Genomic DNA, 57,671 nt, shown 5'->3' with positions numbered 1-57,671 from the left:
ATCTACGCCCAAGCTCAAACGCAGCATGCAATTCAATCGCTTTGACTGGACCAATTCCTTTTAGCTCTGTTAACTCAGCATGAGAGGCTTGGGCTAAACCACGCAGGTCTCCAAACCTGGCTAACAAGCGCTGAGCCAACTGATGGGCCGTCTCTTGTTCCCTGCCTGTCCGCAGTAAAATGGCAAGAAGTTCAGCATCAGACAGATGGACCGCTCCTTCGCGAAGCAGTCGTTCACGTGGACGGTCATAGTAAGGGACGTTTTTCAACAGCATTTTGTTACAGGTATTTGTTGCCATTTTATATCCGCCTCCAGCCATATTCACATTATCGAAAACGGCTGACATGGAGAGGTTCATGAGGCGTATGGCCGTCGTCGCTTGCTTCAAGCATGACAACTTTACAAAATCGGCATCCCAAAACGTGTCAAAAGAGTAGACGTCAGGCCTAACGGAAGACCAACAACTGTGAAGTAGTCTCCGGTTATTCCTTCCACGATCGTGGCTCCAATACCCTGAATGGCGTATGAGCCCGCTTTATCCATCGGCTCACCTGTCGCAATGTACGACTTGATTTCTTGCTCTGTTAAAGCTCGAATTCTTACGTGTGTTAGACTATGTGAGACTTCCGCACGGCCTGTCTCCACATCTATCAAGGCGACTCCACTATAAACGGTATGCTCTTGCCCCTGGAGCATGGACAACATACGATATGCGTCCATTTCATCAACAGGCTTGCCCAATATTTGGCCATCAAGAACGACTACCGTATCAGATCCTAAAACGACGCCTTCCGTCAAGCGAGAAGCCACTTCCTTGGCCTTGCGTAAAGACAATTCTTCTACTACTTCGCTCGCAGATAAATGCTCTGCTGTCGTCTCATCTACATCACTGGTGATAACGGTAAATGATAAACCTAAAGCTTGCAGAAGCTCCCTTCGACGCGGCGAAGATGAAGCCAGAATGAGAGGAACATTTTTTTTCGTCATTTTTCAACCTACTTTATCCGTCGATGTATCCAAAATGCGAGGGCTAAGCCTCCGATACTGGCTAGATTTAGTTTTACCTGAAAGTTCAGTTCGTACTTCAAAATTTCTAAATCTGCCGCAGGCGACCAAGTAATCACTTTGCTCTTGGTCAAAAAAGGTAGCCAGGGACTTAAAATCTCCCCGATAATACTGCCAAACAAAAGTCCACTCACCAACAGAAACACGAGAGTAAGCGTTTCTTTCCCCATTTTCCCAACTCCCTTTTTATAAGGGATTCTCTTTTTGCCAAACATAAGTTTAGCAAATGGGGAGAAGCGAAACAATCCCTGATTGCTCTTGGTAGTTACTGTATAGAAAGAAAAGGCCTCCTGCAAGAAAACCTTGCGGAAGACCATATAAACATGCATTTATGTGGATGAACGTGCATTTTGCATCCAACTTGCGTAGCTCTCGAAAAAGGCAAGAACACCCGCCTGTACTTGCCACGCATAGGATTCGGCGCTTTCCACCTTTTTGCCTGCGCTTGCTTCTGCCATTTTGTCCCTGGCTGCCAGCGCTTGATTCACCCCATTTACCATCCCATCTAGCAGTGGCTTCCAGGCTTCCTTGGCTTCCATTTTACGGCTTTCCTCCAGAAATTGGCGGTGAATTTCTTTTAATTCTGCCGTTTCTTTTGCCGTTGGCGATAGTTGACCCGTCGTAATAATCAGCCCTGATTGTGCAGAAAGTGATTGGACGAGTTTGACTCCGTGGGTGAAAAAGGCCTTCACGTTGGGTTCACCAGATGCGTTAGCGGCTTTTCCGACAGGGACAGACCCTTCAAAAGCGGGAAAGGAAAATTCTTTGACGTATATATCCATGCCTTTGTTTTTCAGGCTGGCGGCAAAGCCTAGCACAGCATCTCTTGTAGGAGCAGCGGCGGCGAACATGTACTGCTTGCTTGCGTCCTTATAAAGCAAATGAGGAATCCCCGCTTTCTCCAGTGGTTCTACAGCTGTTTGCGGCGATGCATCCGGCTGGAATACTCCTGCCTGTGCAACGTACATGTTTACGGCTGGCAGTTGTAAAGCTATCGCTTTTTGACCCACTGCATTGCCATTCGTCGGCGTCTCTTGTGTTGGCTGTCTTTCATTAGGCGAAGCCGGACCTGTCACGCCATTTTTCCCAGCCGTTTGTTCAGTGCCTGCACCCGGTGCGGTCAGTGTCTGAACCGTTTCACTCAGAACATTTCCGTATGACTCAGAAAACTCCTTTTGGGAAAAGACTGTCAAAACAAGAAATCCGAACAAGAGGCCAATTGCTACAGCCCCGCCTGTTGTTAAAGTCGTGCGCCAAAAGGGCCCCTTTGGCCATAACGCAGCAAGCCGACTCACCGGACTACTCCTGTATCCCTTCTCTTCGGTATCCTCGAAGGAATAATCGGATTCATAGGAATCGTTTGTCGTCTGATCGAATTCAACATTCGGCTTCGTTTCTTTCGTGGCAGATCCACGTAGCTGCATCATCCGTTCCCATGCTTCGTTGCCCTTCTCCTTCAACGGGTCAGTAAACAGCAAGGGAGGTGCTTGGAAACGAACGCGTGGCGTATCATCCTTTGGAGTGCGCTTTCTACTTGCTTCCTTTGGGGTGTCGTCCCGCTTTTCATCCCAGAACCTTCCGTTCATTTTGACCGTCACACGATTTTTATTTTGTCCGCTCATACGCTTGCCCTCCTAGCCACAGGCTCTTTGTACTAGCATACGTTTTGCTCGGACGGGTTATGACTTCTATCTAGTGATTCTATTAAATTTGTTTCTACTACTATTCACCATGCTATTTCAAGAGGTTTTGCTCATATACAAAATCACAGCTAAGCCAATCGTCACAAAAGGAGCAAACGGCACTTCGCATTTGATACTTACTTTTCGTATCAGCAACAAAACGAGAGAGACGAGAAAAGCTGCCAAGCTCGCAATCGTAAGAACGAGAACAAAATCGCGGACCCCAAGTCCATAGCAGACTAGCGCGAACAGCTTCACATCCCCCATCCCAAGCGCAAGCGGCCTGTGCCAGCTGATCCATCCAAATACCAGTAAACTGAGAATCGCAAAGAGTCCAGCCATCAGCCATTCCCTAGGAGAAGAGAGAACATACTCCATAATAGAAATCAGTACAAACCCTGCACCTAATGCACGATTGGGTATTCGTTTATAACGAAAATCTATCCACGAGAGGTAAAGGCAGAGTCCGAATAATATCACAGCGTTGGCCATTTCTTCTTCCCCCAGTCGAAAACTGTCCTTAAGAATACCTTTCATTCCTGGGACAAAAAAACTGCCCAGAATGTTCTGGACAGTCTCTCGATTTATAAACATGTTTTACGGATTCCAAGTGAACAAAAGGCCAGCGTGGACGAGACCACCGCCAAACCCATACAACAGGATCGTATCCCCTGCCTTTACTTTGCCTTCCTTGATCCCCAAGGCGAGCGACAATGGAATGGTAGCCGCTGATGTGTTGCCGTAATGTGTCAGACTGTACAATGTCTTTTCGAGAGGGAACTGACTCTTCTCGCAAATGGATTCGATCATGCGCAAATTGGCACTGTGCGGGATGAACCAGTCGACATCTTCTAGCGTTTTCCCCGCCCGGCTCACTACCTCCTGCATCCCCTTTGGAACAGTTGTTACAGCCCACTTGTACACTTCTCTCCCGTTTTGAACCATGCATCCATTCCCGCTCAATTCTCGTCCGTCCATATGTGTTGACAAGCCCGATCGGTATACATGAATCCCACCGTCCCCCTTTGAGCCTAAATAGGCGGACAAAAAACCGGGAGCTGTAGAGTCCTGCTCAAGCAGTACGGCACCTGCTCCGTCCCCAAACAGGATGCACGTCGTACGATCCGTATAATCCGTTACTTTTGTTAACGTTTCTGCACCTACTACCAACACTTTGCGATGCAAGCCCGAGCTGATAAGCGCATTTGCCATATGGAGCGCATACGTAAATCCTGCACAGGTAGCGGAGAGATCCATGGCTCCCGCCTGCTCGACTTGAAAATGCGCCTGGATTTGGCTTGCGACACTTGGAAATGGATAGTCTGGCGTACTGGTCGCCACCAAAATCATATCGACATCACGGACATCCTTCTTATAGTTTTCGATCAAATCTTGGATAGCAGCGATGGCCAGATCACTGGTAAATTCATCTTCCCTTGCCATACGCCGCTCATGAATGCCCGTTCGTTGTAAAATCCACTCATTCGATGTCTCCACTAGTTTTTCCATATCTGTATTGGTAAGAACGCGACTCGGCACATACGTACCGATAGCGGTAATTCGCGACTTGAAGGGGGTTGCCATTGTCATCATCCGATCATCACCTTCCGTTTTTATGATCTGATTATAACACTAGATATTAGTATCTGGTACTAATTTTTGATAAATAAAAATCTAAGAAGGTCATTTAGGTTTGAGTCAACATAGTGGAGGAGAAGAAAAAGCACAGTTCTCTTCGACTCTGACACGCCAGCAGGGGATTGGCTGTCCGTCTCCACTACAAAACGGGGACCGTCGAGCCAAAGCCACCCTACGGGCGGAAGTTTCTCAAGGGAGAAGTGTTCGACAAGCGTGGTCCCCTTTTTGTAGTTCCGACTGGGTAGGCGTTGTCAAGGTCTACGAGCCCTGTGCTTTTTTTCTCACCAGCATTGTTCGTTTATCGATACCTCTTAAAACCTTTAGGTAGATCATTCTTAACAGTATTATGCCAAAGCTTTCCGATAGTAAATAAAAAGACTTGAAACCCGTAGGTTCCAAGTCTTCATATGCCTCTATCCGTTATTTTTCTAGCTTTTCAGCCAGCCAATAAGCGGATTTCCAGATATCTCCTGCACCCATTGTCAACACGAGATCGCCCTCTTGCAATCCTTTGAAGACATGCTCTTGCATTTGTTCCTTTGTCGGAATGTACTGCGCACGTGGGTGGCTGTTGGTGCGGATTTTTTGCACCAAAACCTCGGAGGTGACTCCTTCGATTTTTTCTTCTCCGGCTGGAGAGTAGATATCTGTGATAATCACTTCGTCTGCTTCTGCAAAGGCACGGCTGAATTCATCCATGAGGAAATACGTGCGTGTGTAGCGTTGTGGCTGAAAAACAGCGATTACACGTCTGCCCGATGCCCTTGCCCCGCTTAGTGTAGCGATAATTTCCGTCGGATGATGCGCGTAGTCGTCTACGACTAGGACGCCTCGTGCATCCCCGATAATTTGAAATCTGCGCTTGGCACCGCTAAAGGTAGACAGTGCCTTAGCAATTTTATCAAAAGAAAGGCCAGCATCCAGGCAAACAATGATCGCAGCCAGTGCATTCGCAATATTATGCTTGCCTGGAACCGAGAGGCATAATTCACCCAAGAGCTCATTTTGACGATAAATTTGGCACTTGCTGCAACGATCACCACATTCAATTGAAACGGCAGAAAACCCCGCTTGCGCTGTAAAATTCGGATCAACTGCATATGTCACGACCGTTTTTTCAACAGATGGCATGACTTCGCGCACGATTGGATCATCGATGCACAGGATCGCTTTTCCATCCGGTTTGAGATGGCTCAAGAACTGGACATACGCCTGTTTCAAATTGTTGAAGTCGCCATCGAAATGCTCCAGATGATCTGGTTCAATGCTCGTCACAATTTCATACATCGGTCTGTATTCCAAAAAGGAACCGTCGCTCTCGTCTGCCTCGGCAATCACATAGTCACTAGTACCTGCCTTTGCATTGGTACCAGCACTCATCAATTCACCGCCGATGATGAAAGTCGGGTCTACACCGCACTCTTCCAGCACGTGAGAGATCATTGATGTCGTAGTCGTCTTGCCGTGTGCTCCAGCTACTGCTACTCCTGTGCGTTCATTCAATATGCGAGCAAGCATTTGGGAACGGTGCATGACCGGAATCCCTAATGTTTGACCTGCGATCACCTCAGGATTGTCTTTGGAAATACTGGTGGAGTATACGATGCTGTCTGCTCCCTCCACGTGGGCAGCATTATGGCCAATATGAATGACCGCCCCTCTTGCTTCCAGCTTTTTCGCCAAATCATTCATGGCGACATCGGAGCCGGTTACCTTGTATCCAAGGTCGATCAAGACGCGGGCAATGGCACTCATGCCATAACCGCCGATGCCCACAAAGTGGACGTGTTGGGCCTGATCCACCCTATTCACCTGCCTCTTCTACTATAGTGGGAAAGAATGCGCGTACTTGGGCGATGAAGTAGAGCGAACCGCAGACGACCAACCAGTCATCCGCCTTCGCTGATTGCTTCTCCCGCATCCAAGAAAGGAGAAACGCCCGCCAGTCTGGGACTGCATCGAGAAGCTCTTGCTCCCAGCCACCGGCTAAAAACGACTCTTGTAAGCTATTGGCTTCGGCTGCACGCGGGAAGTCAAAGGTCGTCACATGCAGCTTTTTGATTTTTGACTTTACTGGTGCGAGCGACTCTGCCATTTTTGCAAGCGGCTTATCTGCCAATCCAGAAAAGAGCAAATGCAACTGTACTCCGTCCGGTAACAACCGATCCAGACTGCTTACAAGCGCCTCCATTCCTTCCTGATTGTGTGCCCCATCCAAGATAACCATTGGTCTTGGAGAGATGACTTCTAGACGACCAGGCCAACGCGTTTGTTGCAAACCACGAGATATTTCTTCTTCCTCCAGCAAGAAAGAGAAGTAATTCCGCAGGATATCAATGGTCATTAAAGCAACGGCTGCATTGGTTGTTTGGTGAATGCCATTCATGGTGAGACGGTAGGATGCTTCTACACGACGGTGAATGCTTTTGTAACGAAACTGTTGGTCATTCAACTGCTCCTCTACCTGCTCTGCCTGGAAATGTTCACCTATATGGTATAGCGTACTCTTTGTTTGTCTCGCGCGCTCCTCAAAAACCTCGAGAAGTTCTGGCCTAACCTCACCTGTGACTACAGGAACACCCGGCTTGATAATCCCCGCTTTTTCCCGGGCAATATCTTCCAAGCTATCTCCCAACACTTGCGTATGGTCCATGCCGATATTCGTGATGACCGAAACAAGCGGAAGGACGACGTTCGTCGAATCCAATCGCCCGCCTAGTCCTGTTTCCCATACGACTACCGCTGGTCTCGCCACTCTTGAAAAATAAAGAATGGCGATCAGCGTAATCACTTCAAATTCGGTAGGGGAACCGAACTCTGTTTCTTGTTCGCATCGTTGCACCCATACCTTAACCTCATTTACCAGCTGCAATAGATCTTCTTCCGCGATCATGCTGCCGTTGAAACGGATGCGCTCACGGAAATCAACCAAATAGGGGGAGGTAAATGTACCTACACTATATCCGGCTTCCATCAGCATTTGCGTCAGGAATGCGCAGGTTGAACCTTTTCCATTGGTGCCAGCCACATGAATAAATGGGATTCTCCGCTCAGGATTTCCTACTTGCTCCAAAACCCACTGCATTCTCTCAAGCCCCGGCCGTTGACCGAACCTGAGCAGTCCATGCAGCCAGTCGAGCGCTTGCGTGTATTCTACAAACCCTTCTTCTGCTTGCATACCACAATGCTCCATTCTCAAAAATATGCGATGGTATGGCGGATCATTCGCCCTTCAATTCGGCAAGTCGTGTAATCACTTTATCCCGCTTATCCATGTAGTCTGCCATCTTCGCTTTTTCCTCTGCGACTACTTTTTCAGGTGCCTTGGCCATAAATCCAGCATTGTTGAGCTTTTTCTCAATGCGCTCCACTTCGTCGTTGAGTGTCGCCACTTCTTTTTCCAGGCGCTTCAGCTCTTGCTCGATATCGATCAAGCCTGCCAGTGGAAGGAACAATTCTGCTCCCGTGATCACAGCAGACATCGCTTTATCAGGCGTAGCCAGATTCAGGCTGATTTCCAGACGCTCAGGGTTGCAGAAACGGGCGAGGTAGTGTTCACCGCGTGTCAGGCGCTCAGCGGACAATGCATCGCTTGGCTTGATCAAGAGCTCAATTTTCTTGGACATCGGTACGTTTACTTCTGCACGGATGTTGCGTACGCTGCGGATGATATCCATCAATTGGTTCATTTCGCTTTCTGCTTCAGCAAAAATCCATTGCTCGTTAACAGTTGGCCAAGGTGCTACTGTGATGCTCTCGCCTTGGTGTGGCAATGCCTGCCAGATTTCTTCCGTGATGAACGGCATGAACGGATGCAACAGCTTGAGCGTTTGATCCAGAACCGTCACCAGAACGGATTGGGTTGTTTTCTTCGCCGCTTCATCTGTACCGTACAGCGGCAGCTTCGCCATCTCGATATACCAGTCACACAGGTCATCCCAAATGAAGTTGTAAAGCACACGACCTGCTTCACCGAATTCAAATGCGTCAGACAGACGGGTTACATCTGCGATTGTCGCTTGCAGGCGGGAGAGAATCCATTTGTCTGGTGTAGACAGCTCACCGCTCAAATCGATTTCCTCGTATTTGAAGTCAGCCAGGTTCATCAAGGCAAAACGAGACGCGTTCCAAATCTTGTTCGCGAAGTTGCGGTTTGCCTCCACCTTTTCCCAATAGAAGCGTTGGTCATTCCCTGGGGAATTCCCTGTCGCCAGTGTGTATCGCAGTGCATCCGCTCCGTACTTCTCAATCACTTCCATTGGATCGACACCGTTGCCGAGTGATTTGGACATTTTGCGGCCCTCAGAGTCACGAATAATGCCGTGAATCAAGACGGATTCAAACGGACTTTTCCCGGTAAATTCAAGACCTGAGAACATCATCCGAGCAACCCAGAAGAAGATGATATCGTAGCCTGTTACCAGGACATTCGTTGGATAGAAGTACTTCATGTCCTCGGATTCTTCCGGCCAGCCCAGAGTCGAGAACGGCCATAGACCAGCGGAGAACCATGTATCGAGAACGTCGTTGTCCTGCTCCAGCTTGTGGCTGTGGCAGCTTGGGCACTCAGTCACATCCGCGCGAGATACAATCGTTTCGTTACAATCTCCGCAATACCATGCAGGAATTCGGTGGCCCCACCAAAGCTGACGGGAGATGCACCAGTCGCGGATGTTTTCAATCCAACGCAGGTAGTTCGTCTTGAAGCGGTCTGGGACGAATTTCACACTTTCAGGGCTATTTGCATTAGCCAGTGCTTCGTCAGCCAAAGGCTGCATTTTTATGAACCATTGGGTAGAAAGGTATGGTTCTACGACTGCATCGCTTCGCTCACTATGTCCAACCTGATGGATATGCTCCTCAACCTTGAACATAACACCTTGCTCAGTCAAATCTTTGATGATTTGCTTCCGGCATACAAAGCGATCCAAGCCATTGTAGATACCAGCCAGTTCGTTCATCGTGCCTGTCTCATCCATGACAACGATTTGTGGCAACTGATGACGAAGACCCAATTCAAAGTCATTCGGATCGTGTGCTGGCGTAATTTTTACAGCGCCAGAACCAAACTCAGGATCAACGTAGTCATCAGCGACGATTGGAATTTCGCGTCCTACGATTGGCAAAATCACGGTTTTCCCGATCATGTCTTTGTAACGCTCATCTTCCGGATGTACCGCTACAGCCGTATCACCGAGCATCGTTTCCGGACGGGTTGTAGCTACTTCGATATAACCGGTGCCATCTGCCAATGGGTAACGCATGTGATGCAGCGCACCTTTTACTTCCTTGTAGATTACTTCAATATCGGATAGAGCCGTGCGGGCTGCAGGGTCCCAGTTAATGATACGGTTACCGCGATAGATCAAGCCTTTTTCGTAGAGGCGAACAAATACTTCGCGTACAGCTTGGGACAAGCCTTCATCCATCGTAAAACGCTCGCGGGAGTAATCTAGGGCAAGACCGAGCGTTTCCCACTGCTCACGAATATGTGAAGCGTAAATGTGCTTCCACTCCCATACCTTTTCCACGAATTTTTCGCGGCCCAGATCATGACGAGAGATGCCTTCTTCTCGCAAGGTAGCCTCTACCCGCGCTTGGGTTGCGATACCGGCGTGGTCCATACCTGGCAAGAACAAGGCGCTGTAGCCTTGCATACGCTTGGTACGCGTAATGATATCTTGCAAAGTCGTATCCAGCGCGTGGCCCAAGTGCAATTTACCAGTTACGTTCGGCGGTGGAATGACAATCGTAAACGGACGTTTATTCGGGTCACGTTCTGCCTTGAAAAATTGTTTTTCGATCCAATACGGATACCATTTGTTCTCTGCTGCCTTTGGATCATAGTTTTTCGGCAGCAATTGGTCGATGTCGGTTGTTGGCTGTGTAGACATGTACGACTCCTCCTATTAGCATAACTTTCTTTGCAAAAAATAAAAAAACCCTTCATCGCAAAGGACGAAAGGATTATTTTCGCGGTACCACCTTTGTTAACACACGATAAACGTCATGCTTATGGCGTGTTCACTCTGACAAGATAACGGTTGCGAACCGGTCTCGGCTAGGCACATGCTTTCACCGAAAAAACTCCTGGGCGACCTTCAGCCATTCATAACCTTAGAGAATCTCGCAGCAACTGATTCTCCTCTCTGCTAAGGCGTCCTGACTTACTCTTCCCACTCATCGTTCATATCGTATGTAGTTGTCGTATGATTAGCTTTTCACTATTATATACAATCACGCTGTTTGGCGTCAAACCCGGGTTTCGCCCACTTTTCCAACTGCAATGCCCAGTGCTTCGGTAAAACCGAGCACGCCCAAAATATCGAGAATTTCTTCTCGGACATTGACGATTTCTACCTGTTTGCCCATGGCCAACAGTTCTTTCGTGGTAAAAAACAGGCTTCCAATACCGGAAGAATCTACAAAGGAGACACCTTGAAAATCGACGGTAACGGATTGATTTCGCCCTCCATACTGTTGGAGCAATTCACCTACTCGATCTCCTACAGCCATGTCCAACTCTCCGACGAAAAACAATGTAGCCTGTCCGTTCGCCTCTGTTGCGCGGTAGTCCATGCTCAAACTCCTCTCAATAGGTATCGGTACACCCAATCTGCTCGTCCTTTTACTATATTACCCATTTTCATTCACTTGCAAACATTTGGCTTTTGGGAAATCGTAGCTTAACGCGAAAGGATACATTCTAAAATCAGCTTTGTACCTGCCAGGGAGCTACTTAAATAAACACGATCACAGTATTGCAGGATCACGTGAAAACCGGCCCCAAGCGAGTGGCGCGTAGAAAATCCTTGCTGTAGGGTAGCTCGCGGGATATCCTCGAGCAAAATTCCTTGTCCTTCATCATGGATCACAGCCCGACACATCTGCCTGTCATTCGATAGGTATAGCGTGACCACACCGCCATTACCGTGCTTCAACGTATTGGAAGCAGCTTCGTTGACCGCAACGAGAAACTGTAGCAAGCGCTTATCAGAAATGCCTTGTGGTTCCAAAGCTTGCTTGAACAATTTACGCAGTTCTGCCAGCTGCTCCGGTAAGCGGATGTCGATTGCCAAGAGCTTATGCCCTTCCCGAAGCAAGAAAAATAATTCTTCATCACTTAGCAACAATAGCTTACCTTCTGTGACCACACCCAGAATATCTCTGTAGATCTCCCATTCCCGTCTTTTGCGTTTTCTTTCTTCTGCAATAACGGCAGTGACATCGATCAAAGCCATTCCACAGGTCCGATCTGGCAATACAGATGTGTATAATTCAAAGACCTTTGTGCCATCAGAGGTGACAATTTGCTCCCTTATAGGACCACCCGATCCAGCCACATCTTCGACCAGTCGTTGCATTTCTCGCTCTACTTCCACACTCGCACGAACGTCACCCAACGGACGCACTTTCCCTTCATCGTAAAGATAGAGGAAAACGGTCTCGATCTGACGCAGTATGGATAACTTCTGAATCTCTTGCTTTATTAATCGCCCCCGCTCGTCGTCTCGATCCTTCCAATGTAACAAGACGTCTGCCAGGTCCAATTCGCCACTCATGTGCCATGTATGAAATTCTTCCAGAAGCAATCGCTCCAGAACATCTTCCCGTCGCAAAACTTTTTCGATATCGATAATGTAGTACGGATCACCTGCTATACCGCGCAATCCGCTACCGATAATTCGGAAATCATAGGCGAGCTCTATTTCTATGCGTCCGTGCAAATCATGATCAGAACTGCTTAACCCAATGGTCGTCCGGCTCACTGCTACCAGCTTCGCCTGGAACGATTCCATCGTCGCTAGGTTCGTCACCTTTACAGTGCGGGGCGGAACTACTTTGTTCGCTGCACCGCCAGAACGTAGCGCGACAAGGCAATTATCACAAGTGGGATTGTCCGGACAACGCTCACACAAAATCACAGTTCATCCTCCTATTCACGCGCAACTACACGAGGGCTATACTCTCTTCAGGCTCAAATTGAAGAATCAACACAGAAATATCATCCGTTTGGTTTCGCTGCTGTGTTATCCCCATTAAGTAGGCCTCAACTCGATTCATCGATTCCTGCTTACTTTCACCAGACATATTTAATAAGGAGGATAGTTCTTCTAGCCAATGCCTGCTGCCTCGAGATACTTCTTTTCTCCCTGTATCCAGCAAACCATCTGTGTAGAGCAATAGCATGCCCTCTTCTTCTAAGGGTACCTCCTCCATTTGATACGTGCTATCGGGCAAAAGCCCTAGGCCGACCCCACCCTTGCTAGCTAAAATGGTTTGATTCGACTTGGACAAATAAAAAGGCTGTGGATGTCCTGCCCTGCCAAATCGAATTTTGTGTTCCATCTCATCATAGACAGCAACCAGCATCGTAATGTAAGAACGAGTTTTTACTAAATCAGCATAAAGCAACTGATTGAGTCTTTCCAAAATCTCATCCGGCGAATAGCTGGACTGCAAAACCTGCCGTACAGCAATCCTAATCCCCGTTGCCCAAATACTAGCCAAAAAACCGTGCCCAGACACATCCGCAATGATAAAACAGGTGTAGCGATCATTGATTTGTCTATAATCGATGTAATCTCCGCCTACATAATCGACGGGTACGTAAACCGTTCTTGTTCGCAAACTGGTTAACTGCAACTCTTCTGTGGGAATGAGCATCGACTGCATACGTCTAGCCAGCTTCATCTCCATCTCGATTTCTCGCTGCCCTGATGACTGGTCCTGTTGACATCTGAGGATCAACGCCCGAATGTTCACGAGGAGCAGCCCATAAAAAGATTTCTCCAGTTCCTTTAGCTCACGGTCATTGACGTTACTCTGGGCGAACAAGCGGACATAGCGCGGTGTTTGAGCGGTGTCACACTGTTCCGAGACAACAATGCGCTCCTCTACTTCGCGCTGCACTTTTGCGCTCTCTTTGTTGCCACGCTCGATCCGAAAATAGACAGCACCTAGAGCCGATTCAAACGTGATCGACAAGAAGCAAGGCTTGTCCATCTTCACGAACCACGTATCAACCAACTCTTCTATAAATGGCATGAGGCTCTCGTAATTGACTTGGCGCTTGCTTTGCTCATTGCTGGTCATCACCAGATACTCGTAATTCTGTTTTAATTCCATTAGTTTGACCAATTGATGATTCATCCCCGAGCCACTCCCATACACACTTTAGCATAATTCTTTCTTTCGGGAATTGCGAAAAGGGTTATGGCAATTTTCAAAAACATTGTGATCACCTTTATTCGTTTCGTCCTAGCCTTCCTGCCCTACACCTTCCCTTTTCAGACACCATTCAAACCACTATCTACTTTCAATGAAAATGTTTTAGGCATTTGCTCAAGGTTGTAGACACTGTCCAAAGTAGCCGCGCATATGCTGGAATGAGGTGATTGTGATGAATTTCCGTTGGAAGTATAACCCCACGTATTTACGGATCAAATACGGATGCAAACAGGTGCTCTTTCCGCTGTTGGTTTTTCAGTTTATCCGAACCGTTGTATTTCCTACCTCTTTTGATGTCGTCCTTCTCGGTTTGCTAGCCATGCTCTATGTTGCCATCTCTCTTGAATGGTTATAAAAAAAGAAAAACAACGCCCCACGCGGTGAGACGTTGCTTATTAAAAGGCTTGCTGGACCCAACGATGCAGGCGCATCAGGCGGTCCATATCTTTTTCAAAACGTTGGACAGCGTAAAACTCGCTCCACTCGCGGGGATGATGATAATAAATATCCAAGTCCCTCATGATCCTCTCCGGGTAGGACAGAAACGAAGCCATCAGTTCAATTTCTTCCGGTCGCAGCGGAAAAATCTCGGCGTAGCGATGGAATAATTGAGAAGCCCCAACCTCATCCCCCGCCATTTGAAAATAAGTACGATAAAATAGTGTCAAATCGCGCACTGGTGTATCAAAGCTGGCACGATCAAAATTAAGCAGCCGTCCTTTTCCCGATCGATCTGGCACAACATGCTCAGGATTTGGGTTGCCATGGATCAACGATAGGCGAAAATGCGCGTGCGTCTCATGCCGCTCTCGCCAATCGGTCAATAAGTCTGTCGCTGTTTGAGCCATTTCCTCAAGAAACTCCTTGTTTGCCAAAAACACCAGGTCAAAAGGAGAAGGATATTTGCGCTCCTGCGCAAGGGTTGCCGCCTTATTCATTTGGTCTTGCCAATATTGCCAACGGTTAAGCAAAGAGTCGACAAGTGGCTCTACCTGTCTCGGATCATCGTAGCGATAATTTTGTGTCAAATGATGAAGCTCCGCCATACGCTCCAAAGCAGGAGTCGCCCAAGCCAAAGGCTGCTCGGCCCATTCCTCACTTCCTGGCTGCCAAGGGGTTACGTAAAAGGCGGCGCTTCCCTGTTGGACAAATGGATCATCGTATTTCGTGTACGTAAAAGGAACGGCCCCATCCCATCCGCGGTGCTGCAATTGACGCAGCATATCGCTGACGAAAACAAGACGTTGAGCAGGTATTTGCGCTCGTTTGCATACGAAGGAGCCGTAGGGAGTCGTCGCCTTAAATACATTTGGCTCCTTTAAAACGTCAATGCTCTGGGCATACATGTCATACTCTTTGAACAAAGGAGCAATGTCATCATACCGACTCATAGACTCCCTCCCTCCTCGAACGCTCGGCCCGCTCCGCAATATGCCGAAGCAGTAAGTCAACAGATTGTTGGCTCTGCAAAGCGTGCTCAATACCAGCGATCGACGCTTCTTGATCCAGCGATACGCGCTTCACATACGATTCGATACTTCTGTACACTTCACGAGGACGAGCCATAAAGGCGAGTATCAACGAATAGTTTCCATAGGTGAGTGGCTTGATTTCTTCATAGCCGTCAAAAAAAGCGTCAATCTGCTTCAGATCCTTATGGGTTAAAAAATGATCGCGCAAAAAGCTGGCAACATCGCGTTGCTGGACTGAAATTACCGGCCGGAAAAAGCCTCTCAAGTACAGCTTCCCGTTTACCATTCCCCAGTTGTCACGCAAAAGGTCCCGATGGGATACAGCAACCGCCTCCGGAGTAATTCGCTCATGGGCAAGCATCGCAGCGGAACGGTCCATTCGTTGCAGCATAGGGGTCATGAGTTCCGATACCCAACGATTTTCTTTAGAATCCCTTCCAGATTTGGCTCGAAATGATTCGACCAGCTCTTTGGCACGTCTTCCTTTTTCTTCTACTTGCTGTTTTTCCTGCTTGAGTAAATCACTTCCGGACAGTAAAGGACTTTCCTGCTGAGACTGATGCATCATCGCGATCACGCGTCCCCATTGCCTCGCAATGTCCTGGCCGGGCTGATAGTCTTCGAATTGTCGGTGATGGTCGGTCATGGTAACGCCGCGTTTACCCAAAATCAAAAATGGCTTGGTGTCTCTCGTCCGAATAAACCGCTCCACTTCTCGAAACCCCTGACGAGCCAGTCGTTCGCGCCAGGCAAACGACCAGCGCATCACATCTACACGCGGCCAAACGTGGAGTTCTTTGGGGCCCCGGTTTGTCTCCAGTAAATAGCAATCCTCTAGGGGCGTAATTCGGATTACGCGCGCCCGATATTGCTGGCAAACCTCGGAGAGATCAATTTTATCCACGGTCCCCCACTCCTCTATTGTGGGATGTACAGAATCTGCCCTGCTACTAGCTGCTCGGAAGCTAATCGGTTTACTTCCACGATTTTGGAAACAGGCAAGGAGTATCGCTGTGAAATATGCTCTAACGTCTCATCTCGCTGAATAATGCACATTTTCAGCTGACTCGATCGCTCTTCTTTTCTGCGGACAAACGACGTGAGATTTTGCATGGCCTCCATCGTAGAAGCGTTGACATTTCCCGAAGATCCATGTCTCGAAGAGCTAGATGAAGATTCCGCCTCCAACGCCATCGCTTCCTGTTTGGCACGATTCGCTTGTGAGAAGATGGAGGTAATGTTCACTCGACTTCTTTCTTCATAGGAGGGTTTCCCTGAAATCGCCACTCGCACTTCTACATCTTCCGCAGCAGCCTCTGGTTGTGCAACGACTGGTTCTGCTTCTTGCTCAGGTTCTTGCTCGGAAACAACAGTGGCTTCCACCGCTTCTTGCACTGCTTCCTGCGACTCTGCTTCGACTGACGCCCCAGTAGATTCATTGGAAACTTGCTGGTATGCGATTGCCTGCTGATCGTGTATAGCCAGTACAGGCTCCTCATGTTCTTGTTCTTTTTCGGCTATTTCTCTCATCTGCTCTTGCTCATCAGCCAATACTGACTGCTCGGAATAGGCGACAGAAGAATCGTACGAAGCAGATTGTTGGGAATCTAAGTCATACGAAATAGAAGCAGTCTCCCAGGACTCTGGAGGATTGGACTGTGCCACTTCCAGCACATCACCGTATTGCTCGTAGTATTCATCCTCATTGGATTGAGCAATAGCCGGAGTGTCGAACATGGAAGGAGATTCGGTTGATTCATAGGATGCTGGCAATGCCTGACGCTCCAATTCCTCCTCCAGCGCACTCAGCTTTTGATCAATGTCATCGAGGGACGTCTGCTCCGTATATTCTTGCCCATCATCACCAGCAGCGAAGGTGTATTCCCATGCTCCTTCGCCTGGTCCGGCAGCTTGCGTTTCGATCTGCTCTGCTTTTTCAGCTCTATCCCCCAGGACTATCCCCAAAATCTTCAGATCGGCATCGATTAGCATTTGATGTGGTGATTCTAGCTTGTAGTCAAAGCTGTCCACAATTGCGTAGATGTCTCCGATCTCGGTAATCCGATCCAATGGAATGGTGATGTTCAACGGAATGCGATGACCAATCTGTTCCTCCCAGCCATAAAAGGCTTGATCCGATGCTTCCTGGCGAAAGGGAGTAAAAGTCATGGCCTCAACCAGCGATTCTCTTTCACCGCCTGTCGCTTCTGCGGCTTCCCTGATTGGCTCGTACTTCCCTACTAACTGCAAGCAACCCGTGATCGAGATGTAGGAATCGTTTTCCAACACTTCCACATCTGGAACCAATTCCAGCTCTTGCAATTCACCTATTCCAGCTCTATCGGATGAGAGGAAAATGGTCTCCTTGATGGCAAAAGAGAGTTGCCCATCCTGTAATGCCATTCGTGCTCCTCCTTTCAAGTGCAGGACATTTCCCTATACTATATGGACAGGACGAGCCGTTTAGCACCGAAAAAAAAGGAAAAACCGGGGTTATCTATCTCCCCGGTTTTACAGACGCGATCCATTCTGCTATTGCTTTTTTCCCCTGATCAATACAATCTGGTACACCTACGCCACTGTATGACGCACCTGCCAGGATAACACCAGGGAGTTTTTCTTTTAATTGATTGTTCATATCCTGCACCCAAGCCTGATGCCCGACCACATATGGTATGGCATTTTGCAAGCGTGATACGTTATAAAAATCCGGCTCTGCTCGAATCGTCATGATCTTGCGCAGATCACGGAGGACAACCTCCAAAATTTCCTCGTCTGTCTGCTCCATGAAGGATTGCTCTCCTGCTCTTCCTATGAAGCTACGCAGCAAGGCTTTGTTTTTCGGCGTCGTATGCGGCCATTTGCGATGCGCCCACGTACACGCGGTAATTTTTGCTCCAGAATGCCGCGGTACAATAAATCCTGTCCCTTCCATTCCTAAATCAATCGCTGACTCTGGAAACGCCATAGCAATGGTTGCGACCATATGCGGCTTCGCTTGTGGCAAGGTAGGAACTTGTACATAAGGACGGAACAACGGCTCTGCGACAGCATGTGGTACAGTAAACAGCACCGTATCTGTCTCGATCGTTTCCCCATTTTTCATTACCAAGGTGTACTTCCCGTCTGGCCGTTTCACCAGTTCTTTGACACCGGTATTCTTCGAGATAACTTCTTCTGGCAGGCTCTTTTCGATTGCCTCTACTAAGGACTGCAAGCCGTTCTTCAGCGTCAGGAAGATGCCTTTTGGCTTTTCTTGCATTTTTACTTGCGGGCGAGAATGCTTCATCGCTACGATCAAGCTGCGATGCTGCTCCTCCATTTTCGCGAATTGAGGAAAACTCGCAAGCAAGCTGAGTTTGTCGAGATCCCCGGAGTAGACACCGGACAATAAGGGCGCTATAAGATTATCAATAACTTCATTACCTAGCCTACGCCGAAAAAAGTCCCCCACGGAGATATCGCCGTCTCCTTTTGATGCAGGAAGAACGAGATCCAAAGCTGCCCGAAGCTTGCCCGGCCAAGAAATGAGATCGGTCGTGACAAAAGGCATGAGCTTCGTCGGTACACCCATGACCGCTCCTTCTGGTATAGCCTTCAGGCGATCCTGATGCCAAATATACGCTTGGCCTGTACTGTTTCGAACGAGATCATCCGCCAGCCCCAAGTCCACTGCCAGCTCAGCCGCACTCGTTTTCCGCTCGAGAAACGAATCGGGACCTTGCTCAATAACAAACCCTTCGTGACGCCATGTCTTGATTTTCCCACCAAGTCGTCCCTGCTCTTCAATCAGTTGAAAACGGATGGGCAAGCCTTTTGCTTCGATTTCCTTTTGTAAGTAAAAAGCAGCGGTCAACCCTGTGATACCGCCGCCTATAATCGTAATATGATAGGTATTATCGCTCATATGATCGATCCCCTAATTCGCCAGCTTCTTTCCGACTGCATCAGCCAGACAGGAAATGAACGCAGGTCTGGCGTTAGGCATCGCTGGACGATAGTAATGTACCCCTAGCTCATCTGTAACCGTTTTGCATTCCACATCATTATCAAACAGAACTTCCAAATGCTCTGCGATAAATCCGACCGGACAGTAAACAAATGCTTGGTAGCCTTTTGCTTCGTACAGCTCTCTAGTCAAATCCTGTACATCTGGTCCCAGCCACGGATCAGGTGTATTTCCGGCGCTTTGCCATCCGATTGCATAGGAAGTGATCCCTGCTTGCTCGGCAATGAGCTTTGCTGTCTCTTCCAGTTGCATTGGGTATGGATCACCTGACTTCAGGATTTTTTCCGGCAGGCTGTGAGCGGAGAAGATCACGACTGCTTGTCCACGCTCTTCATCCGTCATCGTAGCAAACGTCGCTTGAATAGCATCAGCCCAATATCCGATGAAGCCTGGTTCCAGATACCAGCTCTCAATGCTGTGGATGACAGGTCCGCCAATTGCTGCGGAATGCTCCTGTGCTCGTCCATTGTATTCTTTGACGCTATAGCTGGAATAATGAGGCGCCAGAACTAGACTGATCGCTTCTGTAATCCCATCACGCTTCATTTGCTCTACTGCGTCTTCGACAAACGGAGCGATATGCTTCAAACCAAGGTACCCTACAAATTCACGGTCTGAGAAGCGGTTGTTCATTTCCTGCTCGAGAGCGCGCACCTGCTCATCCGTAATGTCTGCAAATCGATTCAATCCATCTACAGCCTCGTAACGCGCCATCAAATCATCGAGCAGTTCTTGTGGTGGCTTACGACCACGACGAATGTGCGTATAGTATGGTTCAATCTGTTCAGGACTGCGTGGCGTTCCATACGCCATTAACAAGAGTCCGATCTTCTGCTTTGACATGATAGCGCCCCTCCTGATTAGACGTCCCTTTTGTAACTATGGATGAACTTCGTCAGTTGTTGCAGCGTTTCTACTTTGGCGTCAGGGAATACGCCGTGTCCCAGGTTAAAAATGAAGCCTGGTTGTTTTGTGCCTTCATCCAAAATTTCCTTCGCCTTCGCTTCGAGCTTCTCCCAAGGAGCCAATAGCAGCGTTGGGTCCAAATTGCCTTGCAGCGTCTTCGTCACACCCATCTCACGAGCAGTCGTAATCGAAGTACGCCAGTCCAGACCAACCACATCAACAGGCAAGCGGTTCCAATCCATCAAAAGATGACCAGCGCCGATACCAAAATAGATCGTTGGCACGCCAGTATCTTTTAGTGCGTTGAAGATACGCGTCATAACTGGTGTAATGTACTCGCGGTAATCTTCGTCATTCAATGCACCGACCCACGAATCAAATACTTGCACAGCTTGCGCGCCTGCTTTAATTTGCGCTTTGAGGTAAGTGATCGTCATATCGCCCAGTTTTTCCATCAGCGCCTGCCAAGCAACTGGCTCGGTATACATGAATGCTTTTGTCTTATGATAGTGCTTGGAAGGGCCACCTTCGATCAAATAGCTAGCCAGTGTAAACGGTGCACCCGCGAAACCGATTAATGGAACAGATAATTGCTGACGCAAAATCTTAATGGACTCAAGAATGTACGGCACATGTGTTTCCGGATCGAGCTCAAGCAGACGCTCAACATCCTTCAAGGATTCGATTGGGTTTGCGATTACAGGACCAATGCCAGATTCGATATTCACATCCACGCCAATCGGTTTTAGTGGCGTCATGATGTCTGCAAACAAGATTGCAGCGTCAACGCCCAATTGCTCAACGGGCAGACGTGTCACTTCCGCGCAAACTTCCGGTATGTAGTTCATTTCAAAAAAGCTATGCTTCGCGCGGATGGCGCGGTATTCTGGCTGATAACGCCCTGCCTGACGCATGTACCAGACTGGAACACGCTCTGTCGCTTCACCGCGACATGCTTTCAAAAACGTATCGTTAAAAGTTTTTGCGGTCATGAATAAACCTCGCTTTGCACAATTATGTTTCCTTCAATATGATACCATTCGTCATTCGACAAGTAATGTCTCTTTTGTGTCAAAATCTTTTCGTTTCTTCCGTTTCCAATCCTATCCATCAGTGTTTCCAAACTTCTCCTATTGAATGCGAACGTCTCCGGTAGAACTTCGCACCGTCATTTTGGGTCCACCTGATCCAATCGATGCCTTCACTTTGTATTCCTCATTCTTTTCATAAGTAAGGTTAGACCAGGTGGTTTCGATGCCTCCTGTATCTGTCGTTACTTCGAGCTGTGCTGAAGCAGGCTCCTTGGCTACTGTCACTCGAATATCCCCCGTATCCGTTCGAATAGAAACGTCGTGGGTTAACTCTGGCATTGTCAGTTTATCAATCTCGCCTGTAGAACTTTCAATGGTAACGGCCGAGCGAACATTTGCCAGATTGATATCTCCTGTAGCTGTCTGGACGTTAAGCGCTTCTCCTTCATAGCCCAACACGTCCACATCTCCATTGCTGCTGGATATTTTCGTGTTCTTTGCATGCAGCATTCCGCTCTTGATATCCCCTGTCATCGTTTCAAGCTGGACGCGCTCATACACTTTTTCGGGTAGGAAGAGCTCCAGCTTTACCTTCCCGTTGCGAGGATAAAACATATTGACGTGAGGACGTTCACGCAGTTCTACGAGCAGCGTACCATCTTGTGAGACTACACTCCGAAACTCCAGTCGCTCCTGCTGTTGTTCGGATACTTCTCCGACCATCCGTACACTCGCTTTTGGTTGCTTGCTTGCCATGATTTCCACATCAGCCGTTTCCGTCAGCAACTCAATCGCTTTTACCTCTTGTTCGATCATGTGCTCTTCATTGACTTGTTTTAACGAAAATGAGAAATTTTCTTGCTTCGTAAAGAGCCAGATGATTCCACATACACCGATGATGAACAAAAGAAGACTGATTCCAAAGAGTCTTTTCCCCAAATTTCTCATCTCATTTCCCCCTGATCATCTTCACGTTGAACTGGAGATAACGTAAGAACTGGCGATACAGCCATTTCGTCAATCGCAGCAAGCCGATGGCAAACATTCCGCCCAATCCTACGGAAACCATGCTGGAGAACAACAAGAAAAGTCGCTCTTGAGAAGGGGCAGGAATCCCGTAATCCAAGAATATTCCGACTGGGGCGACCAAAAGCGCCGCAGTCATTGCATACAACCCCATCAGTATACCAATCAGGCCTAAAAATGGCCCCAAAACGAAGACGAGATTGAAAAATCCCAAGCTGATCGTCGCGACAATCGCTCGCGTCATATTCCCTACGGATGCGTTGGACTGTGCTTGATCAATTCGGTAGCCAGCCAAAAGTTCACGTGCCACTAGCTTCGGACTCCCCAATCCTTCTGCAATTTCAACCTCCGTCTTCCCTTGTTTCATTCCTAAGAGAAAATGCTCTGTATAATCGGCAAGGATGTCTAAGCGCTCTTTATCAGGCAAAGCGCTAAGCAAAGCATTTAACTCATCCATAAACTCACGCCTTGTCATATCCGAGTCCCTCCTCTATGATCTCATTTACCCCGCGGTTAAATATTCGCCACTCCAAGACGAGATCATTCATGTATTGACGACCGCGATTTGTCAGCTGGTAATATTTCCGTGGGGGTCCCTCTTGTGATTCCGCCAAATAGGTCGTAAAAAATCCTTCCTGGGTCAAACGGCGAAGTAAGGGGTAAACCGTTCCTTCAGAGATATGGAATTTTTCCGAGATGCTCGCAACCAGTTCGTAGCCGTATCTGTCCTGCTTAGCTGTCAAGACGAGAACACACAGCTCCAGAACCCCTTTTTTAAACTGTACGTTCATCAACATCACCCATGTCAAAGCTTACCAAATAGCTACTATATATTGCAAGGTACTTCATAATAACAAAACCTCTTTTTCGCAGCATACCAAGGAACTGCGACTGCGTAAAAAATGGACAGGGAGGTTTTTCTCCATCCCTGTCCGGTCAAACCTTATTTTGCTTCAACAATGCGGCCTTCTACTTTTGGATTGACAGTTTTACGCTTGACCAATCCTTCTTCCACAATGCTGTACATGGACAATCCTGTGTTGAAGAATGGCTTTTTCAACGATTCGTAACCATCTCCACCTGCTGCCAGGAAGTCGATCGTTGCCAATTTATACGTTTTGGTCAGGTCAAGCGGCTTGTCGCCAACTTTTACTTCTACTACGCGCTCGCCAGCTGGCTTGGATGGGTTGTACGTGAAGCTCATGCCGCTCACTTGCGGGAAGCGTCCTGCTCCCTCTTCTACCTGGCTCACGCCGTTTTCGAGGGCTTTCTTCAGCTCTTCGCCTGTTACTTCTACGACTGCCAGTGTATTATTCTCGAATGGCAGGAGCGTGTACAGACCTTTTTTCGTGATATCGCCTGCTGGCAGCTGTGTACGAATTCCACCGCCGTTAGCAAGTGCTACATCTGCTTCATAGCCTTTGATCGACTTCGTGCGCTCCAGCATGATATCTGTGATCAGGTTACCTACGTTTGTTTCTTTCGTACGTACCAGTGCACGGTCACCATCGAGTGGCACTTCGGATTTCGCAATGACAACATTCATTACCGTATCGATCTTGCCTACGATTTCTTTTACCATCTTATCTACTTCTGGATCAGCCACAACTGCTTCATCGTACTCTTTCAAACCGCCGCTGAATGCTACCAATTCTTTGCCGAGGTAGTAGAGGTCAGCGCGTCCGAGAGACTTGCCGTACTCCCAGTCTTGTACGATGTACGTGCCGTTTACGAGTTCAGGTGCTTTCAGCGGAGTATGGGAGTGACCACCAACAATCAGGTCAATGCCAGGAACGTTTTTCGCGATTTCACGGTCTACGGTCACTCCGATATGGGAAACAACAATCACGTGATCTACTTCTTTTTTCAGCTCAGGTACAAGTACTTTCGCCACTTCTACCGGATTTTTAAATGTCAGCCCTTTTACGTTGTCAGGGTGAGTCAATACAGGTGTGTCTTCCGCTACGAAACCAACAAAGGCGAATTTCTTCCCACCAATCTCTGCTTTGAAAATAGGTGGCAGCAATTCTTTTCCATCTGCCTTGAACACGTTAGCAGAGATGACTGGATGCTCGAGCATGTCACGCAGCTTGAGCAATTGCTCATAACCAAAGTCAAACTCGTGGTTACCGGCAGCCATTACGTTGTAGTCGAGGCTGTTGAGGATTGGAACAACAGATTCGCCTTTGAATTGGTTCACGAAAACGGTACCTTGGAAGGTATCACCAGCGTCCAAGAGCAAGAAGTTTTCGTTCTCTGCACGCCATTCCTTGAGTAAAGTTGCGATTTTGGCAAAGCCGAATTCTTTTTGGTTCTTGTCTTCTTGAATGTGACCATGTGTATCGTTGGTGTGTGCAATCGTTACATGCGTGGTAGCCGCATCACCCAATGCTTGGAAAAATTCACCGCGCGTTACCGTCGCTTTGTTGTCGAGCTTCATTTTGTAGCCCAGTTTGTCAGCCATTTGTGTCAGCTTGGCAGATGTTACCACTTGCGCAGGGTTTTTATAGTCGTCTTGTGTGAGAGCGCCTTGGCTCTTTGCCCAGTCGAAGTAAGGAGCAGACCAATGAGCACCTTTAGCGGCAGCTCCCACTTTTACTTCTTTCAATTTGGAGAAAACAACAGTAGCTTCCGCGAGAGTCACAGCACGATCCAGAGCAAGATCGCCATTTTGACCCGCTGATACAATTGCCTTTTTCACCATCCAGTCAGCGTGCTGTACGGGATGCAATGGTGCTGCAAATGCTGAGGAAGACATCAGCGATGCAAATACGATAGATGCAAACGCCGTCATCGTAATCCGACGTGCCTTTTTCATGATAATTTCCCCTCTCGTCTATGTATAAATAAATAGGATAACGTTTTCATTATAGCAAAATTTGCTAGGACTATGGTGTGATTTTGTTACTTTTTGTTGAGAAAGCTCCCCAATGCTTCAGCCATTTTCTCTGGCGCTTCGACCATGCCCATATGCCCAACATCAGGCAGCAGCACTTGCTCGACGCTATTTCTATCCACTGTAAAAGTTTTTTCTGCAGGAATGATCCGGTCCTCTGTTCCTGCGACTAATAGCACAGGTAAAGTCGTTTCTTGCAGCACATGATTGCGATCTACTCGATCACGCATGGCGCCTAGTGTTTGGATGGCTCCAATCGGGCTCGTCGCAAAGCCAATCTCTTTTGCCAGCTGGACTTCTTCTCTCATCGATTCGATATGCGAAGGTGCGAACAGCTTCGGGATGAGTGCTTTGATAAAAGGCTCCATCCCATTCTCCCGAATACTCTGGGCTCCTTTATCCCGGTTAGCCTTGGCAGCGTCGTCATCCGGATATGGCGTCGAATGGATCAAGCCAAAGCTCGCCAGCTTGTCCGCGTATTGGTTTGCAAAAGCCAAGGTTACATAGCCACCGAGCGAATGTCCAAACAGATGAATCTTCGCTAAACCCAGCTCATCTACAAACAAAGCCAGATCGTCTGCAAAGCGCTCCATCGAATACGGTTCATCAGGGGCCGAGCTATTTCCATGACCACGCAAATCGATCGCAATGACACGATGCGTTTTAGACAGGAGCGGCACTAGCTTATGCCAGTAAGATGAGCTCCCGCAAAAACCGTGGATCAAAACAAGCGATTCTCCTGTTCCTTCTTCTACATAGGCTATTTTGATGCCGTTACTCAGTTGGACTTCCTTTTTCATCGAATCATACTCCTTTATTGTTTGGTTACTTCTTGTCAACAAGTGCTACTTACCCTTACGATTTGAAAATAACCCCTGTTCAAAAGAACATGAAAGAGGTGCACATGTAGATGGTATACCCAAAAACAGGTTCCGTGATCGTCAGGGACGGGAGAGAAATAGCGTATACGCACATTCAGGCAAGTCAGACGCCATCTCGCTCCGTCTGTTTTTTCTTTCCCGGAGCCAGCTATTCGTTCGACAGGCCTTATCTGTATTATTCTACCATGCTTTTTTTGAGTAAACAGTTCGATCTCGTCTATGTACACGCAGAGTATGGACGAGACAATGCGGATTTTTGGAATAGCTCATTCGCCAAACGAAGTGCTTGGATCAGCGAGGAGATGCAAACGGTTGTCTCACATGTGCTGGATGTGTACGGATATGAACGAGTTTTCTTCCTCGGGAAGTCACTCGGTACGGTGCCGATTACCTGCGGATTGCTCAAGGAATCTCGTTTTGCCCATTCATCTGCAATCTTATTGACGCCATTGCTGACTGAGGAAGTGTTCCATGCGGAATTGCTAACTCTTACCCAACCGATATTTCTCGTCTCAGGCACCGCCGATCATTACTACAATCAGGGCGTGGTTGATCAGCTTGCCACATCCAAACCAAACATCCAGCTCCATCTCCCACCAGACGCCAAGCACTCCCTCGATGTTGATCTCTACGTCGATGATTCCCTTCAAGTGCTACAGTCTGTCATGGATGAACTAGCACGTTTCCTAGACAAGCAAATAGATTGACATCAAAAACAACACCTCTTGCTTGCAATGAGCGGTGTTGTTTTCTTTTTTTTACCGAAGCGGAATAAAAATTTCATACGCATTGTCGACCCGAGCAGACTCATGCACAGATGGAACGTACCGTTGATCGTAGCGCTCCATGCGACGAGCTTTCTCGTCCACCTGATGGCCATTCTCGTTGAGCCAACCAAACAGTCCGTGGTATGTATTTTGCACCTGCTCCATAGGCCCTGTATGGGTAAAGCGGGCGTATGTCCTCTCTGGAATCGTGAACCCGAGCATGCCCTCAGGGATATGCTCGAAACGCTCCACTTCCACGACAATGTACTCGGTATACATTTGGTACGTCCGATTCTCGTCGCTGATGTCGTAACGAACATCTGGTGAAATCACGAGAGGAATCTCATCCTGGCGCTTCAAAAAAGTCTCCCACAACTTCGGCATGTATTCCACTAGCATAGGAAACGAACCAGAGAAGCTAAGGCCAACCAGATGCTTTTGCGGTACGTGAATGATCGTCCCTTCCATGTCTCCACCTCATTCATCTGCATTTTCCTTCGTATTTTGACAAGGGGTGGAAAAATCCTGCAAAAAATCAAAAAAAGCACCTCCTGCATCAGCAAGGAAGTGCTTTCTTCTTTTCATTCTTTATTCAAACGCTCTTTTCATCGCTTTGAAGCTTGCTTCAATCGTACGTTCGATATCTTCATCGGTATGAGCCAAGGAAACGAACATACCCTCAAACTGGGACGGCGGGATCATGATGCCTTCCTCCAGCAGATAGCTAAAGTACGCCGAGAAACGCTCCAGATCGGATGATTTCGCTGTTTCGTAGTTGGTAACTGGCGTCTCTGTAAAGAACAGGCAAACCATGGAACCCACGCGATTGAGCGTGTGCGGAATGCCCAGCTTCTTGGCATTGTCAGCCAAGCCTTCAGCCAAACGAGCGGACATCTTCTCCAAGCGTTCGTATGCGCCTGGTTTGCTAAGCTCTTGCAAGGTAGTCAAGCCTGCTGCCATCGCCAAAGGATTACCCGACAGCGTCCCTGCCTGATAGATTGGGCCTGCAGGAGCTACTTGCTGCATGATCTCACGTTTGCCGCCGTATGCACCTACTGGCAAGCCACCCCCGATGACTTTCCCCATCGTGGTCAAATCCGGAGTAATGCCGTACAGCTCTTGTGCACCGCCCAATGCTACCCGGAAGCCAGTCATGACTTCATCGAAAATCAGCAGTGTCCCATGTTTCTCTGTAATTTCACGCAGTCCTTCGAGGAAGCCTGGCTGTGGAGGAACAACCCCCATGTTGCCGCCGATTGGCTCCACAATAACTGCTGCCAGATCATCGCCAAACGCTTCAAATGCCAGTTTGACGCTTTCCAGATCATTGTAAGGAACCGTAATCGTATTGTGTGCTGTTCCTTCAGGTACACCTGGGCTGTCTGGAAGTCCCAGTGTAGCCACACCGGAGCCAGCTTTGATCAACAGGCTGTCAGCATGACCATGGTAGCAGCCTTCGAACTTCATGATTTTATTGCGTCTGGTATAACCACGCGCAAGGCGCAGAGCGCTCATCGTTGCCTCTGTACCGGAGTTCACCATGCGCACGACTTCTACAGATGGCACGATCTCACAAACGAGCTTTGCCATTTCTGTTTCCCGCTCAGTCGGTGCGCCGAAGCTAGTTCCAAGCGCAGCTACTTCCGTAATCGCTGCAAGGACACGCGGATGTGCATGGCCCAATATCAATGGACCCCACGAGCCGATGTAGTCAATATAACTGTTTCCATCCACATCAAAAATGCGGGAGCCTTCTCCTTTTGCAATGTAAACAGGATTGCCTCCGACGCTCTTAAAGGCACGAACCGGACTGTTTACTCCACCTGGTATGTAATGCTGTGCTTCTGCAAATAACTGAGTAGATTTTTCTCTATTCATCTCATGCTCACCTCGCCAGCCATTTTGCAACATCTTTTGCATGGTACGTAATGATCAAATCTGCACCTGCACGTTTGAAGCCAACCAATGTTTCCATAACGATACGCTCTTCATCGATCCAACCATTCAGAGCTGCCGCTTTTACCATGGAGTACTCTGCACTCACATTGTAAGCCACGATCGGCAGGTTGAAGTTCTCACGCAGACGAAGAACCATGTCCATGAAGGCAAGACCTGGCTTCACGATCAAAAAGTCCGCTCCCTCTTTTACATCGGAAGCTGCTTCGCGCAGACCTTCACGTGCATTGGCCGCGTCCATTTGATAGCTTTTGCGATCGCCAAATTGTGGAGTCGAGCCTGCCGCATCGCGGAATGGCCCATAGAAAGCAGAAGCGTATTTCACCGCATAGGACATGATCGGAATGTGCTCAAAACCAGCCTCGTCCAAAGCTTCACGGATTGCAATCACGAAACCGTCCATCATGTTGGAAGGAGCGATAATGTCTGCTCCGGCTTTTGCTTGGGAAACGGCGGTCTGACCCAAAAGCTTCAATGTCTCGTCATTCACGACTTCGCCTTCGTGAATGACACCACAGTGACCATGATCGGTGTATTCACACAGGCATGTATCTGCAATCACGAGCATTTCCGGATGGGCTTCCTTGATCAGACGCATCGCCTGTTGGGTAATCGCATCATCATTGTACGCCTCTGTTCCGCATGCGTCTTTATGTACTGGTACCCCAAACATCAAAACAGCTTGAATTCCTAGAGCTACGATTTCCTTCATCTCTTCGGCCAAAGTGTCCAAGGAGAGCTGATACACGCCTGGCATGGACGGAATCTCATTCTTAATACCGGTTCCTTCCACTACGAACAACGGATAAATCAAGTCTTCCACCCGTACGTGGTTCTCCCGCACCAAATTGCGCATAGCCGCACTTTTGCGAAGACGGCGATGACGGTCAAATGTTTGTGCCATGTCGATTCCCTCCCAGATTCTCTATGATAGCTGCTAGTAAGCCTTCCACGGTGTACTCACTCGCTACGACATGAACAGAAAGCCCGTTTTGTCTTGCTGTATCTGCCGTGATTGGTCCGATACAGGCTATCTGAACGTGCTTGAGCCAGTCAAACGATGCATAGGACTCCATCGCTGCCATGAAATGCGTCACCGTTGAAGAGCTGGTAAACAAGATGATATCGATGAGACCTTGTTGTAGCTTTTCCGCTGCATCTGGAGCCTGCTCTGCATCAATGACAGTGTGATACACGTCTACCTCTGTCACAGCAAGCCCCAAGCGAGCCAACTCCTTGGGCAGTGCCTTGCGGGCAATATCTGCACGAGGCAACAGAACACGCTGACCAGGAAGCAGCTGATCATACAAGCTCGACAGCAAGCCTTCCGCCACGTAATCAGACGGGATGACAGCTACTCCGAGCCCGTGATCCTCAAGCGCCTTGGCCGTCTTCGGACCAACCGCAGCAATTTTGCCAGTGAACGCTTCGAGTCCTACCCCGACCTCACGCATGCGCTCCAAGAAGAAGCGTACGCCATTCACACTCGTGAAGACCACCCAGTCGTATGTTGGCAACTGGGTGATGGCCTCGTCGAGCTTGGCAGTTTCCGGCGGCGGCATCATTTTTAACAGGGGAAATGCGTACGCTTCTCCACCTAACCGCTCGATATGTTCAACGAGCTCGCGAACTTGACTTCTTGCCCGCGTGACCATGATGCACTTGCCAGTCAGCGGCTTGTGCGATCCGTGGACAATCATTGCTCATTCTCCCGCAATACTTGCGCAAGTACTTCTCCCGCTCCCTGCGCCAGGAGGGCTTCCGCCACTTGAATGCCCAGCGCTAACGGATCTTGCCCAGTCGCCGTGTTTTTGAACATTTGCTTCCCATCTGGGGAGCCAACCATTCCCGTCATAGTAATTTCATTGTTCTCTCCAACTGTCGCATATGCGCCAATCGGCACCTGACAGCCGCCTTGGAGTTTATGCAGGAAGCTGCGCTCTGCTGTTACCGCTAAACGCGTCGGTGCGTCATCAAACTGCTTCAAGAGAGCGAGTGTCTCCTCATCGTCTGCACGGCATTCGATGGCAAGCGCTCCTTGACCGACTGCTGGCAAGCTGATTTCAACAGGCAGGAACTGCGAGATGTTCCCTTCGAAATTCACGCGCTCAAGTCCTGCCGCAGCGAGGATAATGGCATCAAAATTGCCTTCCTCCAGCTTGCGCATGCGCGTATCAATATTTCCACGCAGAGATTCGATCTGAATGTCAGGGCGATGTGCGAGAATTTGTGCAGAACGGCGCAAGCTGCTAGTCCCTACCAAAGCTCCTTGCGGCAGTTCATCCAACGTCTTGCCGTCCTTGGAAAGCAGAACATCCCGAGGATCAACACGCTTCGGAATCGCTCCGATTACCAAGCCCTCTGGCAATTCAGCAGGCATATCCTTCAAGCTGTGTACCGCAAAATCGGTTTCCTTATCGAACAAGGATTGCTCGATTTCTTTGACAAACAACCCTTTTCCGCCTACTTTGGACAAGGTCACATCGAGGATTCGATCGCCTTTTGTCACGATTTCATGCAATTCAAAATCAGCTTCAGGTGCGAACCCCTTCAGTTTTTCTACGACCCATTTCGTTTGGGTGAGCGCCAATTTGCTGCGACGCGTTCCCACTTTCCATTTTCCCATGACAGCCTCCTTGATGAACAGCCCCTACCACCAGTCGTGAAATGTAGAAGTAGTGAAGCCTAAAAAATTGATAAGCAGTAACAAAAACGCCAGGACGTTCCACTGCGCGAGTCTGCGCATCTGCACCGTATCCCGATAGCGTTGGTACAGCCACAGCGAATAAATCGCAAGAACCAGCACGGAGAGCACTACTTTGGAGTCAAACAAAAATTTCTCCGGCAAAACCATTTTACCCCAAATGATCCCTAATACAATCGAGAGCAAGAGCATCGGTACACCCAGCATGTTCATTCGGTACGCGTAGCCTTCCAGTTGATCGAGGCTAGGCAATCGCCTGAGCAACGGCGACCAGCGTCTTTCTTTGAGCATTTTGTGCTGAAGCAAGTACATGGCCGAGAAAATCATGGAGAGCGAGAACGCCCCATAGCTGAACATAGCCAGTGTCACATGCGTCAACAATAGCTCAGAGGTCAAGATACTCGATACAGCCTCAATCGGCGTTTCCGGCAAAAACATCGACATGACGAGCACGACGAACCCAATAATATTAGTAAAAAAAACCAGTAAATCAATCCGAAAAAAATAGTGAATGGCAAGCGACAAGCCTACCAGCACCCATGAATAAAAAAAGAGCGTCTCAAACAACGTAATGACTGGAAAATACCCCTTCATGACTGCTTGCGAGACAAAAAATGCGGTTTGCAAGGCCCAAACGACAACAAGCAACCCGAAAGCCAGACGATTGACTTTCCGGTTGCTTTGCAAGAAGTCGTTAAAATAGAAGAGAACACTTGCAGCGTAGAGAAAGATCGTCAAGTCGTAGATCCATCTCACCTCGGCCATGCACTCTCTCCCCCACTTTCCCAATCGGTTTCTAACAGTGCGTGTTCAAAAAGTCGGCTTTTTAGCACCGAGAAGATGGCGAGAACCGAACGAAGGAGGAGCGGAGTGTAGGTAATCTACATGAGCACCGGACTTCGGAGGTGAACGCCATATTCGATGTCGAATTAGCTTACTGAGCTACTTCGTGATCAAAAGACGACTTTTTGAACAACCTCTAGCAGCAGATAGATTGTCAGGTCAGCTTATTCAGGGAACCGGGAAGCCAATACCTGCTCCCGAGAAGAAGATGTCTGTTTATTTTTATCGTTAGCCCAGATTGCTTCCTGTTCTTTTCGCTCCAGGATCTCCTCCAACGCAAACATTTTCTCGAAAATATCCAGCACTTCTTCCCCATCTTTGGTAGCTGCCATTTCTTTTAAACGCACGACCGGATCGTGCAACAGTTGATTGACAATACCCTTGGTTGTCTTGCGGATGATGTGCATCTCCCGCTCAGACAAATTCGGCAGCTTGTTTTCGATTTTTCGCATCGCTTCGCTTTGGATCGTGTTTGCCTTGTCACGCAGTGCAGCGATGATTGGCGCCACGCCAAGCGTTTGGTACCAGGTCGTGAATGCCACGATCTCTTCTTGAATCATGACATCCAGACGTTCCGCTTCACGAGAACGTTCCGCAACGTTACTCGCAACGATGCCTTCGAGATCGTCAATATCATATAAAAATACGTTATCCAGATCATGCAAGTCAGGATTCAGGTCGCGAGGAACTGCGATATCCACCATGAACAACGGACGATGCTTCCTTTGTTTCATGATCGGAGCCAGTTCTTTTTTGCCGAGGACATAACCTGTCGCTCCGGTCGAGCTGATGACGATGTCTGCTGTGAGCAGTGCCTCTGGCAACTGCTCCATCGTACAGGAGTCACCCTTGAACTTTTCTGCCAAAAGCTGCGCTCGCTCCAATGTACGATTCGCTACCATGACGCGTTCCGATCCGTTTGCGTGCAGGTGCTTGGCAGTCAGCTCGCTCATTTTTCCCGCTCCGACGATCAGGACAGACTTCCCTGCGAAGGAACCGAAAATCTTTTTCCCCAGTTCGACAGCAGCGTAGCTGACAGAAACCGCATTTTGTCCAATCGCTGTCTCTGTGTGAGCACGCTTGGCGAACGTAATCGCTTGCTTGAACAAGGTGTTAAAGACGGTCCCTGTCGTTTGACGCTCCTGCGCCAACAAGAACGCATCCCGGACTTGTCCGAGGATTTGTGTTTCTCCCATTACCATCGAATCAAGACCGGAAGAGACTCGGAACAAGTGCTCGATTGCCTGTTCGTTCTCTTTTATATAGAGATGATCCTTAAATTGTTCTTTCTCCACGCCGAACCATTCAGCCAAAAAACGGCGGGAATAGTCTCGGCCAATATTCGCCTGGTCGCAAACAACGTAGATTTCCGTCCGGTTGCACGTCCCCAGGATGATACATTCTGCGATACTCTTCGTCTGGGAGAGAAGATGAAGAGCGCGTGCTGTCCCATCGTCGCTGAATGTAAACTTTTCGCGAATTTCGACAGGAGCTGTTTTATAGTTTAGACCCAGCAAAAGAATATCCATAATGTCCTCCCAGAATAACAAACCTGTTAGCGGCATATGTAAAATGCACTATTATTATATCATTATGTCCCGAATCGGATAGGAGTAATTGTGAAAAGTTTTTTAACGGAGTGCACTTTGGGTATATCCTTTATAATCCGCTTGCGTTCCGTCCGGGAATCCCTTATGATGTCGGCTATACATGAAAACAGAAGAAAAATTGCGAAAATGTCAGAAAGGAGAGAAAAGAAGCTTTGAGAAAACCTTGGATGGCAGACATAACGCTGCTCCTCGTCGCAGTTATCTGGGGAACTACGTTTTTGATCGTACAGCAGGCAATCGCATCGCTGCCTCCCAATACGTTTAACGCCGTACGCTTTACCATTGCTGCGTTATTTTTACTGATCATCTATTTCATCCGCAATCGTTATCGAGGGCAGAACTCTGAATGGAGAGGGCCACTGCTTCGTGCAGGCGTCATCCTCGGTTTTTGGCTCTGTCTGGGATATGCCTTTCAGACCGTAGGACTTTTGTATACATCGCCGTCCAAAGCTGGCTTTATCACAGGTTTAGCCGTCGTATTGGTACCGCTCTTCTCATTTTTGCTCTTGCGTGAGCGTGTCAAACCTCTCGCTATCGTCGGCGTGATTCTAGCAGCGTTCGGCTTGTATTTGCTGACACAGAGCCAGTCGTTCTCCTTTAATCTCGGTGATGCCCTGGTATTCTTCGGTGCAATCTGCTTCGCTATGCAAATCGTCTCTACCGGCAAATACGCACCTCGTTTTGCAGCATTGCCCCTTGCCATTACGCAATTAGGCACGGTAGCTGTTATGAGCTGGCTGTACGCCTTTTTCTTTGAGGATTGGAGTCGTGCTTTTGATCCGACGATCTTGTTCATCCCAGAGGTGGCCTTGGGTTTGATCGTCACGTCTATTTTCGCTACGGCACTGGCCTTTCTCGCGCAGACGGCCTTGCAAAAACAAACCAGCTCGACGCGGGTCGCTCTCATTTTCGCTTTGGAGCCCGTTTTTGCTGCAATCACCTCCTACGTGTTTATTCATGAAGTATTGAATGGAAGACAGCTGACCGGATGTCTCCTGATTTTCACCGGCATGATTCTCGCTGAACTGCCAATTCAAGAATGGTTGCGCAATTTCCGTCAGAGAAAACCAAATGAGAGTCGTGAATCCGCCTGATGCGAAAAAGCAAAAAAGTTCCTTCTCCCCTGCGGGAAAGGAACTTTTTTTATGAGCTCTTCTTGACCTCTAGCATTACGGCATCCACAAAAAGCTGCATGACCGGTCCGCACACTTCTTGCGGGTAACGTTCCGTTCGTTTGAGCCACTGTTTGAGCCGGAGCAAGTGATACGCTGCTTGTGGAAGTCGCCCTCTTGTCCCCTGATCAATGAGAGCGACTGCCGACAGACCGACCTTTGTCCACAGATGGAACTTCTCCACCCACGGCCTCGTTTCTTCTGCAAGCTTCTGATTCGTCATCCCTGCCAACAGCTTGTCTGCCGACGCCTCCATCTTCTGAAAAAGGGCCGTCAAGTCAGCAATGGCCTTTTGCCGATCTCCCTGCAAAAAATGAAAGCGGAAGGTCAGGATCGCTTCTAGCAATCGCGGCGATTCCACCTCGCATAAAAACGAGCTTTGCACATTATCCGCAAAGGTAAAGAAAGCATCTGCATCCTTTTGTCCCGCTACTTCCTCGATGGCTTGTTTCCATACTGTATCAGGATCGTAGCCGATCGGATCTCGCAAATAAGCTGCCGTCGTAATCAAAGGAATCTTCGAGCATTCTGGTCTAGACATCGCATTCGCCACATAGCCTGCTGCGTATTGCCACAGGTCAGGATCGCGGTGACGCAATGGACCGATATGTAGTTCATTCGCCATGGCCAAATCATTCACCGGGTAGTTGTCCCAATAAAATGGCTGATGACCCGTAGACTCATGAAAGCGAATGGCATCACCATCCGTTAGGTAGGGCGAGCAGACGAATCGTCCCGTCCAGAACAAATCGATTTCTGACGGCAGATGCTGGCCGAGGTACATGATGTACGCTTCTTTTCCAATCCCGTTGTATTGTGTAGGACAGACAACCAACTTGACTGGTTCGCCCCAGCTCCGTATCAAATCCCACACATAAAGCGTCGTCTGGGCATGCGCCTCCGCCAAATGGGCGAACTCGGCTACATCCTTCTCATGCAACAGATGCATGGGGATATCATCGAACAATAGCGCAAAGTAACGCACACCACGATCATACAAATCCCGATACTTCCTGCCTAATAGCTCCAAGTGCTGACGATTCGTATATTCCATGCTGAGCCCAGGACCCAGACAATAAATAAACTGCATGTTGCGAGTCTTTGCCCGCTGGATCAACTCTTCTAACTGTTGATTGGCTTTTCTAGGGAGCGACTCCATCCAGCGTTCCCGCAGATACTCGTCATCTTTTGGAGCGTAGAAATACGCGTTGTAATCATGTCGGTGCAAAAAGTCGATCATATCCAGCCGCTCTTCATGTGTCCAAGGTGTTCCATAGAAGCCTTCGATCACACCACGTACAGCAAAGCAAGCACTCCCGCTCACTCAGATGCTCCCTTCCCCACGACGAATTGGGTCTAAGAATTACTCATTGGCTGGAGCAGTCTCCTCAGCCTTGGCAGCCGTCTCCCTGGCCATTTCCTCGCCAGCACGGATACGACGCATGATTTCTGCCCACAGTTCATCCTTGCCTTGACCTGTCTCCGAGGAAAATACAATGATCGTATCATCCCCGCGCAAATTCAGGCTTTGACGGATGATCTTCGTATGCTGTAGCCAACGCCCGCGAGCGATTTTATCACCTTTCGTCGCTACGACTACGGTAGGGATCCCGATTTGCTTGCACCAATCGTACATCGCAATATCGTCTTTACTCGGAGCATGGCGAATATCGACCAGTTGAATAATGAAGCGAAGCTCTTTCCGGTTTTTCAAATAGCCCTCGATCATTTTTCCCCATTGTTCCTTGATCGTCTTCGCTACCTTTGCATACCCATAACCCGGGAAGTCAACGAAGTAGAGCATTTGATTGACACGGAAATAGTTCAATGTCTGGGTTTTACCCGGACGAGAACTGATCCGGGCAAGCCCTTTGCGGTTCATCATTTTATTGAGCAAGGATGATTTCCCTACGTTGGAGCGTCCTACCAGCGCGATCTCATGGAGACCATCCGTAGGATACTGCTTCGGTCCAACCGCGCTGATAATAAACTCTGATGATGTTACTTTCATGCTTTGTCACCTACTGGCTGTTTAGTTAGCGCGTGACGCAGCACTTCATCTAAATGATCAACTGGATAGAATGACAGTTCACCGCGTACGCTCTCCGGGATATCCTCGATATCCTTCTCGTTGTCTTTTGGCAAAATGATCGTGGTTAAACCTGCACGGTGAGCAGACATGCATTTTTCTTTCAGCCCGCCAATTGGCAGTACCCGACCTCGCAATGTAATCTCCCCGGTCATCCCCACTTCTTTTTTCACAGGGATTTTCGTCAGGGCGGATACGAGTGCGGTTGCCATGGTAATCCCAGCAGAAGGACCGTCTTTTGGAATCGCCCCTTCTGGAAAATGGATGTGGATATCGTTCTTCTCGTGGAAGGACGGATCAATTCCCCACTGATCTGCATGGGAGCGAATATAGCTAAACGCAGCCTGCGCAGATTCCTTCATGACGTCACCCAGTTTCCCTGTCAGGGTGAGCTTACCTTTTCCAGGCAAAATGCTGACTTCTACATTCAGCGTATCTCCACCTGCTTGTGTCCAAGCCAGACCCGTAACGGAGCCGACTTGATCTTTTTTCTCCGCCAGTCCATAGCGGTAACGCGGTTTGCCAAGCAGTGTCTCCAATGTCTTTACCGTAACCACGACACGCTTCTTCTCCCCGCTCACGATCAGCTTGGCAGCTTTGCGGCATACGTTGGCTGCTTCGCGATTGAGGTTGCGAACACCCGCTTCTCGCGTGTACAAACGAACGAGCTTCAGCATCGCATCGTCGTTCATTTTCAGCTTATCTTTGCCCAGACCGTGATCCTGCATTTGCTTCGGCAAGAGGTAATCACGCAAAATGTTCAGCTTTTCCAATTCGGTATAGCTGGAAATCGAGATGACCTCCATCCGGTCCAAGAGCGGACGCGGAATCGTATCGAGACTGTTTGCGGTCGTAATAAACATGACGTTCGTCAAATCATAGGTCTCTTCGATATAGTGGTCACTGAATTTATCATTTTGGTTTGGATCGAGTACTTCGAGCAGCGCAGAAGCAGGGTCTCCACGGAAATCGGACGCGAGCTTGTCGATCTCATCCAGCAAAAAGACAGGATTAATCGTACCTGCTTGCTTCATTCCTTGTATGATTCGTCCTGGGAGAGCACCGACATACGTGCGGCGGTGTCCGCGAATTTCTGCTTCATCGCGTACTCCACCCAAGGAAATGCGAACGAAATTGCGACCGATTGCACGCGCTACGGAACGGGCCAGAGATGTTTTCCCGACACCCGGAGGGCCTACCAGACAAAGGATTGGTCCACGCATGGAGTTTACCAGCTTTTGTACTGCCAAATACTCCAAGACGCGCTCCTTCGGTTTATCCAAGCCGTAATGATCTTCATCGAGAACTTGCTGTGCATGATGAATATCCAGATTGTCTTCGGTCGTCTTCGCCCACGGCAGTGCAAACAAGGTATCGATATACGTACGGATGACTGAGCCTTCCGCAGAAGTCGCCGGCATCTTTTCCAGACGCTCGAGCTCCTTCTCAATCTTCGCTTTGATCCGCTCAGGAGCATCCGATTTTTCGAGCTGAGCACGCAGCTCATCTACTTCACCTTGGCGTCCGTCCTTGTCGCCCAGCTCTTTTTGGATAGCTTTCATTTGCTCACGCAGGTAATATTCCTTTTGCGTGCGCTCCATCTGTTTCTTCACGCGGTTGCCGATCTTGCGCTCCAGCTCTAGTACTTCGCGCTCGTTGTTCAAAATGGTTAAAAGAATTTCGAGACGTTCCTTGATGTTGGTCGTCTCCAAAATTTCCTGTTTGTCCTTCATCTTGAGTGGCAAATGCGAAGCAATCACATCTGCCAAACGTCCCGGTTCCTCAATGTCCTGCACAGAGGTTAGCGTCTCTGGAGAAACCTTTTTGGACAGCTTGATGTACTGCTCAAAGTGGCCCAGCAAGGAACGCATTAATGCTTCCACTTCGTTTTGCTCTGTTTTTTCATCTTGCAAATATGTAATCGACACGACGAAATAATCTTCCTGTTGAAGATACTCCTCGATCTTCGCGCGTTGCAAGCCTTCTACCAATACACGGATTGTCCCATTCGGCAGCTTCAGCATTTGTTTCACACGCGCAACGGTACCAATACTGTAAATTTGCTCAGCATCTGGCTCTTCTATATGGACCTCTTCCTGTGTCGCAAGCAAAATCTTGTTATCGTCTACCATGGCTTGCTCCAATGCGCGGATGGACTTTTCCCGTCCAACGTCCAAATGGAGTACCATTGTCGGATAAACAAGCAATCCTCGCAACGGGAGAAGCGGTAATTCTCGTTTACCGGAACGTTCGCCCAAGCGGATGCACCTCTCCTTGTTGATCTACCCTCTTACAAAGAGCCTTATAACAGACAAAAACGGCCCTCAAAGCCGTTTTTCAAACGCCCGCCCGGCCCCAAAAAACGAGACAAAAAAGATCTCGCAATCATTTTTTGTGGAGCTCGTTTCAGGCCGGGCAAGGCCTCAGGCTCTTTGCAAGCAGAAGCTTTTTTCCATTGTAGCGCAAACACAATCCGATGTCTAATCCGCGAGCATACCCGACTGTTACAGGGATAGCGGAGAGGAAGCGAGATCCTCTGCTGGGATTTGCAAAGTAAATCCCGTCGCCTCTTCTTCTTGCATAGTAACTTGCGGTACAGCTAGCTCAATTACCTCAGTGACAGTTGACACTGGTATGATTTCGATCCCTTTCATGTCTGCAAAAATGCTTTGCCAGTTTTCCTGTGGAATGAGGACTCTGGTCGCTCCCGCTTGTTTGGCGGCCTCTACCTTCGCAACTACACCTCCAACTGGCTTTACCTTCCCATGAATACTGACTTCGCCAGTCATGGCCAGTAAATTATCGACAGGCTGATTAAAAATCGCCGAGTAGATCGCAGTAGCAATGGTAATGCCCGCAGAAGGCCCATCAACAGGGATGCCTCCCGGAAAATTGATATGCAGATCGTAATCATACGGGCGGACGCCCATTCTGTTCAGGACAGTCAAAACGTTTTCGATCGATCCTTTTGCCATCGACTTCCGGCGGATCGTCCGGCTACGGCTGCCCATCTCCTCTTCTTCAGCCATTCCTGTCATCGCCATTCGACCTTGACCAGGAACAGCGGTGGGAGAAGCAGTCACTTCCAGCTCCATCACACTGCCCATGTTCGGACCGTACACAGCAAGACCGTTGACCAATCCGACCTGCGGTGTATCATGTACCTGCTTTTCTGGGCGAGGCGATTTTTGACTGCTGTGCATCACCCATTCCACATCGGCAGCCTGGATGTCATTGCGGTCTTCCGTCAAGGCAATTCCCGCAGCGATTTGCAGTGTATTGATCGCTTCACGTCCATTGGTCGCGTAGCGCTCGATCACGGAAACAGCACCATCTTCCATATTCATATTCATTTTAGGCACGGCCGTACGCACGATACTCCCAATTTCTCCAGCTTTCAATGGGCGGAAAAAGATTTCCAGGCAACGGGAACGAAGCGCAGCAGGCAGTTCTTCTGGTAGCCTTGTCGTCGCTCCAACCAGGCGGAAGTCGGCCGGCAAACCGTATTTGAAAACGTCATGAATATGCGAAGGAATTTGGTTATTTTCCTCGCTGTAGTAAGCACTCTCTAGCATGACTTTACGGTCTTCAAGAACCTTTAGTAACTTATTCATCTGCACAGGATGAAGTTCCCCTATTTCATCAAGAAAAAGCATGCCACCGTGCGCTTTCGTCACAGCGCCTGGCTTTGGCTGCGGAATTCCCGCCTGCCCAAGCGAGCCTGCCCCTTGATAAATAGGATCATGTACAGAGCCAATTAACGGGTCAGCAATCCCGCGCTCATCAAAACGAGCAATCGTCGCATCAATTTCAATAAACTTGGCATCAGAAGAAAACGGCGATAGCTGATTTTTCTTCGCTTCTTCCAGCACGACCCTAGCCGCTGCGGTCTTGCCTACACCAGGCGGTCCATAAATAATGACATGCTGTGGGTTGGGACCACACAAAGCGGCACGCAACGCACGAAGCCCATCTTCTTGTCCTACAATTTCTTCCAAAGTCGCTGGTCTTGTTCTCTCTGACAGAGGCTCAGTCAATGCAACCATTCTCATTTTACGAATAGAATCAAGATCCTTACGCGATTCCTTTTCGGTTGAGGTTTTCGTGTTTCTCTGCGCTCGCAGCAAGTTCCAAAAGTAGGTGCCGATCACGATACCAACAACCACTTCAATGACAGCAATGACCAATGTCGTATAGTCCATATGCAGTCCCTCCCATGCGTCTTCGCTTGCGGTCAACTTTTGTCCCCCGAAGAGAGGGGAACACGTTCCTGACCGTTTTGTGCATATGTAAAGCTTCTCTTGAACGATATCAAGTAGTATTGCCCCGCAAGCGTAGACATAAACCAACAACAAAAAAACCACCTCGCCTATAACGAGATGGTTTGTGTAGACAATACTTATGCTGTTTCTTCGTGCAATTCCTGGCCTTCTTTGGTCAACAATTGCGGCTTCACTTTGTCGCGAACCGTTTCTTCGGTAATCACGCACTTGTTGACGTCTTCTCTGGAAGGAAGCTCATACATCATATCGAGCATGATTTGTTCGATAATCGCACGCAGGCCGCGCGCACCAGTGTTGCGCTTAATCGCTTCTTTCGCGATTTGCATGAGCGCACCGTTATCGAACTCCAGCTCAACACCGTCGAGACTCAGCAGTTTTTGGTACTGTTTCACCAAAGAGTTTTTCGGCTCTGTCAGGATACGCACGAGCGTCTCCTCATCCAGTGGCTCCAAGGTAGCCAGCACTGGCAAACGACCGACGAACTCCGGAATCAGACCAAATTTCAGCAGGTCTTCCGGCAAAATGTATTTCAGGTATTCTCCGGCTTTCAGATCGCCTTTTACGCCATCGCCGAAGTCTGCACCGAAACCGATGACTTTTTTACCCAAACGACGCTTGATAATCTGCTCGACGCCATCAAATGCACCGCCGCAGATGAACAAAATGTTCGACGTGTCGATTTGGATGAACTCTTGGTGAGGATGCTTACGTCCGCCTTGTGGTGGCACACTCGCAACGGTCCCCTCCAAAATTTTCAAAAGCGCTTGTTGAACGCCTTCACCAGATACATCACGCGTGATGGATGGGTTTTCCGATTTGCGGGCTACCTTATCAATCTCGTCGATGTAAATGATTCCTTTTTCAGCCTTCTCAACATCATAATCAGCAGCCTGGATGAGCTTGAGCAAGATGTTTTCAACATCTTCACCCACATAGCCTGCCTCTGTCAGAGAAGTTGCGTCCGCAATCGCGAAAGGTACATTCAGAATGCGCGCCAATGTTTGCGCGAGCAACGTTTTTCCGCTACCAGTCGGACCGATCAGCATGATGTTGGATTTTTGCAGTTCCACATCCTCGATCTTCGCCCCGGAATTAATCCGTTTGTAGTGGTTGTACACCGCTACAGACAAGGACTTCTTCGCCATATCTTGACCGATCACATAGTCGTCCAAGATTTTGCGAATTTCCACTGGCTTTGGAATTTCTTTCATATCGATTTCTTCTTCAGTACCCAGTTCTTCCTGTACAATTTCATTGCACAGTTCGATACATTCGTCACAAATGTAAACACCAGGACCAGCTACCAGCTTGCGCACCTGTTCCTGGGACTTGCCGCAGAAGGAACACTTCAGTTGGCCTTTGTCGTCGTTAAACTTAAACATGCGCTTCACCTCACAACGGGTCAGTTTTTGCGTTCGATAATAGAGTCAATCAATCCGTAGGCCTTTGCTTCTTCTGCGCTCATGAAATTATCGCGATCTGTATCTTGCTCTACGCGTTCATAAGGCTGACCTGTCCGCTCAGACAAAATCTCATTTAGCTGGCGCTTCGTTTTCATAATCCATTCCGCATGAATGCGGATGTCTTCTGCTTGCCCACGCACACCACCGAGCGGTTGGTGAATCATTACTTCGGCATTTGGCAGAGCGAAGCGCTTGCCTTTTGCACCAGCAGCCAACAGGAAAGCACCCATGCTGGCAGCCATGCCCACACAAATCGTGGACACATCCGGTTTGATGTACTGCATGGTGTCATAGATGGCCATTCCTGCTGTAACAGAACCACCTGGAGAGTTTATGTATAGCGATATGTCTTTGTCCGGATCTTCTGCCTGCAAGAAAAGCAGCTGAGCAACAACAAGATTGGCGATTTCATCATCAATCTCGGTGCCCAAGAGAATAATCCGGTCTTTCAGGAGGCGCGAGTAAATATCATAGGAGCGCTCGCCCCTGCTTGTTTGCTCGATGACCATAGGGATTAACATTATGTATTTTCCTCCTTTGCCGAAAAAAGTCAATGGTGGAAAAACAAGGCACGATACACTCGTGCCTTGTGGTCTTGACAGCCAGCGCTCAGGGTTAGCCTGCCCACTGACCAATCATGCGTTCTTCTAAGCTTATGCTGTTACTTTGCTTTCTGCAACCAGCAAATCTACTGTTTTGCGAGTTTGCACATCGCGGTACAGAGCAGCCATGCCATCTTGTGCGGAGAAGATTTTGCGCAGCTCGTCTGCTGGGCGGCCGTATACGCCAGCCAGTTTCTCGAGTTCTGCAGTTACATCTTCTTCTGTTGCTTCGATGTTTTCTGCTTTGCCGATTGCTTCCAAAGTCAAGGAAGTGCGAACGCGGGATGTTGCGTCTGCACGCAATTGATCACGCAGTTGGCTCTCATCCATGCCGGAGAACTGGTAGTACAGTTCCAGCGTCATGCCTTGGTATTGCAGACGTTGACCAAATTCATTTACCATTTGATCCAATTCATGCTCAACCATTACTGCTGGCAAATCGATCTCAGCGCTTTCAGCTGCTTTCAGAACGAGTTGCTCACGAACATATTGATCTTTTTCTTGCGCTGTTTTTTCTTCGAGTTTTTTCTTGGTGTCTGCTTTCAGCTCTTCCAGCGTGTCGAACTCGCTCACGTCTTTGGCAAACTCATCATCCAAAGCAGGCAGGTTTTTGCGCTTCAGGCTGTTCAGCTTTACTTGGAATACCGCTTCTTTACCAGCGAGGTTAGGAGAGTGGTACTCTTCAGGGAAAGTTACGGTAATTTCTTTTTCTTCGCCGATGTTCAAGCCAGCCAGTTGCTCTTCGAACCCTGCGATGAAAGTACCGGAACCCAGTTCCAGAGAGTAATCTTCCGCTTTACCGCCTTCAAAAGCTACTCCGTCTTGGAAGCCTTCGAAATCGATTACAGCGATATCGCCTGTTTGTGCTGCGCCTTCTTCTACTGCAACGAGCTCAGCATGACGCTCTTGCATACGCTTCAGTTCAGCGTCAACGCTCTCTTCAGTTACAGAGAAGTCTTTATCTTCGATGGACAGACCTTTGTAGTCGCCCAGCTTCACTTCAGGCTTCACAGTTACAGTCGCTTTGAAGATCAGGTTTTTCCCTTGTTCCATTTGCGTTACGTCTACTTCTGGACGATCTACTGGCTCGATACCAGCTTCACGAACAGCTTGTCCGTATGCAGTTGGAAGCAGAATGTCAAGAGCGTCTTGGTACAAAGATTCTACACCAAAACGGGATTCGAACATTTTGCGTGGTACTTTTCCTTTACGGAATCCTGGAACTTGAACTTTTTGAACCACTTTTTTAAACGCTTGATCCAATGCTGCGTCTACTTGCGTAGCATCTACTTCAATCGTCAGGACTCCCTGGTTATTCTCTACCTTTTCCCAATTTGCTGCCACGTAAACTTCCCCTCCTAAATCGAATCAACAGAACATCGCCAGCCGCGCCATGGTATCTTCGCAGGCTCGGATGATAATATTCTAGCCATTATAACCATTCTAGTATAGCACAAATCTTTTAGTTTTCAAGAAGACCTCATTGGTCGACGAACAGAATAGTTCCCTCCCAATTGTGGAACCGGGTTGCCTAAATGATCATAAAACGCCACGGATATGTAAACTTCTGTCGGAGTCGTTCCTGTCTCTTCTAAAAGAGCATATGTCGGTACGTGAAAACCTCGCGGCATTTGCAAGCTGCCCGGATTCAGAAACAAGATGTCTCTCTCGACGCCACAGACAGGTACATGAGAGTGACCGAATACAACTACATTTGCTCCTACCTCTTCTGCACGGTAATGAAGGCGCAGAAGAGAGCCTTTCACTCCGAAAAGATGCCCGTGCGTTTGCAGGATGTGAAGGTCGCGCCATTCGGTCTCTTGCTCAGTCGGCACCTCTTGTGTCGAATCGCAATTGCCTCGGACAAGCGTCATGTTGGAAAACGGCTCGCGCTTATGGTCGACACAAAAATCGCCACAATGCAAAATTTTTTCGACATGATGTCGGTTGACGACCTGGCTTACTTCCCGAACCAAGCCGTGGCTATCGCTCATGATGAGAATTCCCATCACGCCTCACTCTCCTGTTTTCTCTCTTGTCTACTTGATGACTTCAAGCAGCTGCTGCATGGCACGAGCGCGGTGGCTGATCTGGTTCTTTTCTTCTGGCATGAGTTCAGCCATCATTTTGTCCATCGATGGAATGTAGAATACCGGATCGTATCCGAAGCCGTTTGTCCCTTTTGACTCACGCGCGATCACACCCTCACAAGCGCCAGTGGCAATGATTGGCTCCTCGCCAGGAATCACCAACGCCAACGTACAACGAAAGCGGGCTGTGCGTTCCTCTGTCGACACCTCTTCCAGCTCTTTCAACAATTTACGCCAATTCTGCTCGTCTGTTGCATCTTCCCCGGCAAAGCGTGCGGAGTAAACCCCTGGGCGTCCTTCCAGCGCATCTACTTCCAGACCAGAATCGTCACCGAGGGCTGGCATTTTCAAGTATGTAGAGATTTCGATTGCTTTTTTCAGCGCGTTTCCTTCGAAGGTGTCCTTGTCTTCTACTACCTCGGGCACACCGTCAAATTCAGCGAGGCTAATTCCTTCCCAGCCAGCATCTGCGAACAGCCTGTTGAATTCTTTCACTTTTCCTTGGTTACGTGTTGCAAGAACGACTTTTTTTCGATTAGGCATGACTTTCCTCCGCTACTGATTGTGCAAAAGAGAGCGAAACATCAGCGAGCGCCTCTTTTTGACTGTTAATCAAGTTGTCAATGCCAACTTTTGCAAGGGCAATCATTTCTTGTAGCTGTTCAGGTGAAAACGGAGCATCTTCCCCTGTTCCTTGCAGCTCGACAAACTTTCCTTTTCCCGTCATGACGACATTCATGTCGACAATCGCTGTAGAATCTTCTTTGTAGTTGAGATCGAGCACTGCTTCCTCGCCGACAACCCCTACTGAGGTCGCTGCCAGGAAGTCATTGAGCGGCAACTGCTTCCAGGTGCCACTATCCACCAGCTTTTGCATCGCGTCTACCATTGCCACGAAGGCTCCGGTAATCGAAGCTGTCCGCGTACCTCCGTCTGCCTGAATGACATCGCAATCCAGCCAAATGGTGCGTTCACCCATTGCTTCAAGGTTCACAACGGATCGCAGAGCACGTCCGATCAGACGCTGAATCTCCATTGTGCGTCCACCGACTTTTCCTTTGGACGACTCACGCGCGTTGCGGGTCGCTGTTGCTCGGGGAAGCATGGAATACTCGGCTGTGATCCAGCCCTTCCCGCCACCACGCATAAAAGGCGGCACCCGGTCCTCCAAAGTCGCCGTACAAATCACCTTTGTGTCTCCGACTTCAATTAGGCACGATCCTTCTGCGTGTTTAATGTAATTGCGCGTAATGGTTACAGGACGCAATTGATCATGGGCACGGCCATCCACTCTCATTCCAAGTTCCTCCTAAATCACTTTGTTACACTCCGCTCATTATACCAGAGGCGGGAAACGATCTGCCACTGCACAAACGTCTCTTCCTTATTTACGTTAATTGCAAATATTCTTGAATAAAAATTTCAAGCAGACATCGGTTGCTCCTTGGCGGCTGGAGGACTGTAAGCACTGGTGACAAGCAAGCAAGTGGCGAACAAAAACCACGCTCGTTAATACGGGCGTGGCTCGTTCCTTACATCTGTATGGGATTGAGCTGAACCGGGCGGCTCACTGGCTTGGTAAACTCACCACTGGCTAGCGGTTTTCCTTCCACCAGCAGCTGCACTTGCTTGGCTCCTGTCGTTTCTGTCAATGACAAGACCAGTGATTGCAGAGCTTCTGGGCTCGCTTCCTTACCATCGTCATACTTGAGGATGTCACTGCTCAAATTGACTGTCACCAACTCTTTTTCCTGCTTCACATCCAGAACACGTGTCGTACGCAGCAAGGAACTAAAGAGCTGAGACCCTTGTTTCGGTCCTTTGATCAACTCTTCAACGGTTGCCTTGGCAATGTCAGCCGTTTCAGGAACCAGGCGAGTGACTGGGACATAATACGTACGTGTATCATCCAGCTGTCCTTGGAAATAAACCGTTATGCTGGAGGTATCTCCTGGTACCGCCCCATCGCCCAATTCGAGATTGACTCCTTGATTCCGGTCTAATAGCGTTATCGGTGTTTTGGCTGCTGGCATTTCCGTCAACGGCGTTCCGTTCACCCAAATTTGCACAGTCTTGACGTTGCTAAATTCCGTCAACGCCCGGGTGACTGCATCGACAATTTTCTTCTCGTCTTTTTCCTCGTACGTTTTGAAGTCTTTGGAAAAATCGACAGTGGCTATGCCATTTTTAATGACAAGTCCTTTTACTTCTGTCCCTTTAGGCAAGACAGCGGAGAAGCCACCCTGGAGCATGCTCTCTACCGGACCACCTTTTACCATGTAGCTCAATACTTGTTTGGCAGGACCTTCTGATTTCGGAAGAGTCATCGAGACAGGAACGATGTATCCGTTAGCATCCTGCAAATACACCATTCTCTCTCCAGTCTCCTGAACGACCGGTTGTGCACCTTCTTTTGCAGCATCCGGGGTCGGCGTGCCGTTTGGCAAATCAACTGATACCTCTGACTGTGGTGGTGCATCAATACGAATCGTTTCCTTTTCCGGGCCAAAGAGACCGCAGCCCGACAAAAGCACTGCGCTAACCCCCAGCACGGCCGTCATTTTCCCGATGTGCCTTATCTTCATTACCCCAGCCTCCTCCAGACACTTTGTACTACCATGTATACGAGCTAGGCTTGGGTTTATGCGTTGAAAGTTTGTCTCGCTAGACAAGGTCTTCCATCAGGGATGGACGGTTTTTTCCAATGAGTTGTGCCGGACGTTCACTTTGCAATCCAGCCATTCTTCTGCAATGGTCCGGAATTTGTGGGCGTCCCCACTCGTCACAAACAGATGTTCCGGACGCTCTATTTGCTTGCTTTCGGCGTCCGTCGCAATTTGCAGGGACAATTCTCGCGCTGTCTCTTCTGCGGAGTTGATCAAGCGTACTCGATCTCCCATCACTTCCGAAATGACCGGTGCGAGCAACGGATAGTGTGTACAACCCAAAATTAACGTGTCCAAATCTTCGTGCAAGAACGGGGCGAGCGTTTCTTTTACGACTCTTCTTGCTTCCTCCGAGTTCGCCATGTGGCTCTCCACCAGTGGCACAAATGCGGGACAAGCCATGCCTGAGACGTGCAGATCCGGTTGAATCCGTAAAAGCGCACGCTCATACGCCTTGGTACGAATGGTCGTTTCTGTCCCGATGACACCGACCCTTCCGTTTTTCGTCACTTGTACAGCCGCACGTGCCCCTGGCTCAATCACCCCAATGACGGGCAGTGGCAAATCCTCCATCGCTTCCTCCAGCACGACGGCAGTCGCAGTATTACAGGCGATCACCAATGCTTTTAACGGTGTACGCATCACATAATCGATCATTTGAAAGCTGTAGGCACGAATCTCTTCCGGCGATTTGGAGCCATACGGACAACGGGCATTATCGCCTACATAAACAATCCGTTCTTCGGGTAGCTGACGCATGACTTCCTTCGCAACAGTTAATCCTCCCACTCCTGAATCAATAACGGCAATCGCTCGTTCTCTACTCATGCTAATGTGTCTCCCCTGTTGAAATGAATATAGTACAGCATACCACTCAAACATTTGTGCTACTACCATATGCGGAGATGAAATTTCTTGTACTCCGCAAATGTCGCACCTTCTCTAGGCGCCTTTCATAATGTGGGGAGAGATGATGTGCCCACGAGGAGGAGAATCTTTTGGTAGAAGAAGCCAAGAATTTGTTGGACTGGAGCCAATGGGGCCGACAATGGATCGAGCATTTGCGAAGACATAAGACCCTCAACCGAGAATTCGAACGGCATCTGCACAAATTCGAAGAAACATTTACAGTGATCGGAAGGCAAGCATCGAAGCTTGATTCGACAATAGAAAGCGACGAACTCCCTGCCCTCATCACTCGCGCAGAACAGGTGCAGGAGCAATTCCATCACTTTTTACGACTGGCTCAGTTGAGTGAAGATGAGCATCTGGAAGGAGAGGTGAGGGAACCTGTTCAGGAATCAATGAATGCACAGCCAGCGGTGGCGGAAGAAGTACAAGTGCCTGTAGAGCCAGAACCCGTTTCCTATCCCGGTGCACGTGAGCCAGTCCGTGCGGCACGCCCCGTGGCGGTCGGCCGACATACCCTCCCGCCGCTCCCTTATGCCTACAACGCTTTGGAGCCGTACATCGATGAAGCTACCATGCAAATCCATCACAACAAGCTACACCAAAAGTATGTAGACGATCTCAATACAGCAGAGCGGAAGCTGGCAGAGGCGCGAGAAAGTGGCAACTTCGATCTCGTACGCCATTGGGCACGCGAGCTAGCCTTCAATGGGGCCGGTCATTATTTGCATACGATCTTTTGGCCATCCATGAGTCCAAATGGGGGTGGCACGCCCTCCGGTGATCTCGCAGCGGCAATCAATCGGTATTTCGGTTCGTACGACGCCTTTAAGAGACAATTTAGTCAGGCGGCAGAAAAGGTAGAAGGTCCTGGGTGGGCAATCCTTGTTTGGTCCCCGCGAGCACATCATCTAGAGATTCTAACAGCCGAAAAGCACCAGAACCTGTCACAATGGGATGTGATTCCGCTACTGGCTCTGGACGTATGGGAGCATGCCTATTTCCTGGCGTATCAAAACCAGCGAGACAAGTATGTAGAAAACTGGTGGAATATCGTCAACTGGCCATATGTGGAAGAGCGATTCGAGAAAGCACGAAAACTGCGCTGGGAGCCGTATTAACTTGTATCTCCCCTTCATTGACAAACCCCCTCGTCATCCCAAATGACAGGAATGAGAGGGGGCTTTTGCTGGCTAAGCTTATTCGTTATACGGGACAAATTCGATCTTTTGCACCTTGACCGGATTTTGGATGGGCTTGGCGTTCTCATCTGTTTTCTGGGCAGCGATCTTGTCTACGACTTCCATCCCGGAAAATACATGACCAAAAACAGTGTGGCGATTGTCGAGGTAAGCTCGTCCGCCAATTTCTTTATACTTCGCTTCTGCATTCAACGGCAGCGCCGACAAATCGAGATACTCCTGATCTACCTTGGGGCTCTGTACAATATAGAAATGTGTGCTGTTCGTATTTGGTCCCGCGTTCCCCATACTGAGCGCTCCTCTGAAGTTGAACAGATCTCGGCTAAACTCGTCCTCAAAAGACTCTCCGTAAATACTCGGCAGCTCCTTCCCATCCGGCCCTTTCAAATCTCCTGCCTGAATCATGAAATCGTTGATCACACGGTGAAATATCATATTGTTGTATTGCCCTTTTTTCGCCAGAGTCTTAAAGTTTTCCACCGCTTTTGGAGCTTTGTTCGGGAACAGTCTCAGCTTGATCACACCGGCATCAGTCGTGATCACGCATATTTCTTCGCCTTTGCGTGGCTTCTCCAACTGAATCAGCTTCACATCTGACACATCGATGCCAGAGTCCTGCCAAATGACGCCCCACGCCTTCCAGTTCACCGGGTCTGTCCCGAGTCTGGCCAAGCCAAGATAATCCGTTTTTTCAATGGCCTTGTTATCTGCGGTATACCCGACGTATTTAAATTTCACAATCGCGCGGTAGTTATTGTAGGCATCCTCTTTCGTGACGGTGTACAGCTTGTCCACTTTTGCTTCAATCACCTGAATGTTTTTGTATTTCGCCAATCCTTCCACATAGGTTTTCATCGCAAAATTCGTCATGGAGTCACCTACTACCAGCTTTGCTACCTCAGCAGGTTTGGATCGTTGCTTCACCAGGGATGCGATGAAATCATTTACTTCCTGCTTATCTCCCCCATGTGGGCGGAACTGGTTGACCTGAACTTCGTTACGATAGTCATGAATAGGGTTTGCAGCAGCATGTTGGACAAAAGTCGGACTCAGTAACGGGATCGCAATACTTGCAACGACTGCCAGAGAAACGAGTTTTTTCATTCTTTCCGCCCCCACTAAATTAGAAGATTTTTACACAAGAATAGTATAGCCTAATCTGATTTCAATTGACGATAACATTTTTAATATTCAGTTATTAACATTGTGCGTATGTATGGCGAATGAACGGAACGATCCAGAAAAAGGTGCAGACAGAGACAAGCTATATGCAGATGAAATCAAGATCGAAGCAGAGAAAGTGGAAATGAAGGTTGAAAAATTCACCGTGCCATCTGAATCAGGTAGCCCAAACTGCTTTCAAGATTTACGGAAGAAACTGAAGCGACTACAAGGAAGTGTTTTCCGAGTCGATAAAGGCAGTGTGATTCTTACTGGGGATTTTGGCACACGTATGATCCCGATTTGTGCGATCAGTTCCATCTATACTTGTCGGGTGTACGCTTATGTGACGAATTCAGGTACTCTCGACAACCTTGGTAATAACGTATCCGTCATCAATACCATAACCAACACCATCATCACTTCCATTCCAGTAGGTAACCTACCAAATGCGGTAGCCGTCGGACAGGTGTGTAGCATGATATGATTCACCTCCCCACTCGCAACCTTGTTTCTTGATAAAATGATAAAACCGTCGTATTTCGGTTAAACCGAGTTCGACGGTTTTTCTGTTTTTTTCCATAAAATCTATTGCGTCTTTTTGCATCCCTCCCCCGTCTAACCCATGTAAACTTCATGAAGCTACAACTAAAAACAATCAATCATGACGGCCATATGCCATATAAGGGAGAGACATACCATGAATAAAAAAACCATCACTGTATTTGCTGCTTCTATTTTGACTTGCTCTGTTTTTGCTGGAGCTCTCGGCACTACTTGGGCTAACCAAGCTGTTACCCCAGTAACCACGCAGCAAGAAACAAAAGCAAACGAAGCTGCCAAGCAAACTATGTTCCGGAATATCAAACTAGCAGAACCTGCTCTACTGTACACCTTACAAGGGGAAGCGAGTGTTTTTGAAGGAACATACCAATACGCAGTCAAGCAAGGGAAGCACGTCTTGGCAAAAGGATTCGGCACAGCTTCAAAAGGTGGCCCGGAATGGGGAACTTTTGCGCAAACGATTAAGATTCCAACAAGCGAACTGATCGGAAACGAGCCATTGATGCTCGAGATGTTTGAAATCAACCAAGAGAACGGCGCGATCATCAACAAGCTTTCCATTCCATTAGATAGCTCCGATAAAGTAAAAAACAATAACGTATTTCGTACCCTGAAGCTTGCGGCAACAACTGTCGTGTACAAAGTATCCGGCGAAGCTAGTGTTTTCGAAGGCACCTATCAATATGCCGTGAAGCAAGGCGAACAAGTAATTGCCAAAGGCTTTGGAACAGCATCGAAAGGCGGCCCGGAATGGGGTGAATTCTCTCAGGAGATTGTCATTCCGCTGAGCAATCTATCTAAAAATAAGCCAAGCACCCTCGAACTGTTTGAAATCGATCAAGAAAGCGGCGAAATGAAAAATAAAATGGTACTTCCATTGCAGCAAGGATAAAAAGGATCTACGCTCCCGCAGTGTGTCTCGCGCTGCGGGATTATTTTCGAGAAGTAAGGAAGAACCTAACGTATTCAGTAAGGAGGGTGTGCAGCATCGTGAATCAAACTGAACTGGCGCAAAGAGCCATTTCCGGTGATGAAAACAGCTTTACGCTTCTGATCCAAGAGAGTAGAGAAAAAATATATCGAATGGCTTTTACTTATGTACGAAACAAGGAAGACGCGCTGGAAATTGTGCAGGAGACTGTCTACCGCGCCTTTATCTCCGTACACAAATTGAAGCAGCCGCAATATTTTCAAACCTGGCTGACCAAAATTGCCGTCAACTGCGCCTTGGATCACATACGCAAAGCAAAAAAAGTCGTTTATATGGATAAAGAACATGAAGGCAGCTACGAGCAGAAACCGCGAGAAGATGTCATCGACTTGCATGATGCCTTAGGCCAGCTCGATGAAAAATCCAGAACGGTCATTATGCTGAGATATTTCGAAGACATGCCCATCAAGGACATTGCCGATGTGCTAGACATACCCCTCAGTTCCGTAAAGTCGATCATTTACCGCGGACTGGAGAAATTGAAAGTGAACATTGGGGAGCGTGAATCTCTTGGATAAAAAGCTGGACGATTATAAACAAGCCTATCACGATATTGAAATTCCCGAAGAGTTGGCGGCAGTCACCGAGCAAGCCATCGAACGTGGCAAGCTGCATCGAAAACGCGTGAAAGCAAGAACTCGTTGGGTAAAGCACGCTGGCGTAAGCGCAGCTGCTGTTTTTGTTCTTTTCACGGTCAGCGTGAACACGATGCCCGCTTTTGCAAGTGCTTTGGAAAACGTACCTGGTCTGGGCAAGCTGGTGAAAATATTACAATTCAATAAAGGCAGTGCAGGCGGCGGTACTCCTCAGGATGCCGTAGATGTTAGCTTCATTACGGTACAGAACCAAGGAGACCGGGAAAGCATCATCTTGAACTTTACCCAGGATAATGAGGTACAGCAGAACGCCAGCTCCTTCCACGTAAGTTTTACAGAATATCCGAATACGATGACGTTTGCTGTTGGCGGTGCGAGAAGATTTTCGGCTGTCAAAGATTTCGAGACATTGAAGCAAAGCCCGTATATCGAAGACGCCTACGAGATCATTTCATTGGACGATTCTCTGGTGCGGTTTAATGTGACTTTTAAAGAAGCGATTGCTTATGAAGTGAAAGAGTATAAGGAACCCGCACAGGTTGTGATCACGATTTCGCCAGTAGAAGTATCGCCAGAAAAGCAGCAGCCTGTGTACGCGGTGCGCACTGCTTCCGTGCCGTATGGAGAGACGCTCGGGGCTATGGAGGAATCTCTGCTGGTCGCGGACAATATGCGGGTATTGAAGGACAAGCAAGGTGGATACTTTGTCGAGGCCGGGTACTATCGGACGGAAGCGGAGGCTCAGGAGAAAATGAAGCAGTTAAAGCATGAGTTTGGGGTTGTAGAGCCGCTGTTCGTGGAGAAGAGAGAGTATTTGGAGGTGCCTGGGGGGATTGTGGCGAGGTAGGATTCCCCTCCCCCTTCCCTCTTATCAATCGTCAGATTATTCTGGGAGGATAGAAAAGCTGTGAACATGATAGAAAAGTTCCTAGCGACTCTATATAATAAGCTCTCAAGAGCGCTCTTTTTTGTTTTCTAGTTTGAATCGGGAGGTTTCATGATGAATACCAAAACTGTTGTTTATGAAGCCAGCTATCGTGATCAATTGGTAGATATTTGGTATCGTGCTGTTTGCCGTACTCACCATTTTTTGACGAAAGAAGATATTGAGTTTTATAAAAACATGGTAAAAAATGAAGCACTATCTGCCGTTGAGATATGGATGGAAGTAAACGAAAAGAAAGAGCCAGTAGGCTTTATTGGCCTCGATGGAACGAAAATCGAAATGCTGTTCGTTGATCCAGAATACCACGGAAAAGGGATTGGCAGCAGATTACTCGAACATGCGGAACGCAAGTATGGCTCTAATCTGAAAGTAGATGTCAACGAGCAAAACGAAGGCGCTCACGCTTTCTACAAACGGTATGGGTTTGTGCAAACAGGACGATCTGAACTGGATGGTTCGGGAAGGCCGTTTCCTTTGCTTCATTTGGATTTACAACGTTAATTTTCGTTTGTTCAAAAAACAAGACTGTCTCCTGTAGTAGAATTCTCTACTTGCGAGACAGTCTTGCTCTACTTATTTGCCTGAAAAACTACCAAGGGCATTCACACAAAGGGCCATTTCTTACGCACCCTTTTTGGCATCCTGCAAACGCACTTGCTCCGAGCTTTTGAAGTAATTTCTTGAACATGCTTATCACCTCTTTTTTTACATAATTTGTATCATCAGGAATATAATACAATACTTATATGATAATTGAAAGCGTTTTCTGAAATTTCAAGAAGTAATATTTTTGTCGCTTCTTCTACTATTCTCTTCTGCTGCTTCCATTTTGTTAATGAATGTCCCGAGTACCTTTAATACTTGAAACAGGACAACCAAAATCGCAATGACCGTCACCCATAATACCGCAAACCCAATCACCCAGCCTGTAGACATGTTCATCCCTGCCTTTTTCGCAAAATATGTTGGAACGTACTGATTTCTCCGCTAATAGCCATGAGCAGTGAGATGCACACACTCGAAAAGAAGATAGCGATTACCCAGTTAGCAAATCCGAAATTGCCAGATAATAAATAATGGTCAACACTCGCCCAGCCCCCGCTCCATTGACCTACATAGACGGCCATACTGATGAATACAAGGTTACGCAAAACGAGCTTCCACGATAAAAAATGGTTTCCCGCCATTCCGCCGCATCCGCATGAAATCTTCTTTCTGCCTCTTGCTAGATTGATACTGATCGCAAGTGTGTACGCCCCCAGCAACAAAACCGCCAAGGACAGTCCCAGCGTTGTAAAAAGACCGATCAACAAGGAAATCGCTACAGCGGCTTGCAGCACCAGATCCATATACGTAAAGCTTTTTGACCACGAATAAGGTATGATCTGATAGGCGCGCACAATGGACAAATGCGTGCCCATATCGCTTATTTTTGATACAAACGTGCTAAGAAATAAAAAGGCGAGAATCAGCCGAAACAGCAGACCAAGCTCTTCCATAACACCCCTCCTACGTTACGCAAACCATTTCGCCTGCATGCGGTACATACGCGAATATTCTCCGTTTGCATCCATTAGCTCATCATGATGCCCTACTTCGATCAGCTGACCTTGCTTCATGACAAAAATCCGATCCGCCATTCGTGCTGCAGCCATCCGATGGGAAATAAAAATCGCCGTCTTGTTCTGTGTGAGAGAATCAAACTGCTGAAATACTTCCAGTTCTGCCTGCGGATCAAGTGCAGCCGTAGGCTCGTCCAGAATAAAAATCTCACCTCTTCTGTACAAAGCCCGAGACAAGGCTATCTTCTGCCACTGTCCGCCTGACAGGTCTTCGCCGTCCTGTAGCGTCCGACCCAAAATCGTATCGTATCCACTGGGAAGCTTGCGAATAAAGGTATCTGCACCGGTTTCAACCGCTACTTGCCTCATCTGCGCGGGATTGATTTCCTGCGTCACTCTCCCAATGGTGATGTTCTCTCCGGCAGTGAAATTGTACCGAATGAAGTCTTGGAAAATGACCGTAATATTTCGTTGCAGGTCAGAAATATCGAGCTCATGAATCGACTGATTGTCGAACAGAATATTCCCCGAATGGATCGGATAAAGCCCCATCAAGCATTTGACGAGCGTCGTTTTTCCTGAGCCATTATCGCCAACAATCGCAATACGCTCCCCCGGCTTGATCGTAAAGGAAACTTCATTGATCACATTGCGCTCCATTTTGGGATAGCAAAACGAAACCCGGTCAAACGTAATACCAGATTGCAGCTTCGTGGGAAACTCAGCTTTTCCAGTGAGCTGCGGAATCGTTTTATCCTCATATTCCAGAAAGTCAAACAGATCAGCGATGTACAAGCATCTGTTGACGATATGTGCGAGGTTAAAGGTCATGAGCGAAAGTAGCTGCTGCGTATTCTGTACCGCTTGTGCAATGGCTACAAAATCCCCTACCTTCAGGGCGCTCGCACGAAGTAGCGATACGACCAATCCCAAGCAGCCAATATACATCGAGGAGGTAAAAATCCCTGAGAGAATCAGTGCTTTTTCCCTGCGGTGGAGCAGACGAAGTACCTCTTTCATATTTTTCAAATACAGGCGAGACCATCTGCCTAGCAAAAAGTCCTTTAGCTGAAACAGTCGGACCTCTTTTGAGCTGTCGCGCTCATTCAGGATTGAACTGATATAAGAAGCTTCGCGTATCTCTGGCGTCTGGAGCCTTGCGAGAAAGTATTCCGACATACCAAATTTGATTTGGACAATGAGCAGCGGGATCACAGCTAGCAAGCTCATCACTGCCAATCCCCAGTGAATGCTAAGCAAAAACACCGCATAGGAAATCAGAGTAATCAGATTTTTCCCGAGATCCAACACCCTTTCCACTGGGTCCAGAAAGCGTTCCCCCATTGCCTCTGCCCGGATGCGGTGATGGTGATTGTAAAATTCCGGATCATCGAAATAAGAGAGCGGAACAGATGCTGCCTTCTTTGCTACCATATGCTCCAAATGATATTCCAGTCGTTGCTCCGTATGGGCATCGAGAATGCGCAAGACCGTTTCCAACGCATTGGTCACCAGCGTCACGGAAAACAATCCCGCAAGCAGCCATAGCAATGGCTGGTAATTATCCGTCTGATCTAACGCAATAGCTGTAACCTCGTTCACCATTTCTTTCATGATCCAGATCGTAGCCAACGGGGAAAATGCCAGGATGATTCTGA

Annotated in this window: 55 protein-coding genes and 1 other annotated feature (2 of these 56 only partly in view); of the genes, 9 read left to right on the top strand and 46 right to left on the bottom strand. The window is 48.4% G+C overall.

The annotated features are described in order from the left end of the window. From radC to HPY28_RS10175, 12 genes are all read right to left on the bottom strand, one after another. A protein-coding gene (gene radC / locus HPY28_RS10230; RefSeq protein ID WP_017247534.1) for a RadC family protein crosses the window boundary here: on the bottom strand, window positions 1-298 show its beginning. Its footprint begins 401 nt before the window's first position; only the first 298 of its 699 coding nucleotides appear in the window; its start codon is at window positions 296-298; its stop codon lies beyond the left edge, outside the window. A gap of 101 nt (window positions 299-399) precedes the next feature. Further along, the gene (locus tag HPY28_RS10225) at window positions 400-987 is read right to left on the bottom strand and encodes a Maf family protein (RefSeq protein WP_017247533.1); all 588 of its coding nucleotides are present in this window, start codon (window positions 985-987) and stop codon (window positions 400-402) included. 8 nt (window positions 988-995) lie between these two features. After that, window positions 996-1,235, bottom strand: a complete 240-nt coding sequence (locus HPY28_RS10220; RefSeq protein WP_069850743.1) for a DUF4321 domain-containing protein — start codon at window positions 1,233-1,235, stop codon at window positions 996-998. Window positions 1,236-1,394: 159 nt separating this feature from the next. Continuing rightward, a complete protein-coding gene (locus HPY28_RS10215; protein ID WP_174230524.1) occupies window positions 1,395-2,687 on the bottom strand; it encodes a hypothetical protein in 1,293 nt (430 codons plus the stop codon). Window positions 2,688-2,804: 117 nt separating this feature from the next. Continuing rightward, a complete protein-coding gene (locus tag HPY28_RS10210; protein ID WP_069850552.1) occupies window positions 2,805-3,239 on the bottom strand; it encodes a prepilin peptidase in 435 nt (144 codons plus the stop codon). A gap of 105 nt (window positions 3,240-3,344) precedes the next feature. Beyond that, complete coding sequence (locus HPY28_RS10205) at window positions 3,345-4,340, bottom strand: ketoacyl-ACP synthase III (RefSeq protein WP_174230523.1); 996 nt, start codon at window positions 4,338-4,340, stop codon at window positions 3,345-3,347. Window positions 4,341-4,805: 465 nt separating this feature from the next. Continuing rightward, window positions 4,806-6,188, bottom strand: a complete 1,383-nt coding sequence (murC, locus tag HPY28_RS10200) for a UDP-N-acetylmuramate--L-alanine ligase (RefSeq protein ID WP_017247528.1) — start codon at window positions 6,186-6,188, stop codon at window positions 4,806-4,808. Window position 6,189: 1 nt separating this feature from the next. After that, a complete protein-coding gene (locus tag HPY28_RS10195; RefSeq protein ID WP_174230522.1) occupies window positions 6,190-7,563 on the bottom strand; it encodes a bifunctional folylpolyglutamate synthase/dihydrofolate synthase in 1,374 nt (457 codons plus the stop codon). Window positions 7,564-7,606: 43 nt separating this feature from the next. Continuing rightward, a complete protein-coding gene (locus tag HPY28_RS10190; RefSeq protein ID WP_017247526.1) occupies window positions 7,607-10,279 on the bottom strand; it encodes a valine--tRNA ligase in 2,673 nt (890 codons plus the stop codon). Between the two features lie 57 nt (window positions 10,280-10,336). Then, window positions 10,337-10,578, bottom strand: a binding site (T-box leader). 59 nt (window positions 10,579-10,637) lie between these two features. Next, the gene (locus HPY28_RS10185; protein WP_007726674.1) at window positions 10,638-10,964 is read right to left on the bottom strand and encodes an STAS domain-containing protein; all 327 of its coding nucleotides are present in this window, start codon (window positions 10,962-10,964) and stop codon (window positions 10,638-10,640) included. 107 nt (window positions 10,965-11,071) lie between these two features. After that, complete coding sequence (locus HPY28_RS10180) at window positions 11,072-12,310, bottom strand: ATP-binding protein (protein ID WP_174230521.1); 1,239 nt, start codon at window positions 12,308-12,310, stop codon at window positions 11,072-11,074. Between the two features lie 25 nt (window positions 12,311-12,335). After that, window positions 12,336-13,538, bottom strand: a complete 1,203-nt coding sequence (locus HPY28_RS10175; protein WP_173622449.1) for a PP2C family protein-serine/threonine phosphatase — start codon at window positions 13,536-13,538, stop codon at window positions 12,336-12,338. A 250-nt stretch (window positions 13,539-13,788) separates the two neighbouring features. Between HPY28_RS10175 and HPY28_RS10170 the strand changes: the two genes are divergently transcribed. Further along, the gene (locus HPY28_RS10170; RefSeq protein ID WP_007726679.1) at window positions 13,789-13,971 is read left to right on the top strand and encodes a hypothetical protein; all 183 of its coding nucleotides are present in this window, start codon (window positions 13,789-13,791) and stop codon (window positions 13,969-13,971) included. A gap of 40 nt (window positions 13,972-14,011) precedes the next feature. Here HPY28_RS10170 and HPY28_RS10165 read toward each other — a convergent pair whose 3' ends face one another. From HPY28_RS10165 to HPY28_RS10115, 11 genes are all read right to left on the bottom strand, one after another. Then, complete coding sequence (locus HPY28_RS10165; RefSeq protein WP_017247522.1) at window positions 14,012-15,007, bottom strand: protein kinase family protein; 996 nt, start codon at window positions 15,005-15,007, stop codon at window positions 14,012-14,014. Then, window positions 14,994-15,992, bottom strand: a complete 999-nt coding sequence (locus tag HPY28_RS10160) for a phosphotransferase (RefSeq protein WP_174230520.1) — start codon at window positions 15,990-15,992, stop codon at window positions 14,994-14,996. The genes HPY28_RS10165 and HPY28_RS10160 overlap by 14 nt, the downstream gene beginning before the upstream one ends. Before the next feature lie 14 nt (window positions 15,993-16,006). Continuing rightward, complete coding sequence (locus HPY28_RS10155; RefSeq protein ID WP_174230519.1) at window positions 16,007-17,491, bottom strand: LysM peptidoglycan-binding domain-containing protein; 1,485 nt, start codon at window positions 17,489-17,491, stop codon at window positions 16,007-16,009. A 94-nt stretch (window positions 17,492-17,585) separates the two neighbouring features. Continuing rightward, on the bottom strand, window positions 17,586-18,995 hold the full coding sequence (gene hemY, locus HPY28_RS10150) for a protoporphyrinogen oxidase (RefSeq protein ID WP_174230518.1): 1,410 nt from the start codon (window positions 18,993-18,995) through the stop codon (window positions 17,586-17,588). Window positions 18,996-19,007: 12 nt separating this feature from the next. Further along, window positions 19,008-19,940, bottom strand: coding sequence for a ferrochelatase (gene hemH, locus HPY28_RS10145; RefSeq protein ID WP_174230517.1), 933 nt, complete (start codon window positions 19,938-19,940; stop codon window positions 19,008-19,010). A 17-nt stretch (window positions 19,941-19,957) separates the two neighbouring features. Then, window positions 19,958-20,995, bottom strand: coding sequence for a uroporphyrinogen decarboxylase (gene hemE / locus HPY28_RS10140; protein ID WP_017247517.1), 1,038 nt, complete (start codon window positions 20,993-20,995; stop codon window positions 19,958-19,960). 138 nt (window positions 20,996-21,133) lie between these two features. Then, a complete protein-coding gene (locus HPY28_RS10135; RefSeq protein ID WP_017247515.1) occupies window positions 21,134-21,982 on the bottom strand; it encodes a DUF4097 family beta strand repeat-containing protein in 849 nt (282 codons plus the stop codon). 1 nt (window position 21,983) lies between these two features. After that, window positions 21,984-22,535 carry an HAAS signaling domain-containing protein gene (locus tag HPY28_RS10130; RefSeq protein ID WP_017247514.1) on the bottom strand — a complete coding sequence of 184 codons (552 nt, stop codon included), beginning with the start codon at window positions 22,533-22,535 and terminating at the stop codon, window positions 21,984-21,986. Beyond that, window positions 22,522-22,851: a PadR family transcriptional regulator gene (locus tag HPY28_RS10125; protein ID WP_017247513.1), complete on the bottom strand. Its 330-nt coding sequence runs from the start codon at window positions 22,849-22,851 to the stop codon at window positions 22,522-22,524. The genes HPY28_RS10130 and HPY28_RS10125 overlap by 14 nt, the downstream gene beginning before the upstream one ends. A 152-nt stretch (window positions 22,852-23,003) precedes the next feature. Next, window positions 23,004-24,878 (bottom strand): bifunctional metallophosphatase/5'-nucleotidase, encoded by a 1,875-nt coding sequence (locus HPY28_RS10120; protein ID WP_174225853.1) that lies wholly within the window; start codon window positions 24,876-24,878, stop codon window positions 23,004-23,006. An 86-nt stretch (window positions 24,879-24,964) separates the two neighbouring features. Further along, on the bottom strand, window positions 24,965-25,756 hold the full coding sequence (locus tag HPY28_RS10115) for an alpha/beta fold hydrolase (RefSeq protein ID WP_174230516.1): 792 nt from the start codon (window positions 25,754-25,756) through the stop codon (window positions 24,965-24,967). Between the two features lie 110 nt (window positions 25,757-25,866). Between HPY28_RS10115 and HPY28_RS10110 the strand changes: the two genes are divergently transcribed. Beyond that, window positions 25,867-26,544 (top strand): alpha/beta family hydrolase, encoded by a 678-nt coding sequence (locus HPY28_RS10110; protein WP_174230515.1) that lies wholly within the window; start codon window positions 25,867-25,869, stop codon window positions 26,542-26,544. A 51-nt stretch (window positions 26,545-26,595) separates the two neighbouring features. Here HPY28_RS10110 and HPY28_RS10105 read toward each other — a convergent pair whose 3' ends face one another. The 7 genes from HPY28_RS10105 to hemA form a co-directional block, all read right to left on the bottom strand. Next, window positions 26,596-27,072 (bottom strand): GyrI-like domain-containing protein, encoded by a 477-nt coding sequence (locus HPY28_RS10105; RefSeq protein ID WP_174230514.1) that lies wholly within the window; start codon window positions 27,070-27,072, stop codon window positions 26,596-26,598. 120 nt (window positions 27,073-27,192) lie between these two features. Next, complete coding sequence (gene hemL / locus HPY28_RS10100) at window positions 27,193-28,482, bottom strand: glutamate-1-semialdehyde 2,1-aminomutase (RefSeq protein ID WP_174230513.1); 1,290 nt, start codon at window positions 28,480-28,482, stop codon at window positions 27,193-27,195. A gap of 7 nt (window positions 28,483-28,489) precedes the next feature. After that, complete coding sequence (hemB, locus tag HPY28_RS10095; RefSeq protein ID WP_174225854.1) at window positions 28,490-29,464, bottom strand: porphobilinogen synthase; 975 nt, start codon at window positions 29,462-29,464, stop codon at window positions 28,490-28,492. Further along, window positions 29,448-30,260, bottom strand: a complete 813-nt coding sequence (locus tag HPY28_RS10090) for a uroporphyrinogen-III synthase (protein WP_017247505.1) — start codon at window positions 30,258-30,260, stop codon at window positions 29,448-29,450. Before HPY28_RS10090 ends, hemB begins: the two co-directional genes overlap by 17 nt. Beyond that, window positions 30,257-31,186, bottom strand: a complete 930-nt coding sequence (gene hemC, locus HPY28_RS10085; RefSeq protein WP_017247504.1) for a hydroxymethylbilane synthase — start codon at window positions 31,184-31,186, stop codon at window positions 30,257-30,259. Before hemC ends, HPY28_RS10090 begins: the two co-directional genes overlap by 4 nt. A 24-nt stretch (window positions 31,187-31,210) precedes the next feature. Beyond that, window positions 31,211-32,029, bottom strand: coding sequence for a cytochrome C assembly family protein (locus HPY28_RS10080; protein WP_017247503.1), 819 nt, complete (start codon window positions 32,027-32,029; stop codon window positions 31,211-31,213). A 242-nt stretch (window positions 32,030-32,271) separates the two neighbouring features. Beyond that, the gene (gene hemA / locus HPY28_RS10075; RefSeq protein WP_017247502.1) at window positions 32,272-33,636 is read right to left on the bottom strand and encodes a glutamyl-tRNA reductase; all 1,365 of its coding nucleotides are present in this window, start codon (window positions 33,634-33,636) and stop codon (window positions 32,272-32,274) included. Between the two features lie 233 nt (window positions 33,637-33,869). On the opposite strand from hemA, the gene HPY28_RS10070 reads away from it, so the two are divergent. Next, complete coding sequence (locus tag HPY28_RS10070) at window positions 33,870-34,811, top strand: DMT family transporter (RefSeq protein WP_305820127.1); 942 nt, start codon at window positions 33,870-33,872, stop codon at window positions 34,809-34,811. A gap of 49 nt (window positions 34,812-34,860) precedes the next feature. Here the strand turns inward: HPY28_RS10070 and HPY28_RS10065 are convergent, their stop codons facing one another. From HPY28_RS10065 to racE, 12 genes are all read right to left on the bottom strand, one after another. Beyond that, window positions 34,861-36,213, bottom strand: coding sequence for a protein O-GlcNAcase (locus tag HPY28_RS10065; protein WP_174230512.1), 1,353 nt, complete (start codon window positions 36,211-36,213; stop codon window positions 34,861-34,863). A 39-nt stretch (window positions 36,214-36,252) separates the two neighbouring features. After that, on the bottom strand, window positions 36,253-36,900 hold the full coding sequence (yihA, locus tag HPY28_RS10060; RefSeq protein ID WP_017247498.1) for a ribosome biogenesis GTP-binding protein YihA/YsxC: 648 nt from the start codon (window positions 36,898-36,900) through the stop codon (window positions 36,253-36,255). After that, a complete protein-coding gene (gene lon, locus HPY28_RS10055; RefSeq protein WP_017247497.1) occupies window positions 36,897-39,236 on the bottom strand; it encodes an endopeptidase La in 2,340 nt (779 codons plus the stop codon). Before lon ends, yihA begins: the two co-directional genes overlap by 4 nt. Window positions 39,237-39,482: 246 nt before the next feature. Further along, window positions 39,483-41,180, bottom strand: a complete 1,698-nt coding sequence (gene lonB / locus HPY28_RS10050) for an ATP-dependent protease LonB (RefSeq protein WP_174230511.1) — start codon at window positions 41,178-41,180, stop codon at window positions 39,483-39,485. Between the two features lie 197 nt (window positions 41,181-41,377). Continuing rightward, window positions 41,378-42,643: an ATP-dependent protease ATP-binding subunit ClpX gene (gene clpX, locus HPY28_RS10045; protein ID WP_007722243.1), complete on the bottom strand. Its 1,266-nt coding sequence runs from the start codon at window positions 42,641-42,643 to the stop codon at window positions 41,378-41,380. Between the two features lie 20 nt (window positions 42,644-42,663). Continuing rightward, entirely contained in the window at window positions 42,664-43,245 is a 582-nt protein-coding gene (gene clpP / locus HPY28_RS10040; RefSeq protein WP_007722241.1) for an ATP-dependent Clp endopeptidase proteolytic subunit ClpP, read from the bottom strand. A gap of 132 nt (window positions 43,246-43,377) precedes the next feature. Further along, the gene (gene tig, locus HPY28_RS10035) at window positions 43,378-44,670 is read right to left on the bottom strand and encodes a trigger factor (RefSeq protein ID WP_017247495.1); all 1,293 of its coding nucleotides are present in this window, start codon (window positions 44,668-44,670) and stop codon (window positions 43,378-43,380) included. Between the two features lie 125 nt (window positions 44,671-44,795). After that, window positions 44,796-45,335: a metallophosphoesterase family protein gene (locus tag HPY28_RS10030; protein ID WP_174230596.1), complete on the bottom strand. Its 540-nt coding sequence runs from the start codon at window positions 45,333-45,335 to the stop codon at window positions 44,796-44,798. A 30-nt stretch (window positions 45,336-45,365) separates the two neighbouring features. Continuing rightward, window positions 45,366-45,959 carry an XTP/dITP diphosphatase gene (locus tag HPY28_RS10025; RefSeq protein ID WP_174230510.1) on the bottom strand — a complete coding sequence of 198 codons (594 nt, stop codon included), beginning with the start codon at window positions 45,957-45,959 and terminating at the stop codon, window positions 45,366-45,368. Beyond that, entirely contained in the window at window positions 45,952-46,713 is a 762-nt protein-coding gene (gene rph / locus HPY28_RS10020; RefSeq protein WP_017247492.1) for a ribonuclease PH, read from the bottom strand. Before rph ends, HPY28_RS10025 begins: the two co-directional genes overlap by 8 nt. A gap of 235 nt (window positions 46,714-46,948) precedes the next feature. Then, window positions 46,949-48,001: a GerMN domain-containing protein gene (locus tag HPY28_RS10015; protein ID WP_174225860.1), complete on the bottom strand. Its 1,053-nt coding sequence runs from the start codon at window positions 47,999-48,001 to the stop codon at window positions 46,949-46,951. Window positions 48,002-48,097: 96 nt separating this feature from the next. Continuing rightward, on the bottom strand, window positions 48,098-48,910 hold the full coding sequence (gene racE, locus HPY28_RS10010; RefSeq protein ID WP_174225861.1) for a glutamate racemase: 813 nt from the start codon (window positions 48,908-48,910) through the stop codon (window positions 48,098-48,100). A gap of 170 nt (window positions 48,911-49,080) precedes the next feature. On the opposite strand from racE, the gene HPY28_RS10005 reads away from it, so the two are divergent. Further along, entirely contained in the window at window positions 49,081-50,112 is a 1,032-nt protein-coding gene (locus HPY28_RS10005; RefSeq protein ID WP_174225862.1) for a superoxide dismutase, read from the top strand. A gap of 78 nt (window positions 50,113-50,190) precedes the next feature. Here HPY28_RS10005 and HPY28_RS10000 read toward each other — a convergent pair whose 3' ends face one another. Beyond that, window positions 50,191-51,297: a peptidylprolyl isomerase gene (locus HPY28_RS10000; protein WP_017247488.1), complete on the bottom strand. Its 1,107-nt coding sequence runs from the start codon at window positions 51,295-51,297 to the stop codon at window positions 50,191-50,193. 112 nt (window positions 51,298-51,409) lie between these two features. Between HPY28_RS10000 and HPY28_RS09995 the strand changes: the two genes are divergently transcribed. The 5 genes from HPY28_RS09995 to HPY28_RS09975 all read left to right on the top strand — a co-directional run bounded on the left by HPY28_RS09995 (window position 51,410) and on the right by HPY28_RS09975 (window position 54,952). After that, entirely contained in the window at window positions 51,410-51,841 is a 432-nt protein-coding gene (locus HPY28_RS09995; RefSeq protein WP_017247487.1) for a hypothetical protein, read from the top strand. 213 nt (window positions 51,842-52,054) lie between these two features. Then, entirely contained in the window at window positions 52,055-52,810 is a 756-nt protein-coding gene (locus HPY28_RS09990) for a Gmad2 immunoglobulin-like domain-containing protein (protein WP_174230509.1), read from the top strand. Window positions 52,811-52,908: 98 nt separating this feature from the next. Beyond that, window positions 52,909-53,427 (top strand): sigma-70 family RNA polymerase sigma factor, encoded by a 519-nt coding sequence (locus tag HPY28_RS09985; protein ID WP_017247485.1) that lies wholly within the window; start codon window positions 52,909-52,911, stop codon window positions 53,425-53,427. Continuing rightward, on the top strand, window positions 53,420-54,352 hold the full coding sequence (locus HPY28_RS09980; RefSeq protein WP_174225865.1) for a DUF4179 domain-containing protein: 933 nt from the start codon (window positions 53,420-53,422) through the stop codon (window positions 54,350-54,352). The genes HPY28_RS09985 and HPY28_RS09980 overlap by 8 nt, the downstream gene beginning before the upstream one ends. Window positions 54,353-54,505: 153 nt before the next feature. Further along, the gene (locus HPY28_RS09975) at window positions 54,506-54,952 is read left to right on the top strand and encodes an acetyltransferase (protein WP_174230595.1); all 447 of its coding nucleotides are present in this window, start codon (window positions 54,506-54,508) and stop codon (window positions 54,950-54,952) included. A 273-nt stretch (window positions 54,953-55,225) separates the two neighbouring features. Here HPY28_RS09975 and HPY28_RS09970 read toward each other — a convergent pair whose 3' ends face one another. The 3 genes in view from HPY28_RS09970 to HPY28_RS09960 are tightly spaced (at most 15 nt apart) and all read right to left on the bottom strand, a layout consistent with a single transcriptional unit that may run on beyond the window. After that, entirely contained in the window at window positions 55,226-55,387 is a 162-nt protein-coding gene (locus tag HPY28_RS09970) for a hypothetical protein (protein WP_167403182.1), read from the bottom strand. A 2-nt stretch (window positions 55,388-55,389) separates the two neighbouring features. Beyond that, entirely contained in the window at window positions 55,390-55,950 is a 561-nt protein-coding gene (locus HPY28_RS09965) for a MauE/DoxX family redox-associated membrane protein (RefSeq protein ID WP_174230508.1), read from the bottom strand. A gap of 15 nt (window positions 55,951-55,965) precedes the next feature. Then, a protein-coding gene (locus tag HPY28_RS09960) for an ABC transporter ATP-binding protein (RefSeq protein ID WP_017247480.1) crosses the window boundary here: on the bottom strand, window positions 55,966-57,671 show its 3' portion. 79 nt of this gene lie beyond the right edge of the window; 1,706 of the gene's 1,785 nt are visible here — the last part of the coding sequence; its start codon lies beyond the right edge, outside the window; the stop codon is at window positions 55,966-55,968.

This window comes from Brevibacillus sp. HB1.2, assembly GCF_013332495.1.
Classification (GTDB): Bacteria; Bacillota; Bacilli; order Brevibacillales; family Brevibacillaceae; genus Brevibacillus; species Brevibacillus porteri.
Note: the sequence above shows the minus strand (reverse complement) of the source record. Positions and strands in the feature narration are given on the sequence as shown.

What these genes read in the sequence shown, in the direction of transcription:
- HPY28_RS10225 (WP_017247533.1), bottom strand. Translation starts at nt 987, where the DNA reads ATGACGAAAAAAAATGTTCCTCTCATTCTGGCTTCATCTTCGCCGCGT.
- HPY28_RS10220 (WP_069850743.1), bottom strand. Translation starts at nt 1,235, where the DNA reads ATGGGGAAAGAAACGCTTACTCTCGTGTTTCTGTTGGTGAGTGGACTT.
- HPY28_RS10215 (WP_174230524.1), bottom strand. Translation starts at nt 2,687, where the DNA reads ATGAGCGGACAAAATAAAAATCGTGTGACGGTCAAAATGAACGGAAGG.
- HPY28_RS10210 (WP_069850552.1), bottom strand. Translation starts at nt 3,239, where the DNA reads ATGGCCAACGCTGTGATATTATTCGGACTCTGCCTTTACCTCTCGTGG.
- HPY28_RS10205 (WP_174230523.1), bottom strand. Translation starts at nt 4,340, where the DNA reads ATGATGACAATGGCAACCCCCTTCAAGTCGCGAATTACCGCTATCGGT.
- HPY28_RS10195 (WP_174230522.1), bottom strand. Translation starts at nt 7,563, where the DNA reads ATGCAAGCAGAAGAAGGGTTTGTAGAATACACGCAAGCGCTCGACTGG.
- HPY28_RS10190 (WP_017247526.1), bottom strand. Translation starts at nt 10,279, where the DNA reads ATGTCTACACAGCCAACAACCGACATCGACCAATTGCTGCCGAAAAAC.
- HPY28_RS10185 (WP_007726674.1), bottom strand. Translation starts at nt 10,964, where the DNA reads ATGGACTACCGCGCAACAGAGGCGAACGGACAGGCTACATTGTTTTTC.
- HPY28_RS10175 (WP_173622449.1), bottom strand. Translation starts at nt 13,538, where the DNA reads ATGAATCATCAATTGGTCAAACTAATGGAATTAAAACAGAATTACGAG.
- HPY28_RS10170 (WP_007726679.1), top strand. Translation starts at nt 13,789, where the DNA reads ATGAATTTCCGTTGGAAGTATAACCCCACGTATTTACGGATCAAATAC.
- HPY28_RS10165 (WP_017247522.1), bottom strand. Translation starts at nt 15,007, where the DNA reads ATGAGTCGGTATGATGACATTGCTCCTTTGTTCAAAGAGTATGACATG.
- HPY28_RS10155 (WP_174230519.1), bottom strand. Translation starts at nt 17,491, where the DNA reads ATGGCATTACAGGATGGGCAACTCTCTTTTGCCATCAAGGAGACCATT.
- hemY (WP_174230518.1), bottom strand. Translation starts at nt 18,995, where the DNA reads ATGAGCGATAATACCTATCATATTACGATTATAGGCGGCGGTATCACA.
- hemH (WP_174230517.1), bottom strand. Translation starts at nt 19,940, where the DNA reads ATGTCAAAGCAGAAGATCGGACTCTTGTTAATGGCGTATGGAACGCCA.
- hemE (WP_017247517.1), bottom strand. Translation starts at nt 20,995, where the DNA reads ATGACCGCAAAAACTTTTAACGATACGTTTTTGAAAGCATGTCGCGGT.
- HPY28_RS10135 (WP_017247515.1), bottom strand. Translation starts at nt 21,982, where the DNA reads ATGAGAAATTTGGGGAAAAGACTCTTTGGAATCAGTCTTCTTTTGTTC.
- HPY28_RS10130 (WP_017247514.1), bottom strand. Translation starts at nt 22,535, where the DNA reads ATGACAAGGCGTGAGTTTATGGATGAGTTAAATGCTTTGCTTAGCGCT.
- HPY28_RS10125 (WP_017247513.1), bottom strand. Translation starts at nt 22,851, where the DNA reads ATGAACGTACAGTTTAAAAAAGGGGTTCTGGAGCTGTGTGTTCTCGTC.
- HPY28_RS10120 (WP_174225853.1), bottom strand. Translation starts at nt 24,878, where the DNA reads ATGAAAAAGGCACGTCGGATTACGATGACGGCGTTTGCATCTATCGTA.
- HPY28_RS10115 (WP_174230516.1), bottom strand. Translation starts at nt 25,756, where the DNA reads ATGAAAAAGGAAGTCCAACTGAGTAACGGCATCAAAATAGCCTATGTA.
- HPY28_RS10110 (WP_174230515.1), top strand. Translation starts at nt 25,867, where the DNA reads ATGGTATACCCAAAAACAGGTTCCGTGATCGTCAGGGACGGGAGAGAA.
- HPY28_RS10105 (WP_174230514.1), bottom strand. Translation starts at nt 27,072, where the DNA reads ATGGAAGGGACGATCATTCACGTACCGCAAAAGCATCTGGTTGGCCTT.
- hemL (WP_174230513.1), bottom strand. Translation starts at nt 28,482, where the DNA reads ATGAATAGAGAAAAATCTACTCAGTTATTTGCAGAAGCACAGCATTAC.
- hemB (WP_174225854.1), bottom strand. Translation starts at nt 29,464, where the DNA reads ATGGCACAAACATTTGACCGTCATCGCCGTCTTCGCAAAAGTGCGGCT.
- HPY28_RS10090 (WP_017247505.1), bottom strand. Translation starts at nt 30,260, where the DNA reads ATGATTGTCCACGGATCGCACAAGCCGCTGACTGGCAAGTGCATCATG.
- hemC (WP_017247504.1), bottom strand. Translation starts at nt 31,186, where the DNA reads ATGGGAAAATGGAAAGTGGGAACGCGTCGCAGCAAATTGGCGCTCACC.
- HPY28_RS10080 (WP_017247503.1), bottom strand. Translation starts at nt 32,029, where the DNA reads ATGGCCGAGGTGAGATGGATCTACGACTTGACGATCTTTCTCTACGCT.
- hemA (WP_017247502.1), bottom strand. Translation starts at nt 33,636, where the DNA reads ATGGATATTCTTTTGCTGGGTCTAAACTATAAAACAGCTCCTGTCGAA.
- yihA (WP_017247498.1), bottom strand. Translation starts at nt 36,900, where the DNA reads ATGAAAGTAACATCATCAGAGTTTATTATCAGCGCGGTTGGACCGAAG.
- lonB (WP_174230511.1), bottom strand. Translation starts at nt 41,180, where the DNA reads ATGGACTATACGACATTGGTCATTGCTGTCATTGAAGTGGTTGTTGGT.
- clpX (WP_007722243.1), bottom strand. Translation starts at nt 42,643, where the DNA reads ATGTTTAAGTTTAACGACGACAAAGGCCAACTGAAGTGTTCCTTCTGC.
- clpP (WP_007722241.1), bottom strand. Translation starts at nt 43,245, where the DNA reads ATGTTAATCCCTATGGTCATCGAGCAAACAAGCAGGGGCGAGCGCTCC.
- HPY28_RS10030 (WP_174230596.1), bottom strand. Translation starts at nt 45,335, where the DNA reads ATGGGAATTCTCATCATGAGCGATAGCCACGGCTTGGTTCGGGAAGTA.
- HPY28_RS10025 (WP_174230510.1), bottom strand. Translation starts at nt 45,959, where the DNA reads ATGCCTAATCGAAAAAAAGTCGTTCTTGCAACACGTAACCAAGGAAAA.
- rph (WP_017247492.1), bottom strand. Translation starts at nt 46,713, where the DNA reads ATGAGAGTGGATGGCCGTGCCCATGATCAATTGCGTCCTGTAACCATT.
- HPY28_RS10015 (WP_174225860.1), bottom strand. Translation starts at nt 48,001, where the DNA reads ATGAAGATAAGGCACATCGGGAAAATGACGGCCGTGCTGGGGGTTAGC.
- racE (WP_174225861.1), bottom strand. Translation starts at nt 48,910, where the DNA reads ATGAGTAGAGAACGAGCGATTGCCGTTATTGATTCAGGAGTGGGAGGA.
- HPY28_RS10000 (WP_017247488.1), bottom strand. Translation starts at nt 51,297, where the DNA reads ATGAAAAAACTCGTTTCTCTGGCAGTCGTTGCAAGTATTGCGATCCCG.
- HPY28_RS09995 (WP_017247487.1), top strand. Translation starts at nt 51,410, where the DNA reads ATGGCGAATGAACGGAACGATCCAGAAAAAGGTGCAGACAGAGACAAG.
- HPY28_RS09990 (WP_174230509.1), top strand. Translation starts at nt 52,055, where the DNA reads ATGAATAAAAAAACCATCACTGTATTTGCTGCTTCTATTTTGACTTGC.
- HPY28_RS09975 (WP_174230595.1), top strand. Translation starts at nt 54,506, where the DNA reads ATGAATACCAAAACTGTTGTTTATGAAGCCAGCTATCGTGATCAATTG.
- HPY28_RS09970 (WP_167403182.1), bottom strand. Translation starts at nt 55,387, where the DNA reads ATGTCTACAGGCTGGGTGATTGGGTTTGCGGTATTATGGGTGACGGTC.
- HPY28_RS09965 (WP_174230508.1), bottom strand. Translation starts at nt 55,950, where the DNA reads ATGGAAGAGCTTGGTCTGCTGTTTCGGCTGATTCTCGCCTTTTTATTT.